This is a genomic window from Pandoraea sp. 64-18, from assembly GCF_001899225.1.
Taxonomy (GTDB): Bacteria; Pseudomonadota; Gammaproteobacteria; order Burkholderiales; family Burkholderiaceae; genus Pandoraea; species Pandoraea cepalis.
The window spans coordinates 1-42,468 of record NZ_MKVU01000017.1 but is presented as its reverse complement, the minus strand read 5'-3'; the positions used below and the strand labels follow the sequence as shown (position 1 = coordinate 42,468).

General features: G+C 61.6%; 53 protein-coding genes and 1 pseudogene. 8 read left to right on the top strand and 46 right to left on the bottom strand.

Annotated elements, in window-relative coordinates; all coding sequences use genetic code 11:
* Both BGP02_RS14855 and BGP02_RS14850 read right to left on the bottom strand, forming a co-directional pair.
* Window positions 1-412, bottom strand: a 412-nt coding sequence (locus BGP02_RS14855; protein ID WP_286798800.1) for a hypothetical protein, incomplete at its 3' end; no start/stop codon positions are given.
* Window positions 413-832: 420 nt separating this feature from the next.
* Window positions 833-1,534, bottom strand: a complete 702-nt coding sequence (locus BGP02_RS14850) for a transposase (protein ID WP_017235761.1) — start codon at window positions 1,532-1,534, stop codon at window positions 833-835.
* A 197-nt stretch (window positions 1,535-1,731) separates the two neighbouring features.
* On the opposite strand from BGP02_RS14850, the gene BGP02_RS14845 reads away from it, so the two are divergent.
* The 3 genes from BGP02_RS14845 (at window position 1,732) to BGP02_RS14835 (ending at window position 4,292) form a co-directional block, all read left to right on the top strand.
* On the top strand, window positions 1,732-2,580 hold the full coding sequence (locus BGP02_RS14845) for an OmpW/AlkL family protein (RefSeq protein WP_017235762.1): 849 nt from the start codon (window positions 1,732-1,734) through the stop codon (window positions 2,578-2,580).
* A gap of 267 nt (window positions 2,581-2,847) precedes the next feature.
* Window positions 2,848-3,597 carry an OmpW/AlkL family protein gene (locus BGP02_RS14840; protein ID WP_017235763.1) on the top strand — a complete coding sequence of 250 codons (750 nt, stop codon included), beginning with the start codon at window positions 2,848-2,850 and terminating at the stop codon, window positions 3,595-3,597.
* Window positions 3,598-3,914: 317 nt separating this feature from the next.
* Window positions 3,915-4,292, top strand: coding sequence for an ElaB/YgaM/YqjD family protein (locus BGP02_RS14835; protein WP_017235764.1), 378 nt, complete (start codon window positions 3,915-3,917; stop codon window positions 4,290-4,292).
* 144 nt (window positions 4,293-4,436) lie between these two features.
* Here the strand turns inward: BGP02_RS14835 and BGP02_RS14830 are convergent, their stop codons facing one another.
* The 6 genes and pseudogenes from BGP02_RS14830 to pilM form a co-directional block, all read right to left on the bottom strand.
* Window positions 4,437-5,573, bottom strand: coding sequence for a deoxyguanosinetriphosphate triphosphohydrolase (locus BGP02_RS14830; protein ID WP_017235765.1), 1,137 nt, complete (start codon window positions 5,571-5,573; stop codon window positions 4,437-4,439).
* 16 nt (window positions 5,574-5,589) lie between these two features.
* Window positions 5,590-6,666: a 3-dehydroquinate synthase gene (aroB, locus tag BGP02_RS14825; RefSeq protein ID WP_286798787.1), complete on the bottom strand. Its 1,077-nt coding sequence runs from the start codon at window positions 6,664-6,666 to the stop codon at window positions 5,590-5,592.
* A 233-nt stretch (window positions 6,667-6,899) separates the two neighbouring features.
* Window positions 6,900-7,418: pseudogene (locus BGP02_RS14820) on the bottom strand (shikimate kinase); the annotation flags it as partial.
* On the bottom strand, window positions 7,324-9,933 hold the full coding sequence (pilQ, locus tag BGP02_RS14815; RefSeq protein WP_286798786.1) for a type IV pilus secretin PilQ: 2,610 nt from the start codon (window positions 9,931-9,933) through the stop codon (window positions 7,324-7,326). The pseudogene BGP02_RS14820 and the gene pilQ, both read right to left, overlap by 95 nt.
* Window positions 9,923-10,582: a PilN domain-containing protein gene (locus BGP02_RS14810; protein WP_286798785.1), complete on the bottom strand. Its 660-nt coding sequence runs from the start codon at window positions 10,580-10,582 to the stop codon at window positions 9,923-9,925. Before BGP02_RS14810 ends, pilQ begins: the two co-directional genes overlap by 11 nt.
* Window positions 10,583-10,584: 2 nt before the next feature.
* A complete protein-coding gene (pilM, locus tag BGP02_RS14805; RefSeq protein WP_286798784.1) occupies window positions 10,585-11,634 on the bottom strand; it encodes a pilus assembly protein PilM in 1,050 nt (349 codons plus the stop codon).
* A gap of 244 nt (window positions 11,635-11,878) precedes the next feature.
* On the opposite strand from pilM, the gene BGP02_RS14800 reads away from it, so the two are divergent.
* A complete protein-coding gene (locus BGP02_RS14800; RefSeq protein WP_261939635.1) occupies window positions 11,879-14,320 on the top strand; it encodes a penicillin-binding protein 1A in 2,442 nt (813 codons plus the stop codon).
* 94 nt (window positions 14,321-14,414) lie between these two features.
* Here BGP02_RS14800 and cyaY read toward each other — a convergent pair whose 3' ends face one another.
* The gene (cyaY, locus tag BGP02_RS14795) at window positions 14,415-14,735 is read right to left on the bottom strand and encodes an iron donor protein CyaY (RefSeq protein ID WP_017235772.1); all 321 of its coding nucleotides are present in this window, start codon (window positions 14,733-14,735) and stop codon (window positions 14,415-14,417) included.
* Between the two features lie 57 nt (window positions 14,736-14,792).
* Between cyaY and lptM the strand changes: the two genes are divergently transcribed.
* Together lptM and lysA are read left to right on the top strand one after the other, a co-directional pair.
* Window positions 14,793-15,020 (top strand): LPS translocon maturation chaperone LptM, encoded by a 228-nt coding sequence (gene lptM / locus BGP02_RS22360; RefSeq protein WP_085982717.1) that lies wholly within the window; start codon window positions 14,793-14,795, stop codon window positions 15,018-15,020.
* A gap of 88 nt (window positions 15,021-15,108) precedes the next feature.
* Window positions 15,109-16,377 carry a diaminopimelate decarboxylase gene (lysA, locus tag BGP02_RS14790; RefSeq protein WP_017235773.1) on the top strand — a complete coding sequence of 423 codons (1,269 nt, stop codon included), beginning with the start codon at window positions 15,109-15,111 and terminating at the stop codon, window positions 16,375-16,377.
* On the opposite strand, the gene msrQ is transcribed toward lysA, so the two are convergent.
* The 5 genes from msrQ to BGP02_RS14765 all read right to left on the bottom strand — a co-directional run bounded on the left by msrQ (window position 16,305) and on the right by BGP02_RS14765 (window position 22,490).
* Window positions 16,305-17,105: a protein-methionine-sulfoxide reductase heme-binding subunit MsrQ gene (gene msrQ / locus BGP02_RS14785; RefSeq protein ID WP_017235774.1), complete on the bottom strand. Its 801-nt coding sequence runs from the start codon at window positions 17,103-17,105 to the stop codon at window positions 16,305-16,307. The two genes, lysA and msrQ, sit on opposite strands and share 73 nt — an antisense overlap.
* A gap of 27 nt (window positions 17,106-17,132) precedes the next feature.
* Complete coding sequence (gene msrP / locus BGP02_RS14780; protein WP_017235775.1) at window positions 17,133-18,131, bottom strand: protein-methionine-sulfoxide reductase catalytic subunit MsrP; 999 nt, start codon at window positions 18,129-18,131, stop codon at window positions 17,133-17,135.
* 204 nt (window positions 18,132-18,335) lie between these two features.
* On the bottom strand, window positions 18,336-19,520 hold the full coding sequence (gene ccsB, locus BGP02_RS14775; protein WP_017235776.1) for a c-type cytochrome biogenesis protein CcsB: 1,185 nt from the start codon (window positions 19,518-19,520) through the stop codon (window positions 18,336-18,338).
* 11 nt (window positions 19,521-19,531) lie between these two features.
* Window positions 19,532-21,667: a cytochrome c biogenesis protein ResB gene (locus BGP02_RS14770; protein WP_083902419.1), complete on the bottom strand. Its 2,136-nt coding sequence runs from the start codon at window positions 21,665-21,667 to the stop codon at window positions 19,532-19,534.
* Window positions 21,668-21,833: 166 nt separating this feature from the next.
* Entirely contained in the window at window positions 21,834-22,490 is a 657-nt protein-coding gene (locus BGP02_RS14765) for a c-type cytochrome (protein ID WP_026132329.1), read from the bottom strand.
* 298 nt (window positions 22,491-22,788) lie between these two features.
* Here BGP02_RS14765 and yihA point away from each other — a divergent pair, with 298 nt between their 5' ends.
* Complete coding sequence (gene yihA / locus BGP02_RS14760) at window positions 22,789-23,457, top strand: ribosome biogenesis GTP-binding protein YihA/YsxC (protein WP_017235779.1); 669 nt, start codon at window positions 22,789-22,791, stop codon at window positions 23,455-23,457.
* Window positions 23,458-23,943: 486 nt separating this feature from the next.
* On the top strand, window positions 23,944-24,942 hold the full coding sequence (gene hemB, locus BGP02_RS14755) for a porphobilinogen synthase (protein WP_026132330.1): 999 nt from the start codon (window positions 23,944-23,946) through the stop codon (window positions 24,940-24,942).
* 85 nt (window positions 24,943-25,027) lie between these two features.
* Here hemB and dsbD read toward each other — a convergent pair whose 3' ends face one another.
* The 32 genes from dsbD to BGP02_RS14595 all read right to left on the bottom strand — a co-directional run.
* A complete protein-coding gene (gene dsbD, locus BGP02_RS14750; RefSeq protein ID WP_286798783.1) occupies window positions 25,028-26,938 on the bottom strand; it encodes a protein-disulfide reductase DsbD in 1,911 nt (636 codons plus the stop codon).
* 73 nt (window positions 26,939-27,011) lie between these two features.
* Complete coding sequence (gene cutA, locus BGP02_RS14745) at window positions 27,012-27,344, bottom strand: divalent-cation tolerance protein CutA (RefSeq protein WP_017235782.1); 333 nt, start codon at window positions 27,342-27,344, stop codon at window positions 27,012-27,014.
* 194 nt (window positions 27,345-27,538) lie between these two features.
* Window positions 27,539-27,931 (bottom strand): 50S ribosomal protein L17, encoded by a 393-nt coding sequence (gene rplQ / locus BGP02_RS14740; protein ID WP_017235783.1) that lies wholly within the window; start codon window positions 27,929-27,931, stop codon window positions 27,539-27,541.
* Between the two features lie 165 nt (window positions 27,932-28,096).
* Window positions 28,097-29,074 carry a DNA-directed RNA polymerase subunit alpha gene (locus BGP02_RS14735; protein WP_017235784.1) on the bottom strand — a complete coding sequence of 326 codons (978 nt, stop codon included), beginning with the start codon at window positions 29,072-29,074 and terminating at the stop codon, window positions 28,097-28,099.
* A gap of 105 nt (window positions 29,075-29,179) precedes the next feature.
* Window positions 29,180-29,803 carry a 30S ribosomal protein S4 gene (rpsD, locus tag BGP02_RS14730; RefSeq protein ID WP_017235785.1) on the bottom strand — a complete coding sequence of 208 codons (624 nt, stop codon included), beginning with the start codon at window positions 29,801-29,803 and terminating at the stop codon, window positions 29,180-29,182.
* A 152-nt stretch (window positions 29,804-29,955) separates the two neighbouring features.
* Window positions 29,956-30,360 carry a 30S ribosomal protein S11 gene (gene rpsK / locus BGP02_RS14725; protein WP_010804113.1) on the bottom strand — a complete coding sequence of 135 codons (405 nt, stop codon included), beginning with the start codon at window positions 30,358-30,360 and terminating at the stop codon, window positions 29,956-29,958.
* A 17-nt stretch (window positions 30,361-30,377) separates the two neighbouring features.
* On the bottom strand, window positions 30,378-30,743 hold the full coding sequence (gene rpsM / locus BGP02_RS14720) for a 30S ribosomal protein S13 (RefSeq protein WP_017235786.1): 366 nt from the start codon (window positions 30,741-30,743) through the stop codon (window positions 30,378-30,380).
* Window positions 30,744-30,778: 35 nt separating this feature from the next.
* A complete protein-coding gene (gene rpmJ / locus BGP02_RS14715) occupies window positions 30,779-30,895 on the bottom strand; it encodes a 50S ribosomal protein L36 (protein ID WP_010804115.1) in 117 nt (38 codons plus the stop codon).
* 19 nt (window positions 30,896-30,914) lie between these two features.
* Complete coding sequence (gene infA, locus BGP02_RS14710) at window positions 30,915-31,133, bottom strand: translation initiation factor IF-1 (protein ID WP_007869286.1); 219 nt, start codon at window positions 31,131-31,133, stop codon at window positions 30,915-30,917.
* Window positions 31,134-31,142: 9 nt separating this feature from the next.
* Complete coding sequence (gene secY, locus BGP02_RS14705; RefSeq protein WP_017235787.1) at window positions 31,143-32,480, bottom strand: preprotein translocase subunit SecY; 1,338 nt, start codon at window positions 32,478-32,480, stop codon at window positions 31,143-31,145.
* A gap of 23 nt (window positions 32,481-32,503) precedes the next feature.
* On the bottom strand, window positions 32,504-32,938 hold the full coding sequence (gene rplO / locus BGP02_RS14700; protein ID WP_017235788.1) for a 50S ribosomal protein L15: 435 nt from the start codon (window positions 32,936-32,938) through the stop codon (window positions 32,504-32,506).
* 11 nt (window positions 32,939-32,949) lie between these two features.
* Window positions 32,950-33,132 carry a 50S ribosomal protein L30 gene (gene rpmD / locus BGP02_RS14695; RefSeq protein WP_017235789.1) on the bottom strand — a complete coding sequence of 61 codons (183 nt, stop codon included), beginning with the start codon at window positions 33,130-33,132 and terminating at the stop codon, window positions 32,950-32,952.
* A gap of 11 nt (window positions 33,133-33,143) precedes the next feature.
* On the bottom strand, window positions 33,144-33,662 hold the full coding sequence (gene rpsE / locus BGP02_RS14690; RefSeq protein WP_010804120.1) for a 30S ribosomal protein S5: 519 nt from the start codon (window positions 33,660-33,662) through the stop codon (window positions 33,144-33,146).
* Between the two features lie 13 nt (window positions 33,663-33,675).
* Window positions 33,676-34,041, bottom strand: coding sequence for a 50S ribosomal protein L18 (gene rplR / locus BGP02_RS14685; RefSeq protein ID WP_010804121.1), 366 nt, complete (start codon window positions 34,039-34,041; stop codon window positions 33,676-33,678).
* 11 nt (window positions 34,042-34,052) lie between these two features.
* The gene (rplF, locus tag BGP02_RS14680) at window positions 34,053-34,586 is read right to left on the bottom strand and encodes a 50S ribosomal protein L6 (protein WP_026132332.1); all 534 of its coding nucleotides are present in this window, start codon (window positions 34,584-34,586) and stop codon (window positions 34,053-34,055) included.
* Window positions 34,587-34,601: 15 nt separating this feature from the next.
* Window positions 34,602-34,997 (bottom strand): 30S ribosomal protein S8, encoded by a 396-nt coding sequence (gene rpsH, locus BGP02_RS14675; protein WP_017235791.1) that lies wholly within the window; start codon window positions 34,995-34,997, stop codon window positions 34,602-34,604.
* A 13-nt stretch (window positions 34,998-35,010) separates the two neighbouring features.
* On the bottom strand, window positions 35,011-35,316 hold the full coding sequence (rpsN, locus tag BGP02_RS14670; protein ID WP_017235792.1) for a 30S ribosomal protein S14: 306 nt from the start codon (window positions 35,314-35,316) through the stop codon (window positions 35,011-35,013).
* A 7-nt stretch (window positions 35,317-35,323) separates the two neighbouring features.
* Window positions 35,324-35,863, bottom strand: a complete 540-nt coding sequence (gene rplE / locus BGP02_RS14665; RefSeq protein WP_010804125.1) for a 50S ribosomal protein L5 — start codon at window positions 35,861-35,863, stop codon at window positions 35,324-35,326.
* Between the two features lie 19 nt (window positions 35,864-35,882).
* On the bottom strand, window positions 35,883-36,191 hold the full coding sequence (rplX, locus tag BGP02_RS14660) for a 50S ribosomal protein L24 (protein ID WP_017235793.1): 309 nt from the start codon (window positions 36,189-36,191) through the stop codon (window positions 35,883-35,885).
* A gap of 11 nt (window positions 36,192-36,202) precedes the next feature.
* On the bottom strand, window positions 36,203-36,571 hold the full coding sequence (gene rplN / locus BGP02_RS14655) for a 50S ribosomal protein L14 (RefSeq protein ID WP_010804127.1): 369 nt from the start codon (window positions 36,569-36,571) through the stop codon (window positions 36,203-36,205).
* A 265-nt stretch (window positions 36,572-36,836) separates the two neighbouring features.
* Entirely contained in the window at window positions 36,837-37,109 is a 273-nt protein-coding gene (gene rpsQ, locus BGP02_RS14650; protein WP_017235794.1) for a 30S ribosomal protein S17, read from the bottom strand.
* Window positions 37,106-37,300 carry a 50S ribosomal protein L29 gene (gene rpmC, locus BGP02_RS14645; protein ID WP_017235795.1) on the bottom strand — a complete coding sequence of 65 codons (195 nt, stop codon included), beginning with the start codon at window positions 37,298-37,300 and terminating at the stop codon, window positions 37,106-37,108. The genes rpsQ and rpmC overlap by 4 nt, the downstream gene beginning before the upstream one ends.
* A gap of 14 nt (window positions 37,301-37,314) precedes the next feature.
* On the bottom strand, window positions 37,315-37,731 hold the full coding sequence (rplP, locus tag BGP02_RS14640) for a 50S ribosomal protein L16 (protein WP_010804130.1): 417 nt from the start codon (window positions 37,729-37,731) through the stop codon (window positions 37,315-37,317).
* Window positions 37,732-37,733: 2 nt separating this feature from the next.
* Entirely contained in the window at window positions 37,734-38,540 is an 807-nt protein-coding gene (rpsC, locus tag BGP02_RS14635) for a 30S ribosomal protein S3 (protein WP_017235796.1), read from the bottom strand.
* A gap of 9 nt (window positions 38,541-38,549) precedes the next feature.
* Window positions 38,550-38,879 carry a 50S ribosomal protein L22 gene (rplV, locus tag BGP02_RS14630; RefSeq protein ID WP_017235797.1) on the bottom strand — a complete coding sequence of 110 codons (330 nt, stop codon included), beginning with the start codon at window positions 38,877-38,879 and terminating at the stop codon, window positions 38,550-38,552.
* A gap of 10 nt (window positions 38,880-38,889) precedes the next feature.
* Complete coding sequence (gene rpsS, locus BGP02_RS14625; RefSeq protein WP_010804133.1) at window positions 38,890-39,165, bottom strand: 30S ribosomal protein S19; 276 nt, start codon at window positions 39,163-39,165, stop codon at window positions 38,890-38,892.
* A 13-nt stretch (window positions 39,166-39,178) separates the two neighbouring features.
* A complete protein-coding gene (rplB, locus tag BGP02_RS14620) occupies window positions 39,179-40,006 on the bottom strand; it encodes a 50S ribosomal protein L2 (protein WP_017235799.1) in 828 nt (275 codons plus the stop codon).
* A gap of 2 nt (window positions 40,007-40,008) precedes the next feature.
* Entirely contained in the window at window positions 40,009-40,323 is a 315-nt protein-coding gene (rplW, locus tag BGP02_RS14615; RefSeq protein WP_017235800.1) for a 50S ribosomal protein L23, read from the bottom strand.
* Entirely contained in the window at window positions 40,320-40,940 is a 621-nt protein-coding gene (gene rplD, locus BGP02_RS14610) for a 50S ribosomal protein L4 (protein WP_017235801.1), read from the bottom strand. Before rplD ends, rplW begins: the two co-directional genes overlap by 4 nt.
* Window positions 40,941-40,942: 2 nt before the next feature.
* Window positions 40,943-41,599 carry a 50S ribosomal protein L3 gene (rplC, locus tag BGP02_RS14605; protein ID WP_026132333.1) on the bottom strand — a complete coding sequence of 219 codons (657 nt, stop codon included), beginning with the start codon at window positions 41,597-41,599 and terminating at the stop codon, window positions 40,943-40,945.
* Between the two features lie 205 nt (window positions 41,600-41,804).
* Entirely contained in the window at window positions 41,805-42,116 is a 312-nt protein-coding gene (gene rpsJ / locus BGP02_RS14600) for a 30S ribosomal protein S10 (RefSeq protein ID WP_017235803.1), read from the bottom strand.
* A 114-nt stretch (window positions 42,117-42,230) separates the two neighbouring features.
* The coding region (locus tag BGP02_RS14595; protein WP_502688483.1) for an EF-Tu C-terminal domain-related protein at window positions 42,231-42,468 on the bottom strand (238 nt) is incomplete at its 5' end.

Below are 42,468 nucleotides of genomic sequence, written 5' to 3'. Positions count from 1 at the left end.
CGCGATCGATCGCGACGTCGCGCCAACCCAGCACGACTTGCCCCTCGGCCTTCACGGTCCGCTCGAGTTCCTGTTCGCAGGCCAGACGCGACGCGTGTTCCTTCGGCAGAAAGATCATGCCGACACCGTATTCGCCGGCCGGCGGCAGGGTCACGCCTTGCCGGGCCATCTCTTCGCGGTAGAACTGATCGGGAATCTGGAGCAGGATGCCGGCCCCGTCACCCATCAACGGGTCGGCGCCCACGGCGCCCCGGTGATCGAGGTTTTCGAGAATCTTCAGGCCCTGCTCGACGATGGCATGACTCTTCACGCCCTTGATGTGCGCCACGAAGCCGACGCCGCAGGCGTCATGTTCGTTGGCCGGGTCGTACATGCCCTGAGCGTCCGGCGCCACGTACGCCTCACCCGGCATCGCTACGGCCGCTGCAATCGGTTGCTGTTTCTTTTCCACGAGTTACACCGTCTCTTGGCGAGGTCGCCGCGCGCATGCTCGTCGCGCTCGACCGGGTTAAGTGGGGGTGGCCGGGTGGGCCAGGACTGCGGATTCGCGCGCGTCGAAGGTCGTTCTTGGGCGTCGCCACAGGGAGCCGACTCAGCGCGCACGCTTTTGCGCATCGCACCAATCGGCCGAAGTTGGAATATACGCCAAGGAATTCACAAAGACAAAACAATTTAATGGGGTCAGATTCGCATTTAAAACCACGCTGATCGAAGGCCCCTTTTTATTAGGGTCATATTAATTCGATCCGATCTGTGCTCGTCAAAAAATTCTGTGATTTCAAATAGCTGGAGAAAGCGAGGCAGACCGGAACCGGCCTGCGGCCAGCCAGTGTCAGAGCGCGTCCGAGATCGCTTTGCGTGGACGACCGCGCGTGAGAGGACTCACGCGCCGGTTGGCGGCAAGTGACATGCGAGCCTGATAATCGGGCCCGCCGAGCAGCCATCCTTTCTGCGTTGCCGTACGCAATGCGTCAATCTCAGGTGCCGGCAGCGGGATCGAAAACCCCTCGGCGTAGGCACGTTGACGTTCGAACGGTGTATTGCCGAGCGCCCAATACAGCGCGTGGTCCGTGACCAGACTATCGACCGTGAGGCCGACGTGATGGAGGTAACTCGACCATCGGTAATTCCCGGGGGCATCTGCCAGCCCCGCGCGCACCGGGTTGAGCTCGACGTACCGGCTGGCAAGCAGCAGATAGTGTTCCGCTTCGATGACCGTGGCGCGATACCGGCCCTCCCAAAGCGTGCCGGTGCGCTGGTGACGCCGGTTGAAATACAACACGTAGTAGCGACCAACGGCCTGAAGCGTGGCCGGAAGGCTGCGCTCGTCTGCGGGCGTGGCAACCAGATGCAGGTGGTTCGGCATCATGCACCAGGCGTGAATCGCCAGTCCGTTGGCGCGCGCGGCGTCGCGCAACCGGTCGTGAAATACACGCCGGTCCTCGTCGTCGACGAAGATCGCCTGCCGGTTATTGCCGCGCAGAATCACATGCTGCGGTTGGCGTGGAATGAAAAGTCGCGGTAATCGGGCCATGCGGATTCAAATGTAATTCTTTAAAGCTCGATATCACGATCGTCGAGGGAGTTTCATCATAAAAACCCCTTTAAATACTGATATCTAGCCAAACCCCGTTGATTCGTACAAAAGCTCTAGATACGGCGATTGCGCCGTGAAATCCCAAGCGCATAATGCATCGAAAAATAAATAAATAATCTTGGGAGGATAGACAAATGACAACTCGGGCCTATCGGTCCGCGGCGTGCTTGTGCGCGCTCGGACTCTTCGTTTCCCTGGCGCCCACCCGCGCCAGTGCACAACAAGCCGGCGACAACGTCGTCAATCTCGGATGGTTTCACATCGCGCCGCAAGACTCCAGCAAGCCGATGACCACAAGTGTCACCCAGGAAGGGCTCACTCCAAGCCTGGTGCCGTCGAACTTCACGTCCCCCGGAAGCGGAGCGAAGGTCAGTAACGCCGACACGCTCGGCCTCGTCATCACCCACTTTGTCACCGACAACATTGCCGTACAGACGGTTGCCGGCATTCCCGCCAAGTTCAAGCTTACCGGACAAGGCGTGATCGCACCGCCGGGACTGGCCGGCGCGCTCACGAGTATCGACCTTGGCGCGCCACAAAACAATCCGATTGTGCAGAGCGTTCGTCAATGGAGTCCGGCGCTTGTGTTCCAGTATTACTTCGGCCAGGCCAATTCCACCTGGCGCCCGTTTCTGGGGGTCGGTGTGAGTTATACGTTCTTCACGAACGTCAATCTCAACCCGAATTTCGAAGCGGCGCTGAATCAGAATTTCGGCAGCGTGCTCGCGTTCACTTCCGGGCATAACGGGCCGACCACCGTCGAAGCGAAATCGTCGGCGTCGTGGCAACCCGTTTTCAATGCCGGCGTGTCCTATGCCTTCGACAAACACTGGGTCGCCAGCGCCTCGGTTTCTTACGTTCCCCTCAAGACCACCGCGAACATCAAGATCAAGGCGCAGGACGGAACGGTCCTCTCCTCCTCCGACGCCGAGATCAAACTGAACCCGATTGTCACCTTCGTCTCGCTCGGCTACAAGTTCTAGACTCAGCGTGCGGGACGCAGAATGCGTTCGACATATCGGACTCCGCAGTGAAATCCTAAAGGCGTGCCCTGGGCGTCAGGGCGCGCTTTTCGCCCGTCCAGCGCATTTTTCTAGGGGCATTCCATGAGTCGATGCATGGAAACAACACCTTTAGAGCGCGCACTCCAGACTCTTGCTTTCCGCTGCTATGCCCCGTCGGCATAATGGCCCTGAATTTCATTTACCGAAATTCTCGACAATAAAGAATCTTGAGCAGGAGACGAATCGATGAAGTTGAAGCATTTGACGATGGCTGCCGTGGCCACGCTCACGGTGTCCGGGGCCGCGTTTGCACAGCAAGCCGGCGATAACGTTGTCAACCTTGGCTGGTTCCACCTCTCGCCCCAGGTTTCCAGCGATCCACTGAATGTGACCGGATCGAACGTTCCGGGTCTGGCCGCGGCAGTGAATAGCCGACTGGGCAATACGGGTGCCCAAGTCGATGACGCCGACACCGCGGGCCTCACGTTTGCCCACTTCTTTACCGACAACATCGCCGTGGAAGCCGTCACCGGCTTCGCGCCGAAGTTCCGCCTCTACGGACAGGGCAACCTCGCGCTGCCAGGTGGCGGTTCGCTGGCATCGGCCAAGCAGTGGAGCCCGGCCTTGTTGCTGAAGTATTACTTCGGACAGGCAAACGATACATGGCGTCCCTTCGTCGGCCTTGGGGTCAGCTACTTCTGGTATACGAACATTGAACTGACGCCGGGCTTCCAATCGCTGGCCAGCAATGCATTGACGGGCGGCCCAGGCGGCAACACAACGGCCAAGCTCACCAATTCGTGGGCGCCAGTGTTCAACGCGGGTATCAACTACAACATGGACAAGCACTGGACGCTCGCATTCTCCGTGTCGTACATCCCGGTCAGCACCACCGCCAAGCTGACGACCACCCGCGGCCCGATCACCACGACCAGCGAAGCCAAGGTCAAGCTGAACCCGGTGGTCACGTTCCTGTCGCTGGGTTACCGCTTCTAAGTTCCGCGCCAAGCCAGCTTTCCGGCTCACGCCAGCGCTTGCATTCGGTCTGACTTGGCGCAACGAAATCGATTCAAGCCGTCTAGAAAACGCCGCCCCGTGCGGCGTTTTCGTATTTCCGGCCGCGATGTCAGCCCATTCTCACACGATCTTCAGCCAACGCGACGCAACTTTCTTCGTTTCCCGAAAGTCTCTGAAGGTGTACGCACGCGAACGGTCGCGCCATAATGGCCGTTCGCCTCAGGGTTCCACCGGCGCCGTCGTTCCCCGAGTCTGACGGACGCCGCATTTCAATACCACCTCTTGGGAGTCTGAAAATGGGAATTGCCTCGAAAGCGGAAACGGTACTCAACAGCAGCCTCGACGATGCGCGCTTTGCCGGCCGACGTACCGCACGCGCGGCACGTCTGGCGAGTCAGGACGTCTCTTCACGCGTGCGCGATCTGCTCGACGATCTGGACCACGCGCTGTCCAACGCGAAGTCGGCATCGGATATTGAGGCGCTGCGCGCCGAGATCGGCGACAAGCTTCGTGAAGCGCGCAGCGAGTTTGGCGATGCCCGCGCCAACCTGCGCCGTCGCGCCAACGAGGTCTGGGAAGAAGCCGACGGCTATGTCCACGAGCGCCCATGGCAGACCGTTGGCACGGTAGCGGCTGTTGCGCTCGTGCTCGGATTCATTGCGGGACGCAGCTAACTCACTCGCCGGCGGTGCCGTTGTGCACCGGCAGACATCGAACGTGATGCGTCGGGATACCGGCCCTCATCGTCACACGCGAGGTGGCAATAGCGAAACAGCCGGCGAAAGCCGGCTGTTTCGCATCGTCTCCCGAGGCACGCGTCAGAGCGTCGGCTCGATGGTAAAGAGACGGCTGTATTCCTTGATTGCGTAGCGATCCGTCATTCCGGCAATGTAGTGCGCGATCCAGCGTGGCTGATCCGCTGCGTGCTCGGTGCGGTAGTTGGGTGGCAGCAAGCGGGGATCGGCAAGAAACGCGTTGAACAACTCCTGAACGATGCGCTGCGCTTTCGCTGCCATGCGCATCACCAGATAGTGCCGGTAGAGATTCTCGAACAGAAACCGCTTGAGTCGCCCGGCCTGCTCGCGCATCTCGCCGCTAAAGGCCACCAACGGTCCCGCGCCACGCACATCGTCAATGGAGAACGGCGAAGCGTCGGCCACGCGTTGACGCGTGGTCGTGATCAGGTCGACGATCAGCGCATTGATAATCCGTCGCGTCGTTTCGTGCACCAGCCGCCGGCCGGAAATTTCCGGCCATGCAAGCCTCGCCTCGGCGCAATAGCGTTTCCAGAGCGGCACGTCGTCGAGTTGATCGAGCGACAACAGGCCGGAGCGCACACCATCGTCGATATCGTGATTGTTGTAAGCGATCTCGTCCGCAAGATTGGCGATCTGCGCTTCCATCCCAGGCTGCCGCCCCTTCAGAAATCGCTCGCCAAGCTCACCCAGCCCTCTCGCATTCGCGCGCGAACAGTGCTTGAGAATGCCCTCGCGCGTCTCGAAACAGAGGTTCAACCCGTCGAAGCCGCCGTAATGCTCTTCGAGTTCGTCGACAACGACAAGGCTCTGCAGATTGTGCTCAAACCCGCCGTAATCTTGCATGCAGGCGTTGAGTGCGTCCTGCCCGGCGTGACCGAAGGGCGTGTGACCGAGGTCGTGCGCCAGTGCGATCGCCTCGACGAGATCCTCGCTGACGCGCAGATTTCGCGCGATCGACCGGCCGATCTGCGCCACTTCCAGACTGTGTGTCAGGCGCGTGCGAAACAGGTCGCCCTCGTGATTCACGAACACTTGCGTCTTGTATTCGAGCCGGCGGAACGCCGTCGAATGAATGATGCGGTCGCGGTCGCGCTGAAATTCGGTCCGCGTCGTAGGCGCAGGTTCCGCAAACCGCCGTCCGCGTGACGCGCTCGAGCGCGCCGCGTAGGAGGCAAGCGACGCTTCGTAATCGATCATCGCCAGCCCTCCTTTACTAGATGTTGGCGCGCAACGTCGCGCGAAGCTCGGCCTCGGGAACGCCCGTCATGAACGCCTGCCCCAGCCGGTTGAGTAGTACGAAGCGGATGTCCCCGCCTTCCGCCTTCTTGTCGACGCGCATCAGATCGATGTAGCGATCCTCACCCAGATCCGGCCCCGTGACCGGCAGCTTGGCCGCCACGATCAGCGCCTTGATTCGCGGGACAAACGCCGTGTCGATAAAGCCCAGACGCGCCGACAGATCGGACGCCATGACCATGCCGCACCCGACCGCCTCGCCATGCAGCCATTCGCCATACCCGAGGCCCGCTTCAATGGCATGGCCGAACGTATGACCGAAGTTCAGCGTGGCACGCAGGCCCTGTTCGCGTTCGTCGCTGGCGACGACCTGCGCCTTGATCTCGCACGAGCGCTGCACGGCGTAGGTCAGTGCCGCCGTATCGCGGGCATTCAACGCTTCGATATTCGCCTCGATCCAGTCAAAGTACTGTTCATCGGCGATCGCGCCATGCTTGATCACTTCCGCCAGACCGGCGGCCAGCTCACGATCCGGCAACGTGGACAACGTGCCGATGTCGGCCAGCACGGCGCTCGGCTGCCAGAACGCTCCGATCATATTCTTGCCGAGTGGGTGGTTGATCCCCGTCTTGCCACCGACCGACGAATCCACTTGTGCAAGCAGTGTCGTTGGCACCTGCACGAACGGGACACCGCGCATGTAGCAGGCGGCGGCAAACCCGGTCATGTCGCCGACGACTCCGCCGCCCAGCGCGATCAATGTCGCCTTGCGGTCCGCCTGAGCGCCAAGCAGTTCGTCGAAAATCAGGTTGAGCGTTTGCCAGTTCTTGTGCGCCTCGCCGTCGGGCAGCACAGCGGTGACCACACGCTTTCCGAGCCGTTGCAGCGTTGCCGCGACGCGCTCGGCGTAAAGCGGGGCGACGGTCGTGTTCGTCACGATCACGGCGTGCGTGCCGCGCACGTGCGGCGCGAACAAGGCCTCCTGCGTGAGCAGATCGGTGCCGATGTGGATCGGATAGGCGCGCTCGCCCAGATCGAGTTTGAGGGTCTTCATGCCGCTTGTTGTCATGGTCAGCGATATCGGCGATATCAGCGAGGAAAGGTGTCGGGCGCAGGCGATACGGACGTTGTCTGCGATGCATCATCGCGCTCGGCCTGCGCCAGCTTCGCGTCGCCCCCGGCCGCCCGAGCGGCTTCACCGTCACCGTGCGCACCGTCCGGCTCGTCGCCATGCACGCCGTCATGCCGATCGTCAGGCGAATCGGATGGCAGGCCGGCGCTGCTGGGAACGATTCCCACGACCTCCAGTTGCATCAACACCATGTTGACGAGCGCATTCACGCTCGGCCGACCCGTTTCGATGACGAAGGTCGCGCACTCGCGATATAGCGCGTCGCGCTCTTTGAACAACTGCTCGAGACGCGCGCGTGGATCGGCCGTTTGCAGCAACGGGCGGTTCTTGTCACGACGTGTGCGCAGCCAGAGGTCATGCGGATTGGCGCGCAAATAGACCACCGTGCCGCGCGACTTGATGTGTTCGCGATTTTCCGCGCGCAGCACCGCGCCCCCGCCGGTGGCGAGTACGATTCCGCTGCGTTGGGTGAGTTCGTCGATGGTCTGGGCTTCGCGCTGACGGAAGCCGTCCTCGCCTTCGTGCTCGAAGATGATCGGAATGCGCACACCCGTGCGCGCTTCAATCTCATGATCGGAGTCATAGAACTGCCGCCCAAGACGTCGCGCCACTGCGCGCCCAACCGTGGTCTTGCCCGCCCCCATCAGTCCGACAAGTATTACGTTTTCCAGCATAAATCGCTGATATTTGGGTTCCAGCCCCCGATGATACCGGGATATGCGTCGGGCGTGCGGAACGCGTCAACTCGGAGCGCACTCCGGTGAGCCGGGGATGACCGGAAGGCAGGTCGTTTTTCGAGGGCTTGGGCGAGGCGCCCGAGGAGGCCGCATTATCCTCGGCCTCGCCGCCCTTCCGACCCTCGGGCACCACACTGGGCGTCAGAAACACCAGCAGCTCCGTACGGCGGTCTTCGTTGGCGCGGTTGCGAAACAGCGCGCCCAGCAACGGCACATCGCTCAACCACGGCACGCCGGCTCGACTGTCGCGCCGTTCTTCCTGGTAGATCCCGCCGATGGCCACCGTCCCTCCGTCCTCGACCTGCACCTGCGTCTTGACATGTCGGGTATCCACGGCGAATCCCTGTGCCACCGCCTGCCCGACACTGTCCTTGCGCACGTCGACATCCAGAATCACCTGACCGTCCGGGGTAATGAGCGGCGTCACTTCGAGCCTCAACGTGGCCTTTCGGAATTGAATCGACGTTGCATTGCGGCGGCCACTTTGCGTCTGGTAAGGCAGCTCCGTGCCCTGTTCAATGAGTGCCTGAACCTTGTCCGCCGTGACCACGCGAGGCCGGGAGACGACACGACCTCGCCCACTTGTCTCCAATGCCGAGAGTTCCAGTTGCAGCAAGCGCGTGGCGGAGCGGCCAAAAAGCGTGATCGCCAAGCTCGGCGGCACCACGCCGGCCAGCGCCGCCGCGGGCAAGCCAATGTCGAGCGCACTGCCCGATGGCGTTCCCCCTCCGCTATTCGTGCCCCCGACACCCCGCGCCCCCTCCGCGGCCGGCCGCTCGCCGCGCTTCTGCTGGCCTTCGCCGCGACCGTGGTGTCCCGTGAGCCGGACACCGAGCGACTCGCTGAAGCGGTCGTCGGCCTCGACAATGCGGGCCTCAATCAGCACTTGACGGACCGGAACGTCGATTCGTGCGATGAATTTAGCCAGCGCATCGAGCTTTTCCGGCAAATCGGTCACGAACAATTGGTTCGTGCGCGGATCGGCAATCAGGCTGCCTCGCACGGACAACAATCGTTGCCCCTTGCGGTCCTTTTCGCCCATGATGATCTCCCGCAGCGCCAATGCACGCGGATAGTTCAGCGTGAAGCGACGGCTGGCCAGCGGCAGCAACGCCTCGCGCTTCGCGGCCGCTTCGAGTTGCGTCTGCTCGTCAGCCAGCAGGTCGGCACGCGGGGCAATCCAGTCGACGCCGTTCAACGATTGAACGCCGAGACCGGCACTCCGGACCATGACGTCAAACGCCACAGCCGCCGAGACGCGCTGCACTTCCATGTCGAGACGCCCGACGACGCGCTCGCCAATCACCACGCTGCGCCCGGTCAGACGGGCGAACGCCCGTAACGCATCGGCGGCCTCCACGCCATGGAGCGTCACGTCGACGCTCAACGCGTCGGAGTCTTCCGCCGCCGGCCCCTGTCGCGGTGGACCTTCGCTCCAGGTCGCCGCCAATTCGGCAGCCGACGTCCGGTGAAGCACGACCCGCCGCGATCCCGCACGCATCGATCCGACAGGCGTGCCGTCGTCGACCGACGACTGCGGGCCGGACGCCGCCATCGTCACGGCGTCCTGAGCTGAGCGGCGCGTCAGTGGCGTACGAAACACGTCGATCGTGTCCGCCGGCATCTGCCAAGGCGGGGCTGGCGGCGGTAACGCCGGCAAGGAACGCCCGGCAGGCATGCCGGGAAGGTCTGCGGGACGTCGCCAGGCGTAGGCGGCCACCATGGCCGTGACCCCCGCCTCGGCCTCCGCCACTACCGTCGCACCGGAAGTTCCCAACGCCGGCCCCTGAAGCGACAGGCGCTCGATCGATAGATGCCGAGGCATCCGGTCGACCTCGGCGAGCCAATCGAGCAGATTCGCGACGCGCCCCCCGACACGCATTTCGGCACGCTCGATTTCGAGGTCCCCGCTCGACGCGGCGGGCCCCGGCCGCGCTGCCTCCAGCGTCAGGCCCGAACGTGCAGCAAGGCGCTCGAGATCGGCACGCCACGCCGAGCGCGTGTCGTCAGCGAGGTCCGGTAGCGAGGATGCCGCCGAGTGCCGTGCCGACGCGCCCACGCCTTCGCTCGCCTCGGCTGCCGCTTCCCCCACCCTCTGTGCAGCGAGCGGAAGCCGGCGATGCCAAGCCATCGTCTCGGCCTCGGCATCACGCAGCGTTGCCATCAATGCGGGTAAGCGACGCGCGGCGTCGTTCGCCCGATCCCACCTCTGCTGCTCGGCGCCAAGATCCTTCTGCAAGGTTGCCCTTACGGGCAGGCCGACCAGCCACCAGACCGACCACGCCATCAGCAGCCCCAACAGCCAGGCAAGGATGACCAGTCCCCAGCGCACCAGCGGCGCCCACTCGGCCGGCGAGACTGACGTCCACGCCGTCCATCGCGCACGCCAGCGGTCTGCTGCATCACGAAAAATGTCGCGGACATCATCCGGCGGAGGGCGTTCACCGTACATCGGGCACCTCCTCACTCGGCAGCCCATCGACCTCCGCGGTGACCGAAAGCGCAACGGGCCTCGGTGCACGCTTGAGTTCGATACGCAATGTGAAGCGGCGAAGGGTCGGCACAGAGGCCTGAGTCGCTCCGCCGGCCCACTGACGCTTGACGGCCTCCGGGACCACGCTCGATTCGACTTCCGCGACTTTGCGCACCCATGGCAGCGTCCGCAATCGCTTCTGCGTTTCGCGCACGCGTGATTGCGTCGTTGCATAGCCCTCGACGCGCGCTTGATCCTCGCCGATTTTTACGGATGTCAATCGCACGCCGTCGGCGCACGCGCGCATGATGTCGAGCAATCGGTTTGCGACGGGCTGCCGACGCTCGATCAACGCCGCGGCCGCCCGGCGATGGGCATCCATGGCCGCCAACTCACGCCCGGCCGTCTCGAACGCAGCGATCTGCCCGCCGAGTTTCTCGCTCGCCGCACGTAGCGCCGTCACTTGCGCCTGCGTTTGCTGGCGCAGGGAGATGTCGCGAGCCATCGGCGCGAGCGACGCGAGCCCACCACACGCGGCCACGCACCCCCATATTCGCCATTGCCGCGCAAACTCGCGCTGCCGGCGCTGGGCGAGCGTGGGGAGGAAATCGAGTGGAGGAAATTGCACCTTCATTCGCATGTCACGCCCCTCATCGACATGGCACGCAACGCCAGTCCGCATGGCACGGCAAGCGCAGTCCGCTGCGCGAAAGTCTGGCGTCGTGGCCCGGACGGACGCGACGATTCGAATCGTCTCAGCGGATCGAATGGCCGCACAGGGATACCGCAGGCCGCGCCGAGCGCGTCGCAGATCGCCACGAGTTCCCCAGGACTCGCGCCTTGCGTCGCGATATGCATGACGCCTACGGCGACGGGCAGCTTGCCCGACAACTCGCGCACCACGCTTGCCAACGCGTCTGGATGGCCGCCGATACCGTCGAAACGTTCTCTGACGTCGGCCACGCAGGTGTGTCCATCGAAGACCGATAGATCGAGGTGATGCGCGTCGATTTGCAGCAACCCCATCGGTGCCCGCGGCGACGCCTGCGCGATGGCTTCGCCACCGACCGGCCATGCCCATCGGAAGGCCCGTCGCCCGGCCTCGTGCGCCGCATCGGTCGCATGCACCCGAAGTCCCGACATTTCGAGCACCGCGACGCGGCTATCGACCAGTTCCGCCTCACAGGCGTACAAACGCAGCCGATAGTTGCCCGGGTCGGCCCACGTCACGCCCACGCGATGGCGCAAGGCGGGATCGCCGTCACCGGGCAGCAGCAAGGCGGCACGGCGCTCGCACCACGCTCGCAACGCACGCGGCGGCAAATCCTCCGGACACTCGATGACCTGCGTTTTCAGTCCGTGGGCGGGCAGTGCCAGTACGAGGGTGTCGTCGCGCAGATCCTGCGCATGGGTGCCGAGTCGCTCCAACAGCTCCTCCAGCCGACGCGCGGCGGCCTCCGGTTTGACGATCAATGCGCCGCGCAATATGTCGTCCTCGAGCACGGCAGTCCCGCAGGCGTCCAGACGCAACTGCGCGGGTCCGGCCACCCGGGTCAGGCGAACGAAATGCATGCCGCCAGCGTCGAAATGAATACCGCAACCGCCGCCCCCGGCACGCGGCAACGCCGCCGCCAGTTGGCTGCCCATGTGGCGCACACCGCGCAGAACTGCTTCGATCATGACATCCTCCCGTCTCTCACCCAGTCGATGTCATCGATGCTATCCAGCGCGACGCAGCAGCCCAATCGGACCAGTCCGAATCCTCACGGCCGCCGGGCCAACGCGACGCGGTTTAGGAATCCGCGCCGGTCCTTTCTCGTCCGACTCCTATACCCCATAGGCCAGAACTCCGATTTCGGGGGGCTGCGGCGAGAGGCGTCGAGTCGTTCGTTATAATCGGTTCACTGATTTTTCCGGTTCCCCCATGGCAAGCACACCCCAAACCGAGACACCCCGCGACAAGCGCCCACCCACGCCGCGCCGCTCTCTCTGGCTGCGCATTACGCTGTGGTTCGCTGGCCTGTTCGCCGCGATGGTCGTGTGTGGCGCGCTGCTCGCGGGGTACATCCTGGTGGTGATGACGCCGCAATTGCCGTCGCTCGACACGATCGTGGACTACCGGCCGAAGATTCCGCTGCGCATCTACACCGCCGACGACATCCAGATCGGCGAGTTCGGTGAAGAGCGCCGTAATCTGGTGCGCTTCTCCGATATTCCCGACGTGATGAAGAAGGCCGTCCTCGCCATCGAGGACGACCGCTTCTATCAGCACGGCGGGGTCGACTTCATCGGCATCTTCCGCGCGGGCATCGCCAACTTCGCGCGTGGTGGATCCGCGCAAGGCGCCAGCACGATCACGATGCAAGTCGCGCGCAACTTCTTCCTCTCAAGCGAGAAGACCTACACGCGCAAGATCTATGAAGCGCTTCTCGCCTACAAGATCGAGTCGCGCCTCACGAAGGATCAGATTCTCGAGCTGTATATGAATCAGATCTATCTCGGCGAACGCGCCTATGGGTTCGCCAGCGCTGCGCGGGTTTATTTCGGCAAGGATCTGAAGGACATCACGCTCGCCGAGGCCGCCATGCTCGCCGGCCTGCCCAAGGCCCCTTCGGCCTATAACCCGATCGTCAATTACAAGCGCGCCCGCATCCGCCAGGAGTACATCCTCAAGCGAATGTACGACCTTGGGTACGTCTCGAAGTCCGAATACGACCAGGCCATCGCGCAGGAACTGGTGGTACGCGGGCTGGGCAGCGAGTTCAGCGTTCATGCCGGGTACGTGGCCGAAATGGTTCGCCAACTGCTCTACGCGCAGTTCAAGGACGAGATCTACACGCGCGGCTTGAACGTCTACACAACGATCAATTCGGCCGATCAGGAAGCTGCCTACGAAGCGCTGCGCGCCGGCGTCATGGCCTACGAGTTACGTCATGGCTATCGCGGGCCCGAAGCCAATATCGACCTTCCAAACGACCAGGACGAGCGCGAACAACTGATCGACGACACGCTGGTCGAGCATCCGGACAGCGGCGATATGGTCGCCGCCGTCGTGCTCTCGTCATCGCCGCAGCAGGTCAAAGCCGTGCTCCTGAACGGTGACGACGTGACCGTGACCGGCGAGGGCCTGCGCTTTGCGGCGGCGGGATTGAGCGCGAAGGCCCAGCCGAAGCAGAAGATTCGCCCGGGCTCGGTGATCCGTGTGACCCAGGATGCGAAGCACAACTGGCGGATTGTGCAGATGCCGGACATCGAAGCGGCATTCGTGTCGCTCGACCCGCAGAATGGCGCGATTCGCTCGCTCGTCGGCGGCTTCGACTTCAGCCGAAACAAGTTCAACCACGTCACGCAGGCCTGGCGTCAGCCGGGCTCCAGCTTCAAGCCGTTCATTTACTCGGCGGCGCTCGAAAAGGGCTTCGCACCGGCAACGATCATCAACGACGCACCGTTGTACTTCTCGGCGGCGCAGACAGGCGGGCAGCCGTGGGAGCCGAAGAACTACGGCGGCGGCTTCGATGGGCCGATGCCGATGCGCGTCGCGCTGATGCGCTCGCGCAACCTCGTGTCGATTCGTATCCTGCAGAGCATTACCCCGGGCTACGCACAAAAATTCATTGGACGCTTCGGCTTCGAGGCGGACAAGCACCCTGCCTATCTGCCGATGGCGCTGGGCGCGGGGATGGTCACACCACTGCAAATGGCGAGCGCCTACGCCGTGTTTGCCAATGGCGGCTTCCGCGTAAATCCGTTCATTGTGGCGCGCATCACCGATTCGAAGGGCAATGTGATCATGGAGGAAAAGCCGTCCACTGCGGGCGACGAATCGATCCGGGCCATTTCGGCGCGCAACGCGTTCATTATGGATTCGATGTTGCACGACGTTGCTACGCGCGGCACGGCCGCCAAGACCAATGTGCTCAAACGCAGTGATCTGGCAGGCAAGACGGGAACGACAAACGACTCGCACGACGCCTGGTTTGCCGGCTTTCAGTCGCAGTTGGTTGGCGTTGCCTGGATCGGCTTCGACCAGCCACGCAATCTGGGGGACCGCGAAACCGGGGGCGGTCTGGCGCTGCCGATCTGGATCGACTACATGGCCAAAGCCTTGCGTGGCGTGCCGGAATCGACGCGTGCGGTACCACCGGGGATCATTCAGGCGAATGGCGATTACTACTTTGACGACTATCCGCCGGGACGCGCGGTGAGTACCGTCGGCCTGAGCGCCGATACCGTGCCGGACGGCTCGGCGGGTTTGGGGCCGTCGGCGGGACCGCTGCCCGGTCATATGCCCGCCCAGCCGAGTCCCGCGCCGGTGGACCGTCAGGAGCGTCAGCGTATCCTGGACATGTTCAACAACAAGCCCTGAAGGGTGAATGGGCGGCGGCGCGGCAATCTCCCGGACCGCCCAGTCCGCACGGCGGCGTCGATTTCGGTGCGCCCGCCGCGCTGCAGTTTCGCTGTCATTCGGCCTGCAACGTTACCGTTTCGCCCGCCTGTTGTGACGCGAAGCGCGACAGGGCCTCAAACAGTTCGGTACCGTCGCGCGTATCGCGCCATTCGTCGCCCTTGAGACGGTAGTGGTAGCCGCCCGAACGCGCGGCCACCCAGATTTCGCTCATCGGCGTTTGCAGGTTGACGATGATCTTGCTGCCGTCTTCGAATTCGAGCGTCAGGACGTTGCCCGTTCGTTCGCAGTCGATATCCACGTCGCTGTCCTCGACAGTCGCCTCGACCTGCGCCAACACAGCTTCGGCCAGCGCCAGGAATTCACTTTCCGTCATGCTAAACTCCACGGTTTGCGTCATCGTTTGCATGCCGCACCACGCGGCGATACCCCCATGACTGCACCTATTCGAACCTGCGCGATTGTAGCGTCGATTGCCCTGTTGAGCGTATTGGCCGGTTGCGGTCAGGCCGGGCCACTGTACATTCCCGCCCGCCCGGTGAAACCGACGCCGCCGCCGGGGGCCCCGCTGCCCCCGCCACCGCTCGTGCCCGAACCACAGCGAGGCCCGTCGGTGGACGTACCGCCGGCCGCGTCGCTTCCGGCGGCGAAGCCGGAATAAGCCACGACCATCCGGAACAAGCCGAATTCAGCCGGCCGGAAGCCATCCGCCTGCGCGGCGTGCCCTAGTTGATTACCGAGTTTTCGCGATGTCCGACGCCATCTTTTCCTACCGCAACGACGTACTCCATGCCGAGGGCGTTGCACTGCCGGCCCTCGCCGAGCGTTTCGGCACGCCGCTGTATGTCTATTCGAAGGCGGCCCTGACAAGCGCCTATCAGGCTTATGCCAAGGCCTGCGAAGGCCGCAACGCCGCCGTGCACTACGCGGCCAAGGCGAACTCGAACCTCGCCGTGCTGGGCGTGTTCGCCAAGCTCGGTGCGGGTTTCGACATCGTGTCCGCCGGTGAACTCGCTCGCGTGATCGCGGCGGGCGGCGATCCGAAGCGCGCCGTGTTCTCGGGCGTCGGCAAGCACGCCGACGAAATGCGCTACGCATTGGAAAAGAACGTTTTCTGCTTCAACGTCGAATCGCGTCCCGAACTGGACAGACTCAATGATGTGGCCGGGCAAGCGGGCAAGCGCGCTCGCGTTTCGCTGCGCGTGAACCCGAACGTCGACGCCAAGACGCATCCGTACATTTCCACCGGCCTGCGCGGCAACAAGTTCGGCGTAGCCTACGAAGAAGCCTTCGACGCCTATCGCGCTGCCGCCGCCATGCCGAACCTCGAAGTCGTCGGCATCGACTGCCATATCGGCTCGCAGATCACGGAAATTTCGCCGTATCTCGACGCCACCGACAAGGTGCTCGATCTGGTCGAAAAGCTCGAAGCGGCAGGCATCTCGCTGCACCACATCGACGTGGGCGGCGGCCTGGGCATCACTTATACGGACGAAACGCCCCCCGATATCACCGCGTTCGCCACCACGCTGCTCGATCACATCGCCCAGCGCGGCCACGGGCACCGTCAAGTGCTGTTCGAGCCTGGTCGCTCGCTCGTCGGCAATGCCGGCGTCCTGCTCACGCGCGTGGAGTTCCTCAAGCATGGTGAGACGAAGAACTTCGCCATCGTCGATGCGGCGATGAACGATCTGGCGCGTCCTGCGATGTATGAGGCCTATCACGGCATCGATCCGGTCGAGCGACGTGCCGTCGACGCGGTGATTTACGACGTCGTGGGCCCCGTGTGCGAAAGCGGCGACTGGCTGGGTCGAGACCGCGCCTTGGCGATTGCGCCCGGCGATCTACTCGCCATTCGCTCGGCAGGCGCCTACGGCTTCACGATGAGTTCCAACTACAATACGCGCCCGCGCGCCGCCGAAGTCATGGTCGACGGCAACGAAGCCTACCTCGTTCGCGAACGTGAAACGGTCGAGTCGCTCTTCGCGGGCGAACGACTGCTGCCCGACCACGCCTGAGTCCGCCGTCTGCGAAGCGCCCACCACACACGGGCGCCGAGCAGGCTCGCGACCACGGTCGCGTAGACCGCCGGCTGGGCCAGATCGTTCTTGCCCGCTTTCATCCACCAGTAGTGCAGGATCGCCAGCACGGCAATCGCATAGATCAAGCGATGCAACCGCTGCCAGCGCCGCCCGCCCATGCGCCGAACCACCGCGTGCGGCGACGTCAGCGCCAACGCCACCATCAGCACGAATGCCGCGAACCCCACGGTGATGAAGGGTCGCTTGCCCGACACGTCGCGCAGGATGCTCGACCAATCGAACCACTGATCCAGCCAGACATACGTGGCGAAATGCAGCGCGCCGTAGAAGCACGCGAACAGTCCAAGCATGCGACGTAACCTCAGCAGCCAAACCATGCCCGACAAGCGTCGCATCGGCGTGATCGCGAGCGTGGCGCAAAGCATGACCAGCGTCCAGGTGCCGGTCGAACGAGTGATGAACTCGACCGGATTGGCGCCCAACCGATCCGTCATGCCATACGCAATCAGTCGCAGCCCCGGCGACAGCGCGAACAGGAACACGACCGCTTTCACCCAGGGCAGCCATAGTTGCCGGTCTTGCACCGAATGATTAGCCGCGCGCGCATCGGCACCGGCTGACGGCAAACCGCTACCGGGGGTGGGCGCCGCCGCCTCGACGGTGGCGCCAGAACCCTCGCCCGGATGACGTGGCGTGATGGACATATCGGCAAATCGACGCGGCGCGTCCGTTCAAAAGAATTTTCGCAGATCCATGCCCTGGTACAGGCTGGCCACCTGATCGCCGTAACCATTGAACATCAGCGTCTTGCGCTTGGGCGTGAAAATACCGCCGTCGCCAATGCGACGCTCGGTCGCCTGACTCCAGCGCGGATGATTGACGTTGGGATTCACGTTCGAGTAGAAGCCATACTCGTCCGGCGCCGCGCGATTCCAACTCGTCAGTGGCATTTTCTCGACGAAACGAATCGCGACGATCGATTTGGCGCTCTTGAACCCGTACTTCCATGGCACCACCATGCGCACCGGCGCGCCATTCTGGTTTGGCAGCACCTCACCGTACAATCCGAAAGTCAGCAGTGACAGCGGATGCATCGCTTCGTCCATCCGCAGTCCCTCCACATACGGCCAACTCAACACCGGATACGACAGCCCCGGCATCTGCTTCGGATCGGCAAGCGTCACAAATTCCACATACCTCGCGTTGCCCGTCGGCTGCACTCGGCGGATGAGTTCGGACAGCGAGTAGCCGACCCAGGGGATCACCATCGACCACCCCTCAACGCAGCGGTGGCGATAGACACGCTCCTCGAGCGGCGCGAGCTTGAGCAGCGCATCGATGTCGAAGACCTTCGGCTGCCGGACCTCGCCCTCGATCGCGACCTGCCACGGGTGCGGCTTGAGCGTGCTGGCGCGGCGCGACGGATCGGACTTGTCGGTGCCGAACTCGTAGAAGTTGTTGTAGGTGGTGACGTCGTTGATATCGGTCGTCTTGTCGGTGATGACGTAACGCGCGTTGCGCGCAGCCGTCAGTTTCGCCAGTCCGACGCCAGGACTGTCAACCGCGAAGGCCGACTGCTGCGGCAGCACGCCGAGGGCAGCGCCGCCCAACCCCGTCAACCCGGCACCCGACGCGCGCAGAAAGCGCCGGCGCGCGGTCACCACCTCGCGAGGCGTAATGTCGCTCGCGGGAATATCCGCCCCGCGCAGCCGCGACTGATCTTGACTCATGATGCCCCCTTCTGCCTGGCCTTTCCGGCACCGTTGCCGATTCCGCAAATTTGCGGACTCACCTGTCCATGTCAACGTTGAGACTGGCACCGAGACAGCGTCGTTCCCTCCCTCCCGGTGCGAAAAATCATACGACATGACAAAAAAAGCCGCCGGCACCCGCGTGCGGCGGCTTTCGAGTCGCGCCCGAGGCGACGACGCCCGTCAGAGTTGACCGTAGCTGTGCAGCCCCGAGAGGAACATGTTCACGCCGAGGAATGCGAACGTCGTGATCAGCAGGCCCGTCAACGACCACCAGGCCGCCACCACACCCCGCAATCCCTTCATCAGCCGCATGTGCAGCCACGCCGCGTAGTTCAGCCACACGATCAGCGCCCAGGTCTCCTTCGGATCCCAGCTCCAGTAACCGCCCCATGCGTCGGCCGCCCACAGCGCGCCGAGAATCGTCGCGATCGTGAAGAACGCGAAACCGACGGCGATCGCCTTGTACATCAGGTCATCGAGCAGTTCGAGCGACGGCAGGCGCGACGAGAAGAATCCGCTGTCGAGCGGCTTGCCGGCCAGGGCCAGACGCTTGTTTTCGCTCGACTTGAGCAGATACGCCACCGAGACCATCGCCGCAAGCGAGAACGTGCCGTAACCGATGAAATTCGCGGGCACGTGGATCTTCATCCACCAGCTCTGCAACGCCGGCACCAGCGGCTGGATCTCATAGGCACTACGCGCCACGCTGTACCAGAGATTGAAACCGACCGCCGCGCTGATCACGAGCAGCACGAACGGCCCGAGCGCGCGCGTCTCGTAGTGATGTTCGTAGTAAAGGTAGAACAGCGCCGTGATCATGCAGAAGAGCACGAACACTTCGTACAGGTTCGAAATCGGGATATGGCCGACGTCGGCGCCCACGAGATACGATTCGTACCAACGCACCATCATGCCGGTGAAGCCAAGCAGCACGGCGGCCCAGCACAGCGTCGAGCCGACGCTCGCACCGAACGGCGAGCGTGCGATCAAGCCTCCCCAGTAGAAGGTCGTCGCCAGGAAGAACAACGCACTCATCCACAGGATGGCCGACTGACTCGAAAGGAAATACTTGAGCAGGAAGGCCTGATCGGCGCGCGCCAGATCGTGGTGATACAACCCGATGCCCGAAAGGGCGAGAATCGCGATTCCGGCCATCAGCCACCGCACGGACCGCCAATGCCAGCCCAACAGCGCAAAAGCCGGCACGCAGAGCACCAGAATCGTGTGCTCGTAGTAATCCATGTAATGGCCGTAGCGATTCAGAGCAAAGCCCGCCCCGATCGCCAGCGCCAGCGCGAACAGCCAGTCGCCAACGCTGCGGCGGCGCAGCCACGAGACTTCCGAATAGTTTTGCGATAACTCCATCTGTCTCACCCTTATCGTTTTGTGACGATCTCGTCGATCTCCGCCTTCGTACGGGCGAATTCCTTTTCGAAATCCAGTGTGCGGCGCGTGGTCGACACCGCCATCAATACCGAACTGCCGCCGTCCGGCGTGTCTTTCAGCCACAGCCACAGACGCCGCTCGCGCACGTAAAACATTGAGAAGATGCCGAGTACCAGCAGCAAGCTGCCAAGATACACGATCTTCTTACCCGGCGAGCGCGTGAGCTGGAAGACGCTCGCCTGAATCTGATCGAACGAATCGAGCTGCAGGAAAACCGGGGCGTCGTACAGAAAATTGTCGGACAGTGCATTGGTTGCCGTATGCACGAAGCGCTCGTTCTCGGGCGTGGGCGTCATGGCCGGCTGCCCGGCCTGTTCTCGCGCGACCTGCCACAGTTGCCAGACGGTACCGTCGAGAATACGACGGAACATGTCGGCCGCGCTCGATTGCTGATCCTGAGGAACCTTCTCGTTGACGAACTCCGCAATCGCCTGCAGGCCGCCCTTCGTCTGGCTGGTTTTGCTTGCTGGAATGGCGCCGGCAAACAGATCCAGCTCGCGTTTGGCGCTTTCCTGCAATTGCGCTCGCAATGCCGCCGACGTTTGCGACGGCAGTGATTGAGCAGCAAACCGCCGGGCGGCTTCGGCCCGCGCCCCATCGTCCTGAAGCGCGGCGCGCAGCAGCATCCACTGCTTGACGGAGCCGTCAGCGTCCGCCGGGATGCGCAGATACTGGAACGGGCCGTCTGGCGTGTCGCGTACACCGGTCATGAAGACCCGCTCGCCATCGTCCACCAGAATCGGCAGCATATAGTTGCGGTACTCCTTCGCCTGCCCGCTGCGGTCGCGCACCTTGTACTGTACCGACGGCCCGACGTTGCGCAGATCCTTGCCCACGTCGGGGCGAGCCCCCGAGCCCAGTCGCGCGTTCAGATCGTCGCGCAACGTTTTGCGCGCCACGCCGCGCACGTCGCGCTCGCCCGCGCCATTGCTGATGTTCTCGACGTTGATCGCGCGGAAATCGCTGAACTCGACGGTGTATTCATCCTGGCCCGCGACGCCGCTGCGCAGTTGCGTCGAGCCGCCCACGTTCCCCGAAAATGCGAACGTCCGGTCGGACACGCCGTGCATGGGATACCCGGTCAACTTCAGCTTGCTGCCACCGTCCTCAAAGCTCGACTGGTAGATCGCGACGCCCTTGTAGATGAACGGCTCGTTGACCTTCACTGTCGCGTTCATCGACTTGCCGGTCTCCGGGTCGGTGACCACGATATCGCTCGCGAACAACTTGGGCATGCCGGTCGAGTAGTAATCGACGTGAAATTTCTTCAGTTCGACAGAGAATGGCAGGTCCTGCACGACCGAGCCGTCCTGGAAATTCAGAATCGCCGTGTTAGATTTGCCGCCCTCCGGCACGAACGCGTAGCCGCGAAACGCCGGGTTGTTCGGCGAGAGACGGTGTGTCTCGGGAATCTGGGCAATTACAGCGTTGCCCTGCAGCGGCGACTTGCCGAACAGCACCATCTGGAGACGAATGAGCAGATCGCTGTCGACCAGCCCGCCCAGGCAAATGATCACGATCGCACTGTGCGCGAAGATGTAGCCGACTTTGTTGATCGCGCCGGTCTTGGCCGCAACAAGCGTCGCGCCATCGCGCTCGCGCACGACGAAACGATAACTACGACGTCCGAGATAGCCCGTGAGACGCGACACGAGTTCGGTGCGCGACGCCGGGCCGGTGTATTCGGCCTTATGGCCGAAGGCCCGCAGACTGCCCTCGCGCACGTGATCTCGCCAGCTCCGGATGTCCGCGATCATCTTCGGCGCATTGCGCACGATACACAGCGTCGTCGACGCCATGAGGAAGAAAAGGATCAGCAGGAACCACCACGCGCTGTACACGGTGTACAGACCGAGCGAGCGGAAGATACCGGCCCAGAACGGACCGAACTGATTGACGTAGTTGGGGTACGGGTCGCCCTGCTTGAGCACGGTGCCAACGATGCTGGCAATCGCAAGCACGCTCAGCAGGCTGATGGCGAAACGCATCGAGCTGACCAGCTCGACGCCGTCGCGCACCCATCGCTGCGCGCCCTTGATCTGCATTCCGGAGGTACTGAGGCTCATCCTGTTTCCGACAACAAAAAAGGCGGGGACGCGTGTCTTACGCGCCCGCCACCCTGTGTATGCTAAACCAGTTCGACCCGATCGCCCTGCGGCGCCGCGGCTGGTTTCGCTATAAGTCAGCGAATATACCCCGACGTTCACATGATGTCAGGGCCGGGCCTGCCGATCAGCGCAAACCGGCGATGTAATCCGCGACTGCCTTGATTTCCTTGTCCGACAACCGCGACGCGACCGTATGCATCGGCGCGTTGTTTTTGCGAACCTCGTCGCGGAACGCCACCAACTGGGCGGCGGTGTATTCCGCCCACTGGCCTGACAGTCGAGGGTATTGCGACGGCATGCCGGCGCCTGTTGGGCCGTGGCATGAGGCGCAGGCGGGAACGCCCTTTTCGGCCAGCCCGCCGCGGTAGATCTTCTGGCCCAGCGGCACGGTGTCCTTGTCGCGCGCGGCACCCGGTTTCATGGTCTGCGAGGCGAAATAAGCGGAGACATTGCGCATGTCCTGATCGGACAGTGCGGCGACCATGCCGGCCATGATGGCGTTATTACGCACCGGCGTTTTGCCGGGCTGGGCCTTGAATTCGGTGAGTTGCTTGTAGAGATATTCGGCGTGCTGACCGGCGAGCTTCGGATACGCGCCGCCGGCGCTGTTGCCGTCTGCTGCATGGCAGGCGGCACAAACCTGACTGGCAATGGCCTGTCCCCGGTTCAGGTCGGGTTTGGCGGGCGCCTGCGCCTCGGCGGCTTGTCCAGCACCGCTCAGAAGAAAGCACGCCAGTGCCAACGGTGTTGCAGCGAGAGACTTCCACACTCCTCGGTTCATTCGCACACCTTATATCTGTTTTGTCGGGAAATCGGTCGTTCGAACTCACCGTCCGGCGCCGCGTTTCTCCTCCAACCTCACGGCGCGCGAGACGTTCGGACAAGCCTTGGCCAGGCCAAGGTTAACTTTCATATTGTACAATAAAGTCTTTCCCCGACTTTAGGGGATTTCCATGTAGAAGGCCGCAGAACGGGGCTTCCCGAGCCATCGCCGGGGGGCATCAGACCCACCGTCTTGCGTGCCCTGCGTCCGCGTTGCAGCCCGACTCCCGTGGCTGTGGCGCTCCTCGGTCTCCGTCATGTCCCTACTTCATCAAGCCCGCTTCTTCACGACCGTCAATCATCTGCGCGACCTGCCGCCCACGGCCGTGCCCGAGGTCGCCTTCGCGGGCCGCTCGAACGCGGGCAAGTCCAGCGCGCTCAACATCCTGTGCAACCAGAAGCGGCTGGCCTTCTCGAGCAAGACGCCAGGCCGTACGCAGCACATCAACTACTTCGAGATCGCGCACCTCGAGCATCTGTACGGCTATCTCGTCGATTTGCCCGGCTATGGCTACGCCGAGGTCGGCGGTGGCGTGAAGGTGCACTGGCAGCAACTCCTCGGAGACTACCTGGTGCAGCGTCCGCAATTGCGCGGCCTCGTCTTAGTGATGGACTCGCGCCGGCCGTTCACGGAACTCGATTGCGAGCTGATCGACTGGTTCATGCCGACCGGGCGCGCCATCCATGTCCTGCTGACCAAGGCAGACAAGCTGACGCGTCAGGAAGCGACGGTCGTGCTGCGTGACACGCAAAAGCGACTGGCCGCGCTACCGCGTACGGATGGCCTGCCGTCCGACGATCCGGCAACGCCGCCGCAGTTCACGGCGCAACTGTTCTCGTCGCTCAAGCGCACCGGCGTCGACGCTGCGCAGCGCGTGCTCGAAGACTGGCTCGCCATTCCGCCGCGCGACGCCGCCAAGAAGTAAGTTGGCATCAAGCGGCGGGGGAAACGGGAAGCCAGCGCGACAGATTGTCGCGGCGAGCCGCGTGGCTGCCGATGGATTGGGCGTGATAGAGATGCGCGCAACGGACAGCGCAACGTGCCCTAGGCCGAACGGATGAGTTTCCTCGAATTCGTTGGAAAGCAGGGCTGTCGGGGGATCCGACAAGACGATTCGCGCGCCCATAAAAAAACCGCCGTGTAGGCACGGCGGGTTTAAATGAGCCTTATCGTAGAACGACAGGCGCCCGCTCAGGGAGGAGAAGCGGGGGACGTCACACGCAGTGCGAACATCCGGTTGGTATGATATACCATGCGTTCGAAAGTTTCCCGCCGAGCGCCCTTTTTTGCGCGCCTTCCCGCGAATGGGATCGTTGCAGCAACGGCGACGACTGGCCGTTTTAGGGCGGTCCGCGCGACCGATTTCACCGGAATCTTCGACACGCCAATCTCCGTCCAAAGGACCGATCGCATGAGTTCCTACCCCCTGCTTCGCCCGCGCCGCATGCGACGCGATGACTTCTCGCGTCGTCTGATGCGCGAAAACCACCTGACGTGCGACGACCTGATTTATCCCGTGTTCATCCTTGAAGGCGAGAACCGCCGCGAGGCCGTCGCCTCTATGCCCGGCGTCGAACGCGTCTCGGTCGACGAACTGCTGCGCGTGGCCGACACCTGTGTCACGCTCGGCGTCCCCGTGATCTCGCTGTTCCCGAATATCGAAGCAACGCTCAAAACACCCGACGGCATCGAAGCCGCCAACCCGGACGGTCTGGTCCCGCGCGCCGTGCGCGAGCTCAAGCGCCACTTCCCGGATCTGGGTGTGTTGACGGACGTCGCCCTCGACCCGTACACGAGCCATGGTCAGGATGGCGTGCTCGACGAAAACGGTTACGTCATCAACGATGTGACGACCGGCATTCTCGTAAAGCAAGCCCTCACTCAGGCGGAAGCGGGCGTGGACATCGTCGCGCCATCCGACATGATGGACGGACGCATCGGCGCCATTCGTGAAGCACTCGAAGCCGGCGGGCACATCCACACACGGATCATGGCGTATGCGGCCAAGTACGCATCGGCCTTTTACGGGCCGTTCCGCGACGCCGTCGGGTCGGCATCGAATCTGGGCAAGGGCAACAAGATGACGTACCAGATGGATCCCGCCAACTCCGACGAAGCGTTGCGCGAAGTCGCGCTCGACATCGAGGAAGGTGCGGACATGGTGATGGTCAAGCCCGGCATGCCGTACCTGGACATCGTACGCCGCGTGAAGGACGAGTTCCGCTTCCCCACGTACGCTTACCAGGTCAGCGGCGAGTACGCGATGCTCAAGGCCGCTGCGCAAAATGGTTGGCTCGATCACGACAAGGTCATGATGGAGTCGCTGCTCGCCTTCAAACGTGCTGGCGCCGATGGCATCCTGACGTATTTCGCGCTCGACGCAGCAAGGCTGATTCGCGCGCAAGCCTAAGCCGTGTGTGGGCGCGCCACCGAATCCGTTCGCGACGATCCGCGCCCGGGTTCGGGCCGCAGCGCTCGGATTCCGGCCGCAGCGCTCAGGTGGCCGGCCCGAGGGCCTTGTCCAGGCTGCGCAGGAACTGATCCGCCGACTGTGCGCCGATCACGCGCATCCCCGTCCTCTCGTTACCGCCGCCATCGAAGAAGATGATGCCTGGCGGGCCGAACAGTCCGAAGCGCTTGAGCAACGCCTGATCGTCGGCGTTGTTGGCCGTGACGTCAGCCTGCACGAGCACCACCTGATCGAGACGGGCTTTGACACGCGGATCCGTGAAAACGGAGCGCTCCATTTCCTTGCAGCTAATACACCAGTCCGCATAGAAGTCGAACATCACCGGACGCCCTGCCGTCGCGATAACCTGATCGAGCTCTGCAACGCTGCGTACGCGCCGGAACTTGGCTCCCTTGTCCACGGGTGCGCTGGCGCTCCCCGAGGTGGCCACTGTCAACCCCGCGAGTGGCGCAAGCGCATCACGCGCCCCCGTTGCCGCCCCCACCAAAGCCACGGCGCCAAGAAGGGCGACGACAACGCCTAACCCCTTGAGCACGCGCCGTGCAGCGCTGACACCATCGGGCAGTCTATCGAAAACGTGCATGAACGCGGCGGCCACCAACAGCAAGGCGCCCCATCCCAACAACAGAACGGGCGTGGTCAGCAATGGCCGCACAATCCAGAGCGCAACACCGAGAAGCAGGAAGCCGAAGAAGCGTTTCACGCCGCCCATCCATGCCCCCGCACGCGGCAGCAACGCGCCGCCGCCGCCCGCGAGAAGCACAAGCGGTAATCCCATCCCAAGCGACAATGCGAAGAGCGTTGCGCCACCGAAGACCGAATCTCCCGTCTTCGCGATAAAGGCGAGCGCGGCCGCCAGCGGGGCGGTCACACATGGGCTCACGATCAGTCCCGATAGCACGCCCATCATCGCCGCGCCGACCCATTGACCCGACGCCTGCTTGCGAGCGGCGTCATCGATTCGAGCGCGCAACGCCAACGGCACCTGAATCTCGTACATGCCGAACATCGACAACGACAGGACGATCATGAGCAGCGCGAACGAGACCAGCACCCACGGCGCCTGCAGGAACGCGATCAGACCTTGCCCCAACAATCCGGCGGCCACACCAATGACGGTGTTCACCACGGACATGCCGAGCACATAGGCAATGGCCAGACGCACGGCCTTGCCTCGACTGGCTCCCTGCCCTGCGACAATCGACAGGAGAATCGGGACCATCGGCAACACACACGGCGTGAACGCCAACCCGACACCCAGCGCGAAGAAGATCGCCAATGCCAGCACGAAGCTGCCTCCGGAGAGGATCCGCTCGGCCTCGCTATAGTCGTCTCGCGCGGACAACCAGCCGCTGGCCGTGTCAGCGTTGGGGGCTGCCGACACGGATTCCGGCGACGTGACGATCTTCCCACCGCTCGACGCTTGCGCCATGCCGCCGAGCAAGGCCGGCGTTGCGGGGACCGGCGTTGATGCGGCCGTTGAACTCCCGCTATTCGCGCCGCCAATCGCGGCAGCGGAAATCTTCAACGGCTTGTCCATCGGGGGATAGCACAGCCCCTTCTCGGCGCAGCCCTGCATGGTGACGTTCAGCGTAAACGGGGCCCCCGCCCGACTCACCGGGATGCGAACGTCGATGGGCTCGTGATACACCTCCATGTCCTTGCCGAAAGTCTCGTCGCGCTTGACTTCACCCTTCGGAAACACCGGTACGCCGAGCGTGACGGCAGGATTGTCGGCTGCGAAGGCAAACCGTTCTCGATAGAGGTAGTAGCCCTTGGCCACTTCGAAATGCAGCAGCACCGCACCGGGCTGCTCTGTCTTCGATACCTTGAAGGCGACATCCGGGTCGAGAAAATCGTCAGCGGCGCGGGCGCACCCGGCCCCGAGCAACAGAACCGCCGCCACCAGCAGTAATGCGACCGACCATAGCCACATGACCCGATGTCGCATCGGGCCGTGCCCATTGCGACTGCCTCGCGGGATCCCCCGTCCCACCATTGTCTGCACGTCAGACATGCAACGCCCCCCGCGTTTCATCTTCAACCCACCGCGCGTAGGCAGGCAGCGCTGCCGTGGCGGGCCACGCCACAATCTCCGGCACGTCGTAGGGATGATGTTCTTTAATGTATTGCTCCAGCGCGCTGTAACGCGCCGCCGTCGTCTTGATCATGAGCGGCACTTCCACGCTCGTCTCGCGCTTGCCTTGCCATCGATAGCTCGAACGCACCGGTGCCATTTGCTGCACGCACGCCGCCAGCCGCTCGGCCAGCATACCGTCGATGGCGGCGTTGGCGCTGGCCTCGTCGGGAAACGTCGTCGTGACGATAAGAAGGGCGTCCATGATGTGGCGTAGACCATTCGAGCGTGAGGATCGTTCACTGTACACCGACGCCGCGAAATGTGCCCAATCAGCCAGCGATTTCCAGACTGCCGAGCAGACGGGTTCAGACGACGCCTTAAAATGAAAAAAGCCAGGTCGTCGACCTGGCTTCTTTTTACGACTCACGGCCTTGAAAAGACCGTTGCGCGTGTCGCTTACTCAGCCACTTCCGGCGCTTCCGTGTCGACTTCCGGACGGTCCAGCAGTTCGACGAACGCCATCGGTGCATTATCGCCCACGCGGAAACCCATCTTCAGGATGCGCAGGTAGCCGCCCGGACGGTTGGCAAAGCGCGGGCCCAGTTCGTTGAACAGCTTGGTGACCATGTCACGATCGCGCAGGCGGTTGAACGCCAGACGACGGTTGGCCAGCGAATCCTTCTTACCCAGCGTGATGAGGGGCTCGACGACCTTGCGCAGTTCCTTCGCCTTCGGCAGCGTGGTCTTGATCGCTTCGTGTTGGATCAACGAGTTCGACATATTGCGCAGCATTGCCAGACGGTGGCTGCTGGTACGGTTCAGCTTACGAAGACCATGACGGTGACGCATTTCAACTTTCCTTTAAACAGAGTTTTCGACCTAGCTCTTCTATCGGTGACAACCACCGCGGGCCGGTACCTTCGCTATCGGCCGTATCGGAACATCAAGGACATTCCGACGCGCCGCACTTACGTAGCGACACGGCCGCCCCAAGGCGGCCATGTCGTTACACCTTTACTTCTCGAGACCGGCCGGCGGCCAGTTTTCGAGCTTCATGCCCAGCGTGAGGCCACGCGAGGCAAGCACTTCCTTGATCTCGTTGAGCGATTTGCGACCCAAATTCGGGGTCTTGAGCAATTCGTTCTCGGTACGCTGGATCAGGTCGCCGATGTAGTAGATGTTTTCAGCCTTCAAGCAATTGGCCGAACGCACCGTCAACTCGAGATCGTCCACCGGGCGCAGCAGGATCGGATCGATCTGCGGCGCACGCGACGGTGCTTCGCTGGCGGCTTCCGTGCCTTCCAGCGCAGCGAACACCGACAGTTGGTCGACGAGGATGCGAGCCGACAGACGGATCGCTTCTTCCGGCGACACCACACCGTTGGTTTCGATGTTCATCACGAGCTTGTCCAGGTCCGTACGCTGCTCCACGCGGGCCGATTCGACCGCGTAGCTCACACGCTTGACCGGCGAGAACGACGCATCCAGAACGATGCGGCCAATCACCTTGGCCGATTCGTCGCCGTAACGGCGCACGTTACCCGGGACATAACCACGACCCTTTTCGATCTTGATCTGTACGTCGAGCTTGCCGCCCTTGGCCAGATGCGCGATCACGTGGTCGGGATTGATCAGTTCTACATCATGCGGCACTTCGATGTCCGAAGCGCGCACCACACCTTCACCATCCTTGCGCAGCGTAACGGTGACTTCGTCACGGTTATGCAGCTTGAACACCACACCCTTCAGGTTCAACAGGAAGTTAACGACATCTTCCTGGACACCGTCGATGGTGGAATATTCGTGCACAACGCCGGCGATCGTCACTTCGGTCGGGGCATAACCGACCATCGACGACAACAGCACGCGGCGAAGCGCGTTACCCAAGGTGTGGCCGTAGCCACGTTCGAACGGCTCCATCACGACTTTGGCGTGATGCTCACCGACCGGCTCAACCGCGATGATCTTGGGCTTCAACAAACTGGTTTGCATAGGTTTCCTTTTCAATACCCTCGGCTCGTTACACCGATAAGGCTGATGCGTGACAACCTGCACGGAACGCAAAAACGCGCCGTGAGGCGCGTCAGCATACGGATATTAACGCGAATACAATTCAACGATCAGGCTTTCGTTGATGTCGCCTGCGATATCGCTACGTTCCGGCAGTGCCTTGAAAGTGCCTTCCATCTTCTTGGCGTCAACCGAAACCCAGATCGGGAAACCGACTTGCTCCGCCAGCGACAGTGCTTCTTGAATACGCACTTGCTTCTTGGCAGCGTCGCGCACAGTGATCACGTCGCCGGCCTTGACCTTGATCGACGGGATGTTGGAAACAACACCATTCAGCGAGATCGCCTTGTGGCCGACCAGCTGGCGCGCTTCAGCACGCGTCGAGCCAAAGCCCATACGGTACACGACGTTGTCGAGGCGCGACTCGAGCAGTTGCAGCAGGTTTTCACCCGTGTTGCCCTTGACGCGATCGGCTTCCGCGAAATAGCGACGGAACTGGCGCTCAAGCACGCCGTAGATACGCTTGACCTTCTGCTTTTCGCGCAGCTGGTTGCCGTAATCCGACGTGCGAGCACCCGAGGTGCGACCATGCTGACCCGGCTTGCTATCCAGCTTGCACTTGTCGGCGAGCGAGCGGCGTGCGCTCTTCAGGAAGAGGTCAGTACCTTCACGGCGGGAGAGTTTGGCCTTCGGGCCGATATAACGTGCCACGGTTGTTCCTTTATCTCAAAATCTGACGCAGCGAACTTTGTCCACTACGCAAGTCCGGTACCTGTGTACCGGACGGTGGTCTTAGAAATTGCTACGCGCACGGCCGAGACCGTGCGCGAACCCGCGATTATAGCAGGATTTGCTTCTGCGTCTTAGATGCGACGACGCTTCGGCGGACGACAGCCGTTGTGCGGGACCGGCGTCACGTCCGAGATGGCCGTGATCTTGATACCCAGCGCGTTCAGCGCACGAACCGCGGATTCGCGACCCGGGCCCGGGCCCTTGATGCGAACTTCCAGGTTCTTCACACCGTATTCCAGTGCCACGCGGCCAGCCGACTCGGCAGCAACCTGGGCAGCGAACGGGGTCGACTTGCGCGAACCCTTGAAGCCCTGGCCACCCGAGGTCGCCCATGCCAGTGCGTTGCCCTGACGATCGGTGATCGTGATGATGGTGTTGTTGAACGAAGCGTGGACGTGCACGACGCCCTCGGCAACGCTCTTCTTGACCTTCTTGCGAACGCGCTGCGAAGCGGCGTTGTTCTGTTGCTTAGCCATGAGTTCCTATCCTCTGGTTACTTCTTCAGCGAGACGCCGGCCTTACGCGGGCCCTTGCGGGTACGCGCATTGGTACGGGTGCGCTGACCGCGAAGCGGCAAGCCCTTGCGGTGACGCATACCACGATAGCAGCCCAGGTCCATCAGGCGCTTGATGTTCATGGTCACTTCACGGCGCAGGTCGCCCTCGACCGTCAGTTGACCGACTTGATCACGCAGCTTTTCGAGATCAGCGTCGTCGAGGTCTTTGACCTTCTTCGAAAACGGCACACCGGCGGCGTCGCAAATCTGGCGAGCGCGCGTGCGGCCGACACCGTAAATGGCCGTCAAGCCGATTGCGGTGTGCTGGTGGTTCGGGATGTTAACCCCTGCGATACGAGCCATTCGTAATTCCCCAACTAAATAGCGTTAAAGGCCGATTAGCCCTGACGTTGCTTGTGGCGCGGATCCGAACTGCAGATCACGCGCAGCACGCCTTTGCGCTTCACAAACTTGCAATTGCGGCAGATGCACTTAACAGATGCCAAAACTTTCATGACAATTCCCTCTCTCTAATCACTTCGCCCGGAAGACGATCCGCGCACGCGACAGATCGTAGGGCGTCAACTCTACCGTCACCTTATCTCCAGGCAAGATTCGGATGTAGTGCATCCGCATCTTGCCGGAAATATGTCCGAGTACTACATGGCCATTTTCCAGCTTTACCCGGAAGGTGGCATTGGGGAGGTTTTCAACGACCTCGCCCTGCATTTGAATAACGTCGTCTTTCGACATGACCCAAGGTCAGCGAAGCGTCATGTTATTGCCGCCCTTGAAATTCGCCTTTTTGAGCAGCGATTCATACTGTTGCGACATCACATACGACTGCACTTGAGCCATGAAATCCATCGTCACCACCACGATAATCAGCAGTGAGGTTCCACCGAAGTAGAACGGGACGTTCCAACGCAACACCAGAAACTCAGGCAGCAAACACACCAGCGTGACGTAAGCCGCACCGGCCAGTGTCAGACGCGTCAGGATCTTGTCGATGTAACGCGCCGTCTGATCGCCCGGACGGATGCCCGGTACAAACGCGCCGCTCTTCTTCAGGTTGTCCGCGGTCTCTTTGCTGTTGAACACCAGTGCGGTGTAGAAGAAGCAAAAGAACACGATCGCCAAAGCGTAGAGCATCACGTAGATCGGCTGACCCGGCGACAACTTCGCGGCGAAATCCTTGAGCCAGCGCGTGCTTTCGCCTGCGCCGAACCAATTCGCGATCGTTGCCGGGAACAGGATGATCGACGATGCGAAGATCGGCGGAATCACGCCTGCCATGTTCAGCTTGAGCGGCAGGTGCGAAGCCTGGCCGCCGTACACCTTGTTGCCCACCTGACGCTTGGCGTAGTTCACGAGGATCTTGCGCTGACCTCGTTCGACAAACACGACGAAGAACGTCACGAGTACCACGAGGGCGCAGATCACGATGGCCGAGAACGGACCAATCGAACCCGTGCTGACAAGCTCGAACAAACCGCCCACAGCGTTCGGGAGACCGGCCGCGATACCACCAAAGATGATGATCGAGATACCGTTACCCAGGCCGCGTTCGGTGATCTGCTCACCAAGCCACATCAGGAACATCGTGCCGGTCACAAGCGTGATCACCGTCGTCAGGCGGAACAGCATGCCCGGATCGACGACGAGCCCAGGCTCGCTCTCCAACGTCACTGCGATCGCTGCGGCCTGAAAGAGCGCGAGTAGCACCGTGAAATACCGGGTGTACTGCGTGATCTTGCGCTGTCCGGACTGACCTTCCTTGCGCAACGCTTCCAACTGCGGCGAAACCATCGCCAACAGCTGCATGATGATCGACGCCGAAATGTACGGCATGATCCCCAGCGCGAAGATCGTGAAACGCGACAACGCGCCACCCGAGAACATGTTGAACATGCCCAGGATCCCGCCCGACTGGCGCTGGAACAACTGCGCCAGCTGATCGGGGTCGATGCCCGGCACCGGGATATGCGCACCAATACGGTAGACGATCAACGCCAGCAGCAGGAAAACCAGCCGCCGGCGCAGATCCGCATACTTCGGGCCCTGCGTACCAGGCTTAGCGAGATTAGGAGACTTGGCCAATGCTGGCTCCGGGGTGACCTAACTTACTCTGCAACCGAACCGCCAGCCGCTTGAATTGCCGTGAGCGCACCTTTGGTGACGCCCAGACCCTTCACAACGACCTTGCGGGTGATCTCGCCCGAGGCGATGACCTTGGCCGACAGCGACAGCTCGCTCACCAGGCCGGCCTGCTTCAGAACCAGCAGATCGATCTCGTCGACCGGCAGGTTGTTCAGGTCCGACAGGCGAACTTCGCCCACGAAACGACGCGTCAGCGACTTGAAACCACGCTTCGGCAGGCGACGTTGCAGCGGCATTTGACCGCCTTCGAAGCCAACCTTGTGGAAGCCGCCCGAACGCGACTTTTGACCCTTGTGACCACGGCCGGCGGTTTTACCCAGACCCGAACCGATGCCACGGCCAACGCGGCGCTTGGCGTGCTTGGCGCCTTCTGCCGGCTTAATCGAATTCAATTCCATTTTGCCCTCGCTCAGTCGACGATCGCCACAAGGTACGAGACCTTGTTGATCATGCCCCGCACAGCGGGCGTATCCTGCAACTCGCTGACCGAATTGATTCGACGCAGGCCCAGGCCCCTCACGGTCGCGCGATGTTCTTCACGCGTACCGATCAGGCTCTTGACCAGCTTAACTTTCACAGTTTGCTGCGACATATTGATCACCCTTAGCCGAGGATCTCTTCCACCGACTTGCCACGCTTGGCGGCGATGTCAGCAGGAGTCGATTGTTTCTTCAGGCCGTCGAGCGTGGCGCGGACCAGGTTGTACGGGTTCGTCGAGCCAAGGCTCTTCGTCACCACGTTGGTCACGCCCATCACCTCGAACACCGCACGCATCGGGCCACCGGCGATAACACCGGTACCGTCCTTCGCCGGCGACATCAGGACGCGCGAGGCGCCATGCTGGCCGAGAACGTTGTGTTGCAGGGTGCCGTTCTTCAGGGGCACCTTGAACATATTGCGGCGGGCTTGTTCCATTGCCTTTTGAACGGCAACCGGCACTTCCTTCGCCTTGCCCTTGCCCATGCCGATGCGGCCATCGCCGTCACCAACCACGGTCAACGCGGCAAAACCGAGAATACGGCCACCCTTCACAACCTTCGTGACACGGTTGACCGCGATCATCTTCTCGCGAAGGCCGTCGTCGCGTTCGTCAGCCTGAACTTTCGCTTGCATCTTTGCCATGACGGATCCTTACTTAGAACTTGAGGCCGGCTTCACGGGCAGCGTCGGCCAGAGCCTTGACGCGACCGTGATAGCGGAAGCCCGAGCGGTCGAAAGCCACGCTTTCGATGCCGGCAGCCTTCGCCTTCTCGGCGATACGACGGCCGATCAGTGCAGCGGCCGCAGCGTTGCCACCCTTGCCTTCCTTGTCGCCCAGTTCCTTGCGCACTTCGGCTTCCAGCGTCGAAGCGCTGGCCAGCACTTGCGTGCCGTCTTCCGAAAAAACTTGCGCGTAGATGTGCACGTTGGTGCGATGCACGGAAAGGCGATGCACCTTTTGAGCTGCCAGCTTGATACGAGTCTGGCGAGCACGGCGCACACGAGATTGTTTCTTGTCCATGTTTCGCACCCTTACTTCTTCTTGGTTTCCTTGAGGATCACCACCTCGTCCGCATAGCGGACGCCCTTGCCCTTGTAGGGTTCGGGCGGACGGTAACCGCGAACTTCCGCAGCCACTTGTCCGATGCGTTGCTTATCAACGCCTTTGATGATGATCTCCGTCTGCGTCGGGGTCTCGGCCTTCACGCCTTCCGGCATGGCATGCACGACATCGTGCGAGAAACCCAGCTCGAGCTTCAGGTTTGCACCTTCAGCCTTGGCGCGGTAACCCACGCCAACGAGTTGCAGTTTCTTTTCGAAACCCTTGCTCACACCGGTCACCATATTGTTGACCAGTGCACGTTCGGTGCCATACAGCGCATTCGCTTCGCGGCTTTCGTCGGCCGGGGCGAAGGTGATGGTGCCGTCTTCGATCTTGACGTTCACGAGGGCATTCACACCGCGGGTCAGCGAACCCAGGGCACCCTTGATCGTCAGCACATTGCCTGCCAGCGTTGCTTCTACGCCCTTCGGCAATGCAATGGGACTCTTACCTACTCGAGACATTTCAACGCTCCTCGGTTAGGCGACGTAGCAGATGACTTCGCCGCCCACGCCGGTGGCGCGTGCCTTGCGATCAGTCATCACGCCCTTCGGGGTCGAGACGATTGCAACGCCGAGGCCATTCATGACCTGCGGGATGTCGTTGCGGCTCTTGTACACACGAAGACCGGGGCGGGACACGCGCTCGAGGCGCTCGATCACCGGACGGCCAGCGTAGTACTTCAGTGCGATGTTCAACACTGCCTTCGTTTCTTCTGCTTCAACCGCGAAGTCTTCGATGTAGCCTTCGTCCTTCAGGACTTTGGCGATCGAGACCTTCAGCTTGGAAGAGGGCATCTTCACCGATGCTTTCTCAACCATCTGAGCGTTGCGGATGCGAGTCAGCATATCGGCGATAGGATCGCTCATGCTCATGGTGCTTCTCCTATTACCAGCTTGCTTTGGTCACGCCCGGGATTTCGCCACGGAAGGCGATTTCACGGATCTTGTTACGGGCCAGGCCGAATTTGCGGAAGGTACCGCGCGGACGGCCAGTCAGGTCGCAACGATTGCGTTGACGCGTCGGATTGGCGTTACGCGGCAGCTGTTGCAGCGCCAGACGTGCTTCATAACGCTCGTCTTCCGACTTGCTGGTGTCTTCGATGGTCGCTTTGAGGGCGGCGCGCTTGGCAGAAAACTTCTGCGCCAGACGGGCGCGTTTCTTTTCGCGTTCGATAAGTGCCAGTTTAGCCACGATTACCTCAGTTACGGAACGGGAATTTGAACGCCGACAGAAGAGCCTTCGCTTCTTCGTCAGTCTTCGCGGTCGTGGTGATGCTGATATTCAGACCACGCAGCGCGTCGATTTTGTCGTACTCGATTTCGGGGAAGATGATCTGTTCCTTCACACCGATGTTGTAGTTGCCACGACCATCGAACGCACGACCCGAAATACCACGGAAGTCACGCACGCGCGGCAGAGCCACGGTGATGAAACGATCCAGGAATTCGAACATACGCTCGCCGCGCAGCGTCACCATCGTACCGATCGGGTAACCTTCGCGGATCTTGAAACCGGCAATTGCCTTGCGAGCCTTCGTCACCACCGGCTTTTGGCCGGCGATTTTCGTCAGGTCGCCAACGGCGTGCTCAATGATCTTCTTGTCAGCAACGGCTTGACCAAGGCCCATGTTCAGGGTGATCTTGGTGATGCGCGGCACTTCCATGACAGACTTGTAACCGAACTGCTTTGTCAGCTCGGCGACAACCTTGTCTTTATAGAATTCTTGCAAACGGGCCATTATCTATACTCCCTGCGACTTAGGCACCGACGACCGTACCGGTCGTCTTGAGGAAGCGGACCTTCTTGCCGTCTTCGACCTTGATGCCCACGCGCGACGGCTTGCCATTGGCATCCACCAGCGCCACGTTCGACACGTGGATCGGCATCGTCTTGTCGACCACGCCACCTTGCGTACCCTTCATCGGGTTCGGCTTGACGTGCTTTTTGGCAACGTTCACGCCCTCGACGACCAACTTGTCGCCATCAATGGCCAGGACCGTGCCACGCTTGGCCTTGTCCTTACCCGTCAGCACGATGACCTGGTCACCCTTGCGAATCTTGTTCATGTGTCGGCTCCTTACAGCACTTCCGGGGCCAGCGACACGATCTTCATGAAGCGTTCGGTACGCAGTTCACGCGTAACCGGCCCGAAGATACGGGTGCCGATCGGCTCAAGCTTGGTGTTAAGCAGCACGGCGGCGTTGCCGTCGAATTTGACCAGCGAGCCGTCCTGGCGACGCACGCCCTTGGCGGTGCGCACGACCACTGCGTTATAGATTTCGCCCTTCTTGACACGACCACGCGGGGCAGCATCCTTCACGCTGACCTTGATGATGTCGCCAATGCCGGCGTAGCGACGCTTGGAGCCGCCCAGCACCTTGATGCACATCACTTCGCGCGCACCGGTGTTGTCGGCTACTTCGAGCCGGGTTTCAGTTTGAATCATGGTGTTATCTTCCCAACTTAATCCGACACATACGCATCGGTCAGTCTTGGTCCCCGTCAGCACCAAAGGGTGCCGTTTGGGTTGAGTCGTTCAAAAGTGGACAACTTTGCTACCTCGACCAGACTCGTAGAGGATACGAATCGGCTTCGGAAGCCATCCACTCCCTTGCGAAACCAAAGACCGGTTTTAGCGAAAGAAGCGGAAAGTCCGGAATTATACATCGATAATTCCGGACTTGCAAGTCAAGCCTTCGCTTCAGCGCGCTTTAGATGATGCGAGCGGCTTCCACGAGACGGGAGACCGTCCAGGCCTTGGTCTTCGACAGCGGGCGGGATTCTTGAATCTCGACCGTATCGCCTTCCTTGTACTGGTTGGTCTCATCGTGCGCGTGGTACTTCTTCGAGCGCACGATGTACTTGCCGTAGAGCGGGTGCTTCATTTGACGCTCGACCAGCACGGTAACCGTCTTGTCCATCTTGTCGCTGACAACCTTACCCACGAGGGTACGCTTCAGCGCGGTCTTAGCGGTATCGTTCATTTCTGGCTCGCCTTCTCAGTCAACACGGTACGCACACGCGCGATGTCCTTGCGCACCTTCTTCAGCTGGCTGGTGTTGCTCAGCTGTTGGGTGCCCGCTTGCATGCGAAGACCGAATTGGGCCTTCAGCAGATCCGACAGTTCCTTGTTCAGGCCGTCGAGATCCTTGGCACGAAGTTCGGATGCTTTCATTTCAAATTCTCCCCTCAGGCGCCAAGGCGACGTACGAAGAACGTCGTCTGAATCGGCAGCTTGGCAGCAGCCAGGCGGAACGCCTCGCGCGCCAACGCTTCATCCACACCGTCCATTTCGTACAGCATCTTGCCCGGTTGAATCTCGGCGACGTAGTACTCCGGGTTACCCTTACCGTTACCCATACGCACTTCTGCCGGCTTTTGCGAGATCGGCTTGTCCGGGAAGATACGGATCCAGATACGACCACCGCGCTTGATGTGGCGAGTCATGGCACGACGCGCGGCTTCGATTTGACGAGCCGTCAGACGTCCACGACCGACCGCCTTCAGACCGAATTCGCCGAACGACACTTCGTTACCACGCGTGGCAACGCCAGTGTTACGGCCCTTCTGCTCTTTGCGATACTTTCTGCGTTTCGGTTGCAGCATGATTATTCTCCAGTCTTGGCGTCGCCTTCAGGCTTGCCAGCCGGGCGTCGTGCACCACCGCGCTTCGCGCCGGCCTTATCGCCAGCATCGTCACGACGGGGGCGACGGTCGCCGCCCGGACGCGCGTTGCGGCGCGGACGCTTGTCTTCGGCCGGCTCTTCAGCCACCGGAGCGTCGTTGCGGCCCAGCGTGTCACCCTTGTACACCCACACCTTGATACCGATGATGCCGTACGTCGTCTTCGCTTCCGAAGTTGCGTAGTCGATGTCGGCACGCAGCGTGTGCAGGGGCACACGGCCTTCGCGATACCACTCGGTACGGGCGATTTCGATACCGTTCAAACGGCCCGCGCTCATGATCTTGATGCCTTGGGCACCCAGACGCATCGCGTTCTGCATCGCACGCTTCATGGCGCGACGGAACATGATACGGCGCTCGAGCTGCTGAGCGATCGAATCGGCGATGAGCTGCGCATCGGTTTCCGGCTTGCGGATTTCCTCGATGTTCACGTGCACGGGCACGCCCATGCGCTTCTGCAGCTCGGCCTTGAGGATTTCGATGTCCTCGCCCTTCTTGCCGATCACAACACCCGGACGCGAGCTGAAAATCGTAATGCGAGCATTACGTGCCGGGCGCTCGATGATGACGCGGCCGACCGAAGCGTTCTTCAGCTTCTTCTTCAGATATTCGCGAACGCCGATGTCTTCCTTCAACATCTGCGCGAAGTTCTGGTTGTTGGCGTACCAACGCGAAGCCCAGTTACGACTGACCGCCAGACGGAAGCCAGTCGGATGAATTTTCTGTCCCATCGTGACCCCTTAGTTGCCCAGCGTCACAGTGATGTGACAGGTTTGCTTCTCGATGCGGTTACCACGGCCCTTAGCACGCGCGGTGAAACGCTTGAGCGAGGTCGCCTTGTCGACGAAAATGCCCTTGACGCGCAGTTCGTCGATGTCAGCACCTTCATTGTGCTCGGCGTTGGCGATAGCCGACTCGAGCACCTTCTTGATGATGACCGCGGCCTTCTTCGGCGAGAAGGTCAGGACATTGAGTGCGCGCTCCAGCGGCAATCCACGGATCTGGTCAGCGACCAGACGCGTTTTTTGCGCTGAGATACGAGCATCGCGATGAATTGCTTTAACTTCCATGGTCGGCCCCTTATTTCTTCGCCTTCTTGTCGGCCGCATGGCCCTTGAAGGTACGGGTGAGAGCGAACTCACCCAGCTTGTGGCCGACCATGTTTTCCGTCACGTACACCGGCACGTGTTGACGGCCGTTATGCACAGCGATCGTCAGGCCGATGAAATCGGGCAGGACGGTCGAACGACGCGACCAGGTCTTGATCGGCTTTTTGTCACGCGATGCAGCCGCCGCTTCCACTTTTTTCAGCAGGTGAGCGTCGCAAAACGGACCTTTTTTAACAGAACGAGTCATTTGCTAGCTCCAATTAACGCTTCTTGCGACGCTGAACGATCATGCTGTCGGTGCGCTTGGTCGAACGGGTACGCTTACCCTTGGTATGCTGACCCCACGGGCTGACCGGATGACGACCCGCCGCCGTACGACCTTCACCACCACCGTGCGGGTGATCCACCGGGTTCATCGCCACACCGCGAACGGTCGGGCGAATACCGCGCCAACGCTTTGCACCGGCCTTGCCCAATTGGCGCAGGCTATGCTCTTCGTTACCGACTTCACCGATGGTCGCGCGGCACTCGATGTGCACGCGACGCACTTCACCCGAACGCAGACGCACTTGAGCGTACGTGCCTTCGCGAGCCAGCAGCATGGCCGACGTGCCGGCGGCACGGGCGATTTGCGCACCCTTGCCCGGCAGAAGTTCGATGCCGTGAATCGTCGTACCGACCGGGATGTTACGGATCGGCAGGGTGTTACCCGATTTGATCGGGGCTTCCGAGCCGCTCACCACTTGCTGGCCGACGGTCATGCCCTTCGGTGCAAGGATGTAACGACGCTCGCCGTCGGCGTAGCACAGCAGAGCAATGTTCGCGCTGCGGTTCGGATCGTATTCCAGACGCTCAACCTTCGCCGTGATGCCGTCCTTGTTGCGACGGAAATCGACGATACGGTAGTGTTGCTTGTGACCGCCACCCATATGACGGGTGGTGATGTGACCGTTGTTGTTACGGCCAGCGGTCTTGCTCTTGGTATCGAGCAGCGGGGCGAACGGCTTGCCCTTGTGCAGATCCTTGTTGACGACCTTGACCAGCGAACGGCGGCCCGGCGACGTCGGTTTCGTTTTGACGAGTGCCATGATTACTTGGCCTCCGCTTCAAAATTGATTTCCTGACCCGGCTTCAGGCTCACGTAGGCCTTCTTTTCATGGTCGCGACGACCCATGAAGCGGCCAAAGCGCTTTTGCTTGCCCTTGCGGTTCAGAATCTGCACCGACTCGACTTCCACCTTGAAGAGAAGCTCAACCGCAGCCTTCACTTCTTGCTTGTTCGCGTCGCGTGCGACTTGGAACACCACTTGTTCGTTCTTGTCAGCCACCAGCGTCGCCTTTTCGGAGATCACCGGCGAGAGCAGGACCTGGTACAGACGATGGTCATTTTTACGCACGTCGCTCATGACAGCATCTCCTCAATCTTGGCGATCGCGCCCTTCGTCACCAGCACCGTCTTGAAGTAGATGAGCGACAGCGGGTCGGCGAAACGCGGCTCGGTGACGGCAACGTGAGCCAGATTGCGCGAGGCCAGGAACAGGTTCTCGTCCACGCTATCCGTGATCAGCAGCACCGACTCAAGACCCATGGCCTTGATCTTTTCAGCGAGCAGTTTGGTCTTCGGCGCATCCAGCTTGATGTCCTCGACCACCGACAGACGACCTTCACGGGCGAGCTGCGACAGAATCGAGCACACACCCGCGCGGTACATCTTCTTGTTGACCTTGTGGGTGAAGTTCTCTTCCGGCGAATTCGGGAAGATACGGCCACCGCCGCGCCACAACGGGCTCGACGACATACCGGCACGAGCACGACCCGTACCCTTCTGACGCCACGGCTTCTTGGTCGTGTGCTTGACCTGTTCACGGTCTTTCTGCGCACGATTGCCGCTGCGGGCGTTGGCTTGGTAAGCCACCACAACCTGATGGATCAGCGCTTCGTTGTAGTCACGGCCGAACACGACGTCCGACGCGTTGACCGCTGCGCCTTCCTGACCTTGCTCATTCAGGAGCTTCAGTTCCATTGTTACGCTCCCTTCGCGAGTTTGGCCTTGACAGCCGTGGTCACGAAAACCTTGCCTTCGTTGGCGCCCGGAACGGCACCCTTCACGAAGATCAGGCCACGTTCAGCGTCAATGCGCGCGATTTCGAGATTCTGCACCGTCGTGGTGACATCGCCCAGATGACCCGTCATGCGCTTACCCGGGAACACACGGCCCGGATCCTGCGCCATACCGATCGAACCCGGCACGTTGTGCGAACGCGAGTTACCGTGCGAAGCGCGGCCCGAAGCGAAGTTGTAGCGCTTGATGGTACCGGCGTAGCCCTTACCGATCGACACGCCTTGCACGTCGACCTTCTGGCCCACTTGGAAGAGATCGACGCCAACGGCTGCGCCCGGCTGCAGTTCAGCAGCTTTGGCAGCTTCGACGCGGAATTCCTTGAGGATTTCACCGGCTTCGACACCCGCTTTCGCGTAGTGGCCGGCGGCGGCTTTGGTCACGCGCGTGGCGCGACGGTTACCGAAAGTGACTTGAACGGCCGTGTAGCCGTCCGTTTCATCCGTCTTGATTTGCGTCACACGGTTGTTAGACACGTCGAGCACGGTGACGGGAATCGAATCGCCGTCGTCCGTGAAAATACGCGTCATGCCAACCTTGCGACCGACAAGGCCAAGGCTCATGATTTTCTCCATTCCCGACTGCGATTGGCCGGGGCTAAATGATAAAAGGATGGTCCACGGACGTGGGCCATCTTTTAAAAACTACACTTGAGCCCGCCATTATAGACGAGCTTTTATCGCTTGACAAGTGTTGCTAATTCGCATAACAAAAGCCCCGCCGAGTCAATATTGGCGGGGCTTTCCAGCGCAAAGTCGCGCTCAAGCCTTACTGCAGCTTGATCTCGACGTCGACGCCAGCCGGCAGGTCCAGCTTCATCAGTGCGTCAACGGTCTTGTCCGTCGGATCGACGATGTCCATCAGGCGCTGGTGCGTGCGGATTTCGAGCTGGTCGCGCGAGGTCTTGTTGACGTGCGGCGAACGCAGGATGTCGAAACGCTCGATGCGCGTCGGCAGGGGCACCGGGCCCTTGACGATCGCGCCGGTGCGCTTGGCGGTTTCAACGATCTCGGCGGCCGACTGGTCGATCAGGCGGTAATCGAAAGCCTTCAGGCGGATGCGGATTTTTTGGTTCGGCATGTCAATTCTCCAAAGAGCATGGCAGCCCTCGTTCGGGTGCCGGGTAAATCACAAAGAGCAAACACAGCTTCGGTGACGGGAGCGCCAAGGCCCCCGTCATCCGTCAATCCGTCATTAGTCTTCGATCTTCGCAACCACGCCGGCGCCGACAGTACGGCCACCTTCGCGAATTGCAAAACGCAGACCTTCTTCCATGGCGATCGGCTGGATCAGGTCAACCTTGATCGACACGTTGTCGCCCGGCATCACCATTTCCTTGCCTTCCGGCAGGGAGATCGAGCCCGTCACGTCCGTCGTACGGAAGTAGAACTGCGGACGGTAGTTGTTGAAGAACGGGGTGTGACGACCACCT

Coding starts and splice junctions, on each gene's coding strand:
- pilQ (WP_286798786.1), bottom strand. CDS start 9,933: ATGTACGGTGAACGCCCTCCGCCGGATGATGTCCGCGACATTTTTCGT.
- cutA (WP_017235782.1), bottom strand. CDS start 27,344: ATGGACGCCCTTCTTATCGTCACGACGACGTTTCCCGACGAGGCCAGC.
- rpsJ (WP_017235803.1), bottom strand. CDS start 42,116: ATGCCGAACCAAAAAATCCGCATCCGCCTGAAGGCTTTCGATTACCGC.
- msrP (WP_017235775.1), bottom strand. CDS start 18,131: ATGAGTCAAGATCAGTCGCGGCTGCGCGGGGCGGATATTCCCGCGAGC.
- rpsK (WP_010804113.1), bottom strand. CDS start 30,360: ATGGCTAAGCAACAGAACAACGCCGCTTCGCAGCGCGTTCGCAAGAAG.
- BGP02_RS14770 (WP_083902419.1), bottom strand. CDS start 21,667: ATGAGCCTCAGTACCTCCGGAATGCAGATCAAGGGCGCGCAGCGATGG.
- pilM (WP_286798784.1), bottom strand. CDS start 11,634: ATGATCGAAGCAGTTCTGCGCGGTGTGCGCCACATGGGCAGCCAACTG.
- rpmJ (WP_010804115.1), bottom strand. CDS start 30,895: ATGAAAGTTTTGGCATCTGTTAAGTGCATCTGCCGCAATTGCAAGTTT.
- rpsH (WP_017235791.1), bottom strand. CDS start 34,997: ATGAGCATGAGCGATCCTATCGCCGATATGCTGACTCGCATCCGCAAC.
- rpsM (WP_017235786.1), bottom strand. CDS start 30,743: ATGGCTCGTATCGCAGGGGTTAACATCCCGAACCACCAGCACACCGCA.
- lysA (WP_017235773.1), top strand. CDS start 15,109: ATGTCCGACGCCATCTTTTCCTACCGCAACGACGTACTCCATGCCGAG.
- rpsS (WP_010804133.1), bottom strand. CDS start 39,165: ATGACTCGTTCTGTTAAAAAAGGTCCGTTTTGCGACGCTCACCTGCTG.
- BGP02_RS14840 (WP_017235763.1), top strand. CDS start 2,848: ATGAAGTTGAAGCATTTGACGATGGCTGCCGTGGCCACGCTCACGGTG.
- rplX (WP_017235793.1), bottom strand. CDS start 36,191: ATGAACAAGATTCGCAAGGGTGACCAGGTCATCGTGCTGACGGGTAAG.
- ccsB (WP_017235776.1), bottom strand. CDS start 19,520: ATGGAGTTATCGCAAAACTATTCGGAAGTCTCGTGGCTGCGCCGCCGC.
- rplW (WP_017235800.1), bottom strand. CDS start 40,323: ATGAGCGACGTGCGTAAAAATGACCATCGTCTGTACCAGGTCCTGCTC.
- rpsQ (WP_017235794.1), bottom strand. CDS start 37,109: ATGAACGATACCGCTAAGACCGCGCTGAAGCGTACCCTCGTGGGTAAG.
- BGP02_RS14800 (WP_261939635.1), top strand. CDS start 11,879: ATGGCAAGCACACCCCAAACCGAGACACCCCGCGACAAGCGCCCACCC.
- rplR (WP_010804121.1), bottom strand. CDS start 34,041: ATGGACAAGAAACAATCTCGTGTGCGCCGTGCTCGCCAGACTCGTATC.
- rplO (WP_017235788.1), bottom strand. CDS start 32,938: ATGGAATTGAATTCGATTAAGCCGGCAGAAGGCGCCAAGCACGCCAAG.
- infA (WP_007869286.1), bottom strand. CDS start 31,133: ATGTCGAAAGACGACGTTATTCAAATGCAGGGCGAGGTCGTTGAAAAC.
- rpmD (WP_017235789.1), bottom strand. CDS start 33,132: ATGTCGCAGCAAACTGTGAAAGTTAAGCTGGTCAAGAGCCTGATCGGT.
- rplN (WP_010804127.1), bottom strand. CDS start 36,571: ATGATTCAAACTGAAACCCGGCTCGAAGTAGCCGACAACACCGGTGCG.
- rplQ (WP_017235783.1), bottom strand. CDS start 27,931: ATGCGTCACCGTCATGGTCTTCGTAAGCTGAACCGTACCAGCAGCCAC.
- cyaY (WP_017235772.1), bottom strand. CDS start 14,735: ATGACGGAAAGTGAATTCCTGGCGCTGGCCGAAGCTGTGTTGGCGCAG.
- hemB (WP_026132330.1), top strand. CDS start 23,944: ATGAGTTCCTACCCCCTGCTTCGCCCGCGCCGCATGCGACGCGATGAC.
- lptM (WP_085982717.1), top strand. CDS start 14,793: ATGACTGCACCTATTCGAACCTGCGCGATTGTAGCGTCGATTGCCCTG.
- BGP02_RS14735 (WP_017235784.1), bottom strand. CDS start 29,074: ATGCAAACCAGTTTGTTGAAGCCCAAGATCATCGCGGTTGAGCCGGTC.
- rplV (WP_017235797.1), bottom strand. CDS start 38,879: ATGGAAGTTAAAGCAATTCATCGCGATGCTCGTATCTCAGCGCAAAAA.
- yihA (WP_017235779.1), top strand. CDS start 22,789: ATGTCCCTACTTCATCAAGCCCGCTTCTTCACGACCGTCAATCATCTG.
- dsbD (WP_286798783.1), bottom strand. CDS start 26,938: ATGTGGCTATGGTCGGTCGCATTACTGCTGGTGGCGGCGGTTCTGTTG.
- rplD (WP_017235801.1), bottom strand. CDS start 40,940: ATGGAACTGAAGCTCCTGAATGAGCAAGGTCAGGAAGGCGCAGCGGTC.
- BGP02_RS14765 (WP_026132329.1), bottom strand. CDS start 22,490: ATGAACCGAGGAGTGTGGAAGTCTCTCGCTGCAACACCGTTGGCACTG.
- rplC (WP_026132333.1), bottom strand. CDS start 41,599: ATGAGCCTTGGCCTTGTCGGTCGCAAGGTTGGCATGACGCGTATTTTC.
- rplB (WP_017235799.1), bottom strand. CDS start 40,006: ATGGCACTCGTCAAAACGAAACCGACGTCGCCGGGCCGCCGTTCGCTG.
- aroB (WP_286798787.1), bottom strand. CDS start 6,666: ATGAAGACCCTCAAACTCGATCTGGGCGAGCGCGCCTATCCGATCCAC.
- rplP (WP_010804130.1), bottom strand. CDS start 37,731: ATGCTGCAACCGAAACGCAGAAAGTATCGCAAAGAGCAGAAGGGCCGT.
- BGP02_RS14845 (WP_017235762.1), top strand. CDS start 1,732: ATGACAACTCGGGCCTATCGGTCCGCGGCGTGCTTGTGCGCGCTCGGA.
- BGP02_RS14830 (WP_017235765.1), bottom strand. CDS start 5,573: ATGATCGATTACGAAGCGTCGCTTGCCTCCTACGCGGCGCGCTCGAGC.
- rplE (WP_010804125.1), bottom strand. CDS start 35,863: ATGGCCCGTTTGCAAGAATTCTATAAAGACAAGGTTGTCGCCGAGCTG.
- BGP02_RS14835 (WP_017235764.1), top strand. CDS start 3,915: ATGGGAATTGCCTCGAAAGCGGAAACGGTACTCAACAGCAGCCTCGAC.
- rpmC (WP_017235795.1), bottom strand. CDS start 37,300: ATGAAAGCATCCGAACTTCGTGCCAAGGATCTCGACGGCCTGAACAAG.
- rplF (WP_026132332.1), bottom strand. CDS start 34,586: ATGTCTCGAGTAGGTAAGAGTCCCATTGCATTGCCGAAGGGCGTAGAA.
- BGP02_RS14850 (WP_017235761.1), bottom strand. CDS start 1,534: ATGGCCCGATTACCGCGACTTTTCATTCCACGCCAACCGCAGCATGTG.
- rpsC (WP_017235796.1), bottom strand. CDS start 38,540: ATGGGACAGAAAATTCATCCGACTGGCTTCCGTCTGGCGGTCAGTCGT.
- msrQ (WP_017235774.1), bottom strand. CDS start 17,105: ATGTCCATCACGCCACGTCATCCGGGCGAGGGTTCTGGCGCCACCGTC.
- rpsE (WP_010804120.1), bottom strand. CDS start 33,662: ATGGCAAAGATGCAAGCGAAAGTTCAGGCTGACGAACGCGACGACGGC.